General features: G+C 68.9%; 45 protein-coding genes. 18 read left to right on the top strand and 27 right to left on the bottom strand.

Annotated elements, in window-relative coordinates:
* Positions 1-10: 10 nt before the first annotated feature.
* The 7 genes from BM013_RS29680 to BM013_RS29650 all read right to left on the bottom strand — a co-directional run bounded on the left by BM013_RS29680 (position 11) and on the right by BM013_RS29650 (position 6,138).
* Entirely contained in the window at positions 11-475 is a 465-nt protein-coding gene (locus tag BM013_RS29680) for an SRPBCC family protein (protein WP_093131785.1), read from the bottom strand.
* Positions 361-909, bottom strand: a complete 549-nt coding sequence (locus BM013_RS29675; RefSeq protein ID WP_256220204.1) for an ArsR/SmtB family transcription factor — start codon at positions 907-909, stop codon at positions 361-363. Before BM013_RS29675 ends, BM013_RS29680 begins: the two co-directional genes overlap by 115 nt.
* Positions 910-959: 50 nt before the next feature.
* Positions 960-1,496 carry a GrpB family protein gene (locus BM013_RS29670; protein ID WP_093131783.1) on the bottom strand — a complete coding sequence of 179 codons (537 nt, stop codon included), beginning with the start codon at positions 1,494-1,496 and terminating at the stop codon, positions 960-962.
* Between the two features lie 63 nt (positions 1,497-1,559).
* Positions 1,560-1,952, bottom strand: a complete 393-nt coding sequence (locus BM013_RS29665) for a cupin domain-containing protein (RefSeq protein WP_093131781.1) — start codon at positions 1,950-1,952, stop codon at positions 1,560-1,562.
* A gap of 203 nt (positions 1,953-2,155) precedes the next feature.
* Entirely contained in the window at positions 2,156-4,273 is a 2,118-nt protein-coding gene (locus tag BM013_RS29660; protein WP_093131779.1) for an acetate--CoA ligase family protein, read from the bottom strand.
* 5 nt (positions 4,274-4,278) lie between these two features.
* Positions 4,279-5,079, bottom strand: a complete 801-nt coding sequence (locus tag BM013_RS29655) for an enoyl-CoA hydratase/isomerase family protein (RefSeq protein WP_093131777.1) — start codon at positions 5,077-5,079, stop codon at positions 4,279-4,281.
* 48 nt (positions 5,080-5,127) lie between these two features.
* Entirely contained in the window at positions 5,128-6,138 is a 1,011-nt protein-coding gene (locus BM013_RS29650) for a tripartite tricarboxylate transporter substrate binding protein (RefSeq protein WP_371271193.1), read from the bottom strand.
* A gap of 140 nt (positions 6,139-6,278) precedes the next feature.
* On the opposite strand from BM013_RS29650, the gene BM013_RS29645 reads away from it, so the two are divergent.
* From BM013_RS29645 to BM013_RS29635, 3 genes are all read left to right on the top strand, one after another.
* Positions 6,279-7,115: an IclR family transcriptional regulator gene (locus BM013_RS29645; protein WP_093131775.1), complete on the top strand. Its 837-nt coding sequence runs from the start codon at positions 6,279-6,281 to the stop codon at positions 7,113-7,115.
* Between the two features lie 66 nt (positions 7,116-7,181).
* Positions 7,182-8,135, top strand: coding sequence for a prolyl aminopeptidase (gene pip / locus BM013_RS29640; RefSeq protein WP_093131773.1), 954 nt, complete (start codon positions 7,182-7,184; stop codon positions 8,133-8,135).
* A 117-nt stretch (positions 8,136-8,252) separates the two neighbouring features.
* Positions 8,253-8,675 carry a cupin domain-containing protein gene (locus BM013_RS29635; RefSeq protein WP_093131771.1) on the top strand — a complete coding sequence of 141 codons (423 nt, stop codon included), beginning with the start codon at positions 8,253-8,255 and terminating at the stop codon, positions 8,673-8,675.
* 5 nt (positions 8,676-8,680) lie between these two features.
* On the opposite strand, the gene BM013_RS29630 is transcribed toward BM013_RS29635, so the two are convergent.
* From BM013_RS29630 to BM013_RS29615, 4 genes are read right to left on the bottom strand one after another with little or no spacing between them, the layout of a single operon-like run.
* Positions 8,681-11,644, bottom strand: a complete 2,964-nt coding sequence (locus BM013_RS29630; RefSeq protein WP_093131769.1) for a bpX6 domain-containing protein — start codon at positions 11,642-11,644, stop codon at positions 8,681-8,683.
* Positions 11,628-13,523, bottom strand: a complete 1,896-nt coding sequence (locus tag BM013_RS41410) for a hypothetical protein (protein ID WP_177225614.1) — start codon at positions 13,521-13,523, stop codon at positions 11,628-11,630. The genes BM013_RS29630 and BM013_RS41410 overlap by 17 nt, the downstream gene beginning before the upstream one ends.
* A complete protein-coding gene (locus BM013_RS41405; protein WP_093131765.1) occupies positions 13,520-13,966 on the bottom strand; it encodes a bpX5 domain-containing protein in 447 nt (148 codons plus the stop codon). Before BM013_RS41405 ends, BM013_RS41410 begins: the two co-directional genes overlap by 4 nt.
* Positions 13,963-15,087, bottom strand: coding sequence for an AAA family ATPase (locus BM013_RS29615; protein WP_093131763.1), 1,125 nt, complete (start codon positions 15,085-15,087; stop codon positions 13,963-13,965). The genes BM013_RS41405 and BM013_RS29615 overlap by 4 nt, the downstream gene beginning before the upstream one ends.
* Positions 15,088-15,398: 311 nt before the next feature.
* Between BM013_RS29615 and BM013_RS29610 the strand changes: the two genes are divergently transcribed.
* The 5 genes from BM013_RS29610 (at position 15,399) to BM013_RS40835 (ending at position 20,916) form a co-directional block, all read left to right on the top strand.
* Positions 15,399-17,705, top strand: a complete 2,307-nt coding sequence (locus tag BM013_RS29610) for a TonB-dependent receptor (RefSeq protein WP_093131761.1) — start codon at positions 15,399-15,401, stop codon at positions 17,703-17,705.
* A gap of 20 nt (positions 17,706-17,725) precedes the next feature.
* The gene (locus BM013_RS29605; protein ID WP_093131759.1) at positions 17,726-18,412 is read left to right on the top strand and encodes a Fe2+-dependent dioxygenase; all 687 of its coding nucleotides are present in this window, start codon (positions 17,726-17,728) and stop codon (positions 18,410-18,412) included.
* Between the two features lie 52 nt (positions 18,413-18,464).
* Positions 18,465-19,481: a DUF2167 domain-containing protein gene (locus BM013_RS29600; RefSeq protein ID WP_093131757.1), complete on the top strand. Its 1,017-nt coding sequence runs from the start codon at positions 18,465-18,467 to the stop codon at positions 19,479-19,481.
* A 34-nt stretch (positions 19,482-19,515) separates the two neighbouring features.
* On the top strand, positions 19,516-20,244 hold the full coding sequence (locus tag BM013_RS29595) for a site-2 protease family protein (RefSeq protein ID WP_093131755.1): 729 nt from the start codon (positions 19,516-19,518) through the stop codon (positions 20,242-20,244).
* Positions 20,245-20,562: 318 nt separating this feature from the next.
* Positions 20,563-20,916 (top strand): hypothetical protein, encoded by a 354-nt coding sequence (locus BM013_RS40835; protein ID WP_143098405.1) that lies wholly within the window; start codon positions 20,563-20,565, stop codon positions 20,914-20,916.
* A 9-nt stretch (positions 20,917-20,925) separates the two neighbouring features.
* Here BM013_RS40835 and BM013_RS29590 read toward each other — a convergent pair whose 3' ends face one another.
* Complete coding sequence (locus tag BM013_RS29590) at positions 20,926-22,551, bottom strand: type IV secretory system conjugative DNA transfer family protein (RefSeq protein WP_093131753.1); 1,626 nt, start codon at positions 22,549-22,551, stop codon at positions 20,926-20,928.
* Positions 22,552-22,740: 189 nt separating this feature from the next.
* Between BM013_RS29590 and BM013_RS40830 the strand changes: the two genes are divergently transcribed.
* The 8 genes from BM013_RS40830 to BM013_RS29555 are packed head-to-tail and all read left to right on the top strand — an operon-like array spanning position 22,741 to position 34,531.
* Entirely contained in the window at positions 22,741-23,151 is a 411-nt protein-coding gene (locus BM013_RS40830) for a hypothetical protein (protein ID WP_143098404.1), read from the top strand.
* Positions 23,152-23,161: 10 nt separating this feature from the next.
* On the top strand, positions 23,162-24,385 hold the full coding sequence (locus tag BM013_RS29585; protein WP_093131751.1) for a TRAFAC clade GTPase domain-containing protein: 1,224 nt from the start codon (positions 23,162-23,164) through the stop codon (positions 24,383-24,385).
* On the top strand, positions 24,382-26,688 hold the full coding sequence (locus tag BM013_RS29580) for a GAP1-N2 domain-containing protein (RefSeq protein ID WP_093131749.1): 2,307 nt from the start codon (positions 24,382-24,384) through the stop codon (positions 26,686-26,688). The genes BM013_RS29585 and BM013_RS29580 overlap by 4 nt, the downstream gene beginning before the upstream one ends.
* On the top strand, positions 26,689-28,248 hold the full coding sequence (locus BM013_RS29575; protein ID WP_093131747.1) for a TRAFAC clade GTPase domain-containing protein: 1,560 nt from the start codon (positions 26,689-26,691) through the stop codon (positions 28,246-28,248).
* Positions 28,232-28,843 (top strand): hypothetical protein, encoded by a 612-nt coding sequence (locus BM013_RS41400; RefSeq protein ID WP_177225613.1) that lies wholly within the window; start codon positions 28,232-28,234, stop codon positions 28,841-28,843. The genes BM013_RS29575 and BM013_RS41400 overlap by 17 nt, the downstream gene beginning before the upstream one ends.
* Entirely contained in the window at positions 28,840-30,585 is a 1,746-nt protein-coding gene (locus BM013_RS29565) for an Hsp70 family protein (protein WP_177225612.1), read from the top strand. Before BM013_RS41400 ends, BM013_RS29565 begins: the two co-directional genes overlap by 4 nt.
* A gap of 17 nt (positions 30,586-30,602) precedes the next feature.
* Positions 30,603-33,641 (top strand): hypothetical protein, encoded by a 3,039-nt coding sequence (locus tag BM013_RS29560; RefSeq protein WP_093131741.1) that lies wholly within the window; start codon positions 30,603-30,605, stop codon positions 33,639-33,641.
* A 17-nt stretch (positions 33,642-33,658) separates the two neighbouring features.
* Complete coding sequence (locus BM013_RS29555) at positions 33,659-34,531, top strand: hypothetical protein (RefSeq protein ID WP_093131740.1); 873 nt, start codon at positions 33,659-33,661, stop codon at positions 34,529-34,531.
* Positions 34,532-34,668: 137 nt separating this feature from the next.
* Here BM013_RS29555 and BM013_RS29550 read toward each other — a convergent pair whose 3' ends face one another.
* The 6 genes from BM013_RS29550 to BM013_RS29525 all read right to left on the bottom strand — a co-directional run bounded on the left by BM013_RS29550 (position 34,669) and on the right by BM013_RS29525 (position 40,037).
* Positions 34,669-35,463, bottom strand: a complete 795-nt coding sequence (locus BM013_RS29550) for an enoyl-CoA hydratase-related protein (protein ID WP_256221770.1) — start codon at positions 35,461-35,463, stop codon at positions 34,669-34,671.
* Positions 35,463-36,293, bottom strand: a complete 831-nt coding sequence (locus tag BM013_RS29545) for an SDR family NAD(P)-dependent oxidoreductase (protein WP_093131738.1) — start codon at positions 36,291-36,293, stop codon at positions 35,463-35,465. The genes BM013_RS29550 and BM013_RS29545 overlap by 1 nt, the downstream gene beginning before the upstream one ends.
* A 29-nt stretch (positions 36,294-36,322) precedes the next feature.
* Positions 36,323-36,742, bottom strand: coding sequence for a MaoC family dehydratase (locus BM013_RS29540; RefSeq protein WP_093131736.1), 420 nt, complete (start codon positions 36,740-36,742; stop codon positions 36,323-36,325).
* Positions 36,743-36,759: 17 nt separating this feature from the next.
* Entirely contained in the window at positions 36,760-37,200 is a 441-nt protein-coding gene (locus tag BM013_RS29535) for a MaoC family dehydratase N-terminal domain-containing protein (RefSeq protein WP_093131734.1), read from the bottom strand.
* A gap of 19 nt (positions 37,201-37,219) precedes the next feature.
* Positions 37,220-38,404: a lipid-transfer protein gene (locus BM013_RS29530; RefSeq protein WP_093131732.1), complete on the bottom strand. Its 1,185-nt coding sequence runs from the start codon at positions 38,402-38,404 to the stop codon at positions 37,220-37,222.
* A 73-nt stretch (positions 38,405-38,477) separates the two neighbouring features.
* Positions 38,478-40,037 carry a long-chain-fatty-acid--CoA ligase gene (locus BM013_RS29525; protein WP_093131729.1) on the bottom strand — a complete coding sequence of 520 codons (1,560 nt, stop codon included), beginning with the start codon at positions 40,035-40,037 and terminating at the stop codon, positions 38,478-38,480.
* A 110-nt stretch (positions 40,038-40,147) separates the two neighbouring features.
* On the opposite strand from BM013_RS29525, the gene BM013_RS29520 reads away from it, so the two are divergent.
* Positions 40,148-41,251, top strand: a complete 1,104-nt coding sequence (locus tag BM013_RS29520) for an AraC family transcriptional regulator (RefSeq protein ID WP_093131727.1) — start codon at positions 40,148-40,150, stop codon at positions 41,249-41,251.
* Here the strand turns inward: BM013_RS29520 and BM013_RS29515 are convergent.
* Positions 41,217-47,297, bottom strand: coding sequence for an autotransporter outer membrane beta-barrel domain-containing protein (locus BM013_RS29515; RefSeq protein ID WP_093131725.1), 6,081 nt, complete (start codon positions 47,295-47,297; stop codon positions 41,217-41,219). The genes BM013_RS29520 and BM013_RS29515 overlap by 35 nt on opposite strands.
* Positions 47,298-47,582: 285 nt before the next feature.
* On the opposite strand from BM013_RS29515, the gene BM013_RS29510 reads away from it, so the two are divergent.
* Positions 47,583-48,161 (top strand): GbsR/MarR family transcriptional regulator, encoded by a 579-nt coding sequence (locus tag BM013_RS29510; protein ID WP_093131723.1) that lies wholly within the window; start codon positions 47,583-47,585, stop codon positions 48,159-48,161.
* Positions 48,162-48,204: 43 nt separating this feature from the next.
* On the opposite strand, the gene cydX is transcribed toward BM013_RS29510, so the two are convergent.
* From cydX to BM013_RS29470, 8 genes are all read right to left on the bottom strand, one after another.
* On the bottom strand, positions 48,205-48,354 hold the full coding sequence (cydX, locus tag BM013_RS29505) for a cytochrome bd-I oxidase subunit CydX (RefSeq protein WP_093131721.1): 150 nt from the start codon (positions 48,352-48,354) through the stop codon (positions 48,205-48,207).
* 14 nt (positions 48,355-48,368) lie between these two features.
* Complete coding sequence (gene cydB / locus BM013_RS29500) at positions 48,369-49,523, bottom strand: cytochrome d ubiquinol oxidase subunit II (protein WP_093131719.1); 1,155 nt, start codon at positions 49,521-49,523, stop codon at positions 48,369-48,371.
* Positions 49,520-51,148: a cytochrome ubiquinol oxidase subunit I gene (locus BM013_RS29495; protein ID WP_093131717.1), complete on the bottom strand. Its 1,629-nt coding sequence runs from the start codon at positions 51,146-51,148 to the stop codon at positions 49,520-49,522. Before BM013_RS29495 ends, cydB begins: the two co-directional genes overlap by 4 nt.
* A 40-nt stretch (positions 51,149-51,188) precedes the next feature.
* On the bottom strand, positions 51,189-52,898 hold the full coding sequence (gene cydC, locus BM013_RS29490; protein WP_093131715.1) for a thiol reductant ABC exporter subunit CydC: 1,710 nt from the start codon (positions 52,896-52,898) through the stop codon (positions 51,189-51,191).
* Positions 52,895-54,601 carry a thiol reductant ABC exporter subunit CydD gene (gene cydD, locus BM013_RS29485; protein ID WP_093131713.1) on the bottom strand — a complete coding sequence of 569 codons (1,707 nt, stop codon included), beginning with the start codon at positions 54,599-54,601 and terminating at the stop codon, positions 52,895-52,897. The genes cydC and cydD overlap by 4 nt, the downstream gene beginning before the upstream one ends.
* Before the next feature lie 156 nt (positions 54,602-54,757).
* Positions 54,758-55,894: an acyltransferase family protein gene (locus tag BM013_RS29480; RefSeq protein WP_093131711.1), complete on the bottom strand. Its 1,137-nt coding sequence runs from the start codon at positions 55,892-55,894 to the stop codon at positions 54,758-54,760.
* Positions 55,895-55,950: 56 nt separating this feature from the next.
* Positions 55,951-56,913: an NAD(P)H-dependent flavin oxidoreductase gene (locus BM013_RS29475; protein ID WP_093131709.1), complete on the bottom strand. Its 963-nt coding sequence runs from the start codon at positions 56,911-56,913 to the stop codon at positions 55,951-55,953.
* A gap of 104 nt (positions 56,914-57,017) precedes the next feature.
* On the bottom strand, positions 57,018-57,671 hold a 654-nt coding region (locus BM013_RS29470; protein WP_143098403.1), incomplete at its 5' end, for an acyl-CoA dehydrogenase C-terminal domain-containing protein.

Below are 57,671 nucleotides of genomic sequence, written 5' to 3'. Positions count from 1 at the left end.
GCGATGGCGCTCAGGCCGTCAGCAGCAGCCAGCTTTCGAGCTTGACCAGCGCGCCCGTCCAGCCGCGGGTGTGGGCGTCGCGCGCGGCCTCGTCGAAGAACTGTTCGTGCAGCAGCACCAGTTCGCAGCCGCCCGCGTCAGGTGCAAGCCGCAAGGTCACGCGCGACTCGCGCTCCGGCGTGCTGTGCCAGGCCCAGCTGAAGACCAGCTTGCGGTTCGGCTCCACCTCCAGGTAGGTGCCGCTCACGTCGTGCGTTTCGCCGTCGGCCGCCAGCATGGCCACGCGAAAGCGCCCGCCCACGCGCAGGTCGACCTCGGCAATGGGGACGGAGACGATTTCCTCGGGGCCGAACCAGAGCTTCAGCGCTTGCGGGTCGGTCCACGCGCGCCAGACTTTTTCGGGGCTGATGCGGTAGTGCCTGCGGAGGGTGAGCGAGGGGCGCTCGGTGGTGCCTCCGGGGGAAGGTTTCGCCATTCGGTCTGCTCCTGCTGGTAGAGAAAGCGCGCCAGTGCATCGAGGCGCCCGGTCCAGAATTTCTCGTAGCGCGACAACCACACGGCAGCCTCCTGCATGGGCCGGGGCGACAGCTCGCAGCGCACGATGCGGCCCGCTTTCGTGCGCGAGATCAGGCCGGCGTCTTCCAGCACCCGCAGGTGCTTCATGAAACCGGTGAGCGACATGCCGTGCGGCTCCGCGAGTTCGGTCACGCTGAGGCTGCGCTCGCCCAGGGTCTCGAGCACGGTGCGCCGCGTGGAATCGGACAGCGCGGCGAAGATGGCGTCGAGGGTCGCGGTGTCGGGCTTGATACCGGGCTCGGTCTCAGGCTGGAGCGTGGGCTCGGTCTGGCTGGCTGGGGCGCTTGGGTGAACCATGCGGTTGAGTATCTGGAAGGCTTTCGCGCCCGTCAAGCTGGGTTTCCAGAAGCCCCGAGGGCCGGCATGCCAAGGCCGTGCCCGGGCTAAGCCGCGCCGATCAGCGCATGGATCTCGCGGATCACCGCTTCCTTCTCGCGGTTGTAGACCTCCGGGTTGACCGGGTCGATCGCGTGCGCGCGGTCCTTCGCCTGCTCGTACTTCATGCGCAGGTCGGGCCGCCGCTCGAGGATGTCCATGAACGCCAGCGAGTCCTTGTGCACCGGATCGCCGCGATGGCAGATGTGCAGGTTGAGGTTGAACCGGCGCCCGCCGTGCCGCACGCTGGCGCAGACGTAGGGCTTCTCGTCCTTGTCGACCCACACGGGGCGCCGGTGAAAGCCGAGCGCTTCGAATTCCGCTTGCGCAGCGCGCAGGTCGCCACGCGGCGTGAGGGCCGCGATGTCCACCATCGGCTTGCCCCGCAGGCCGACGATTGCCGTGCTGCCGATGTGAACGAGCTCGACGCCGCCAAGGCGCTGCTGAACGTGGCGCTGCACCCGCGCGAACACCTCGGCGTACGCGGCGTCGTAGGGCAGGATATTGCGGTGCTCCAGGCTCTCGTCGAACGGGCCGATGTTCATGGCGCCTCCTCGGGTTGCTGCTGGCGACTCTAGCCGCCGGCAGCGCAACCCGGGCGCAGCCGCTCACTTCGTCAGCACGACGAGCTGCTTGCCTTTTTCGACGATGTAGGTCGCGAGCTCCGACGCCTTGCCGCCGCCCACGTTCTTCGCCGAGTGTGGCGTTCCCGCCGGAATGAACAGCGCCTCGCCCGACTTGAGCGTGACCGGCGGCTTGCCCGCGAACTGGTACTCGAGCGTGCCTTCGAGCACGTAGGCGATTTCTTCGCCGGGGTGCGTGTGCTGGCCGAAGCCGGCGCCCGGGCCGAAGTCGACGCGCACCTGGAGGGCTTCGCGCCCGGGCGCGCCGATGTCGTGCCGTGCCACCTCGGTGCGGCCGATGTCCGGTTGCTGCGCCTGGGCCAGGCCGCCCGCGGCGACCATCAGGGCCATTGCGAAGAGTCGGGTCGTCGTTTTCATTCAAGCATCCTTTTGGGTTTCAACATGCGGGTGGGCCGGATGCGCGCAGTCGGCCCGTCCGGTGCCAGCCATTGAAGTCGCCGCACGTATCCACGGTGTGTCGAACCGGCGCCGTCTTGTACGTGCGTGTGTCGGGCCCGATGCCTGATACGCGAACGTACAAAGTGGCGCGAGATCTCACCGTTGATGCCTGAATGCTTCGGTCAGCTCAACACCGCGACCCCGTCCGCCGCGCGCACGCCCTGCCCCTTCTGCAGCACGAACAGCGGGTTGATCTCCGCCGTTTCCAGCCGCGCGCCGAGCTGCCCGGCCATGCGCGCAAAACCGACCATCGCGTCGACCAGCGCATCGACATCGGCCGCGGGCCGGCCGCGGTAGCCGTCGAGCAGGGGCCAGGTCTTGAGTTCGCGCAGCATGCCAGCGGCTTCGCCGCGCGACAGCGCGCCGCCCGGCGGCACCATGCGCAGCACGGTGTCGCCGACGAGTTCGGCCGTCACGCCGCCCATGCCCACCAGCAGCGCGGTGCCGAGCGCGTCGCGGTGCAGGCCCAGGATCATCTCGGTGCCGCCCGCGACCATCTCCTGCACCAGGTAGCCCTCGGGCGCGTGGCCGGTGGCGGCCGCCACGTCGTCGTGCATGCGCGCCACGCGCTGCGCCACCTGCACCGCGGGCACGGCCACGGCCACGCCGCCAACCTCGGTCTTGTGCGTGACGGTGCGCGAAAGAATCTTCAGCACCACCTTCTCGCCCAGCGTGCGCGCGGCCTGCGCGGCCTCCTGCGCATCGGCCACCTTCAGCTCGCGCACGCCCCGCACGCCGAAGCGCGCGAACAGCGACTTGGCCTCGGCCTCGTCGAGCGAGCCCGCGGGCAGGTCGTCGATCCGCACGAGCGGCCCCGCATCGGCGGTCGCGTGTTGCACGGCCGCGCTCCGTGCGAGCAGCCCCTGCAACGCCACGGTGCAGCTCTCGGGCGCGCTGAAGGCCGGCACGCCGCGCCGGTTGAGCAGCGAAGCCACGGCCGGCGCATGCGGGCTCACATAGGCCAGCACCGGCTTGGCCGTGCCCGGCAGGCAGTCGCGAATGGCATCGGCCACCAGGTCGGGCATGGCCAGCGCGGACGAGCCGACGATGACCACCACCGCGTCGTAGCCCGGGCTGTCGAGCAGCGCCGTGAGCGCGCGGCGCAGCAGCTGGGGCTGCAGGCCGGCCAGCGTCACGTCGATCGGGTTGCGGTCGAGCACCGAGGGCCCGTCGGCCTGCAGCGCGCGCAGCGTCTCGGCCGTGGCCGCGTCGGGCGGCGGCGCTTCGAAACCGGCCACGCCGAGGCTGTCGGCCACCAGCGTGCCGGCGCCGCCGGTCGAGGTGAGGATCGCGACACGGCGGCCTTCCAGCCGGCGGCCGGTGGCCAGCGCGGCCGGCAGGTCGAGCAGGTCGGAGAAGTCGCGCGCGCGGATCGCACCCACTTCGCGGAACAGCGCGTCGTACATGCGGTCGGCGCCGGCCAGCGCGCCGGTGTGCGAGGCCGCGGCCTGCGCACCCGACTCGGAGCGCCCGATCTTGAACACCACCAGCGGCTTGCCCGCGCGCGCGGCCTTGGCCGCGGCAGCGCGGAACCTGGCGACATCGCGCACGCCTTCCATGTAGAGCGCAATCACGCGCGTGGCCTCGTCGTCGGCCAGGTGATCGATGAAATCGGCCAGGTCGAGGTCGGCCTCGTTGCTGGTCGAGATCAACTTGGAAAACCCGATGCCGCGCGCCGCGCCGCGCGACAGCAGCGAGCCCAGGATGCCGCCGCTTTGCGACACCACCGCAATGCCGCCCGGCACGAGGTCGTCGGCCTCCAGCGCACCGCTGGCCGACAGCGTGATGCGGTCGGTGAGGTTCACCAGCCCGATGGTGTTGGGTCCGAGCAGGCGCATCGCGCCCGCGGCCTCCAGCAGCGCGCGCTGGCGCTGCTGGCCCTCGGCACCGGCCTCGGCGTAGCCGCTCGCCAGCACGATCGCCGCCGCCGTGCCGCGCGCGGCCAGCTCGCGCACCGCGCCCAGCGCGCGCTCGGCGCCCAGCAGCACGATGGCGACGTCGGGCGCCTCGGGCAGTGCGCCGATGCCGGGGTAGCAGCGCAGGCCGCCGATGGTGTCGGCCTTGGGGTTCACCGGGTAGATCGCGCCGGTGAAGCCGTGCTTCTGCAGGTAGGCCACGGGCCGGCCCGAGGTCTTGGCCATGTCGGCCGAGGCCCCGATCACGGCCACGCTGCGCGGACAGATCAGGCGGGAGATCGGGCGGGTGGCGCCGACCGCGTTGTCTTCGCTCGGGTTGCGCATGGCCGTCACTCCTTCGCCGCCGACTTCGACAGGAACGCCTCGACCGCCGCGCGGTGCTCGTTCGAGGTGTAGCAGATGGCCTGCGCCTGGCTGCCCATGCTGAAGACCTGCTCGGCCTGCAGCTCGAAGCTCTGGTTGAGGATGCCCTTGGCCAGCGCGATCGAGGTGCGCGAGCCCGCGCCCAGTTCGCGCGCCCATGCGACGGCGTCGCTCACCAGCGCGTCGGGCGTGCTCAGGCGGTCGGCCACGCCGAGTGCGATGGCCTCGTCCGCGCGCACGGTGCGGCCGGTGAAGATCAGCGCCTTGGCCTTGGCCAGGCCCACGCGGCGCGGCAGGAAGTACATGCCGCCGCCGTCGGGAATGAGCCCGCGCAGCACGTAGTTCCACGCGAAGCTGGCATGCGGCTGCGACGCAACGACGAAGTCGCAGGCCATCGCCAGGTCGGTGCCCAGGCCGGTCGACGCGCCGTTCACCGCCGCGATGGTCGGCTTGGGCAGGTCGCGCAGCGCCGTCAGCGCGTGGTGGGTGCGCTGCTGGCGCGCCCAGCCGTTGTAGGCCACGTCGCCCGCTGGCGCCTGCATGCGCTGCTGCATCGCGCGGATGTCGCCGCCCGCGCAGAAGGCCTTGCCCGCGCCGGTGAGCACCAGCGCGCGCACGCTGTCGTCGCGGTTCACGCGCTCCAGCGCGGCCATGAGCTCGCCGCGCATGTCGTCGTTGATGGCGTTGCGCACGTCGGGCCGGTCGAGGGTGAGGACGGCAACGCCGTCCTCGGTGCGCAGCTGGACGTAGGGGGTGGGGTTCGTCATGTCGGGAGTCCGGTGGAACAAGCAAGGGGAACAAGCAAGCGGAAGGGGTCAGTCGAGCGTGATGTGCGCCTCGCGCACCAGCTGGCCCCAGCGCACCTCTTCGGCGGCGACGTAGCGCGCCAGTTCTTCGGGCGGCGAGGCGATCACCACGATCCCTTCGTCGGCAATGCGCTTGCGGAAGGTCTCGGAGGCCGCGGACTTGCGGATCGCGGCGTTGAGCCGCGCCACCACGTCGGCGGGCGTGCCGGCCGGCGCGTACAGGCCGTACCAGCTCTCGGCCACGTAGCCGGGCACGCCGCTCTCGGCCACCGTGGGCACCGACGGCATCGCCGGCGAGCGCTGCGGCGAGGTCACGGCCAGCGCGCGCAGCTTGCCGCTCGCCACGTAGGGCGCCACGCTCGCGGCGGTGGTGAACATCAGGTCGATCTGGCCGCCGAGCAGGTCGGTGAGCGCGGGCGCCGAGCCGCGGTACGGCACGTGCGTCAGGTCGACCTTGGCCAGCCGCTTGAAGAGCTCGCCCGCCAGGTGCGCGGAGGTGCCGTTGCCGAACGAGCCGTAGCTGAGCTTGCCCGGGTTGGCCCTGGCGAACGCGAGCACGTCGGCCACCGACTTGAAGTCGCGGTCGCTGCGCACCACCAGCACGTTGGGCGAGCGGCCCACCAGGCTCAACGGCGCGAAGGCCTTGGCCTGGTCGTAGGGCAGCTTGGGCTGCAGGCTGGGGTTCACCGCATGCGCGAAGGTCGCCATCAGCAGCGTGTAGCCGTCGGGCGCGCTCTTGGCGACGTAGTCGCTGCCGATGATGGTGCCGGCGCCGGGCTTGTTCTCGACGATCACCGACTGGTGCAGCTCGGCGCCGATGCCCGCGCCGAGCACGCGTGCGATCACGTCGGTGCCGCCGCCGGCCGCGAACGGCACCACGAGGCGAATGGGCTGCTTCTTGGGGAACTCCTGCGCCATCGAGGCGCCCGCTGCCAGCGTGAGCGCCGCGCCGGCGAACGCCGCGGCGACGTTCATGAGGGCCCGCCGCGCACGCCCGTGGAATCGAATGGGGAACTTCATTGACTTGTCTCCTGTGGGGCGCGAAAGGAAGTCATCGCGCCATGGGAAAAGCATAGGTTTTCAGGGCCCGGCATACACTCCCCAAATTCCAACCAATGGAATCAAACAAAGGCCCTTCCAGCGGCCGCACGGAGACAGCCATGGCCCGGATGACGCCCTCGCTCGACGAGAAACCCGGCCTCTCGCCGGCCAACCGCTCGCTGGAACGCGGCGTGGAAATACTGCGCGCCTTTCGCCCCGGCTCCGAACTGCTGGGCAATGCCGAGCTGGCGGACCGCACCGGCCTTTCGCGCTCGACCGTGAGCCGGCTCACGCAGACGCTGGTGGGCGCCGGCATGCTGCAGGTGGACGCCGGGCAGCGCGCCTACCGGCTGGCGCCCGCGGTGCTGAGCCTGGCGCATGCGATGCGTTCGGGCTCCACCGTGCTGGCGCTGGCCGCGCCGAAGATGCGCGCGCTGGCCGAGGCCCGCCGCATCAACGTCGGGCTGGCCGCGCCCGACCGCGACGAGATGGTCTACCTGGAATCGATCCGCTACAACCGCCGCGTGTCACTGCGCAACGTGGTGTCGGGGCAGCGCGTGCCGATGGAACTCACCTCGCTCGGCCGCGCCTGGCTGGCGACCGCGGGCGAGGCGTGGCGCAAGGCGCTGTACGCGCTTTTCAAGCAGCGCCGCCGCGCGCAATGGCCCGCGCTGCGCGACGAGATCGAACTGGCCATGGCCAGCGTGGCCGAGCGGGGCTTCTGCGCGGCCTCGTGGCAGCCGGAGGTGGTGGCGCTCGCGGCGCCCATCCGCGCGCCAGGGGACGCCGCGCCCACCCGCTCGCCGGGCGGCGCCGCGCCCGGCGCGTCAGGCTACGTGCTCAACCTCAGCGTTTCGAGCACCGAGTCGCTCGACAGCGTGGTGCGTGAGCTGTCGCCCGCCCTGCTCGCGCTCGCGGCCGACGTGGAGCGCGCACTGGCACGCGGGCCGGCCTGAGCCGCGCATCGCTTACCGTACGGCACGCACCGACGATATGCAGATCTACCGACGAAGGACCCGCCAATGACCGAACTGCGCCAGCTGTATCCCCCCATCGAACCCTACGAAACCGGCATGCTCGACGTGGGCGACGGCCACCGCATCCGCTACGAACGCGTGGGCACGCCCGGTGCCAGGCCAGCGGTGTTTTTGCACGGCGGGCCGGGCGGCGGCATCTCGCCCGAGCACCGCCGGCTGTTCGATCCCGCGCGCTACGACCTGATGCTGTTCGACCAGCGCGGCTGCGGGCAGTCGCTGCCGCACGCCGGGCTGGAGGCCAACACCACCTGGCACCTGGTGGCCGACATCGAGCGGCTTCGTGAACTGGCGGGCGTCGATCGCTGGCTGGTGTTCGGCGGCTCGTGGGGCTCCACGCTGGCCCTGGCCTATGCGCAGAAGCACCTCGAGCGCGTGAGCGAGCTGGTGCTGCGCGGCATCTACACCGTGACGCGGGCCGAGTTGCGCTGGTACTACCAGTTCGGCGTGTCGGAGATGTTCCCCGACAAGTGGGAGAAGTTCCAGGCGCCCATTCCCGAGGCCGAGCGCGGCGACATGATCGCGGCCTACCGCAAGCGCCTGACCGGCGACGACCCGGTGGCGCGCATCGAGGCGGCGCGCGCCTGGAGCGTGTGGGAGGGCGAGACCATCACGCTGCTGCCGAGCCAGGCACTGGCCGACACGCATGCCGACGATCACTTCGCGCTGGCCTTCGCGCGGCTGGAGAACCACTACTTCGTGCACGACGCCTGGCTCGAAGAGGGCCAGCTGCTGCGCGACGCGCACCGGCTGCACGGCATTCCGGGCGTGATCGTGCACGGCCGCTACGACATGCCCTGCCCCGCGCGCCATGCCTGGGCGCTGCACCGGGCCTGGCCCGCGGCCGAGTTCCACCTGGTCGAAGGCGCGGGGCACGCCTACTCGGAGCCCGGCATCCTCGACCGGCTGGTGCGCGCGACCGACGGCTTCGCGGGGCGCTGAGCCGCAGGGCGCACGGAAAGTGCGCGAGGGGCGCACGAGGGGTGCACGAGGGGCGCGTGCGGCGGGAACGCTTTATGCGTGCCGCACCGCACCACCACCCCTGCGAAGGAGCGCCCCATGCTGGACCGTACGGCCACCCAGTTCTCCCATGTGAAACCCGGCGACACGGAATTCGTCTCGGGCGGGTTGCGCGACTTCTTCCTCTATCGCGACCTGGGCATTGCCGAGGCGACCAACGGCAAGGTCATCGCGCATCTGGTCAAGGCCAACATGGCACCGGAAACGGGCACCGGCTGGCACCGCCACGAGGCGGACTTCCAGATCGTGATCATGGTCAAGGGCTGGGCCCGCTTCATGTACGAGGACAAGGAGACGCTGGTGGAGGCCGGCGACGTGGTGCACCAGCGCCCCGGCATCCGGCACTTCCTGTTCGACTACTCGCCCGACATGGAGTACCTGGAGATCGTCTCGCCGGCGGACTTCAAGAGCATCGATGTCGAGCCGGTGTGCGAGATTCCGCCGGCCACGCCCTGGAAGTAGCGCCTTCAGCGCACGGCAAAGCCCGCTGTCACGCTGCGCTCGACGTCGAGGTGCAGCACGCGGCCTTCGCCGTCGTGCAGCAGCCAGCCGTTGCGCACGGGACGCGCCACCGGCGGCGCATCGCCGGGCCAGTCGACCGAAGCGGCAAGGCCGCCGCCGCGCAGCGACAGCCACCGCACGCGCCAGCCCACGGCCGCGGCTTGCGCGACGACGAGCCATTCCTGGTCGGCCCACAGCTGGAACGCGCCGCCATCGCGCGATGACAGCCAGGCATCGCCTTCCACGCCATGCACGACCTTCCACGTCATGTGCACGCCGCGCTCTTCCGGCGCCGCGCAGATCAGGCGGAACGGGCCGTGCTGCGGATGCAGCAGGTGCGTCGACCGCGGGATCGCGCTGACGTCGATCTGTTCACGGCTCAGCAAGCGCCTTTGCGGGCACTGGTAGCGCCAGAGGCACGGGCCCAGCACGTCGTCATGCACCACGAACTGTTCCAGGTGCTGCGTGGCCGCGAACTCCTGCACCTCTCCCGGCAGGTCGTTCACCTGCCAGAGCACGTCCTGCAGCGAGCGCCCCGTATCGATCACCTGGACGCGGCGCCCGCGCGCCACCGTCCACGCGATGCCGTCGAAGGCGGTGGCGAAATGATCGAACGCGCCCAGGCCCAGGTCGCTGACCTGCCGCTGCACGAGGTCGATGCGGCTCACGCGCCAGAGACCGTCGCGCTGCGCCAGTGCCAGCGCCACCTGCCCGCTGTGCGCCACCACCAGCCGGTAGGCCGGCACGGCGAAGCGGGCCAGCACGCGGCCGGCGCTGTTGGTCATGAGCGCGCCGGCCTCGCCGATGGCGACGAGGTAGCGGTCTTCGTCGAGCAGTGCGGCATCGAGCACTGCGTGGGCGCCCGCCTCCGGTGCTTCGAACGCCAGTGCCGCGGACTGCTTCGCGAGCGGCCTGGCCTCGACGGCCGGCAACTCGGAGCCTGGAAGATCGGCCTGCAGCAACGTATCCACGCTCGACCGCAGCAAGGCCTGCAATGCCTTCTTTTCAAGCCGGCCCACGCCTCGGGCCTGATCGGCCAGCAGCGCGGGCAGCAACACCGCGACCAGCCCGCGCGACGCATCGGTATGGCCCGTCACCGCATTCAACGCGAACGCCAGCGCCGCTCGTTCGCCGTGCAGCGATGCGTCGTCGCGCAGCGCCTGCAGCCGCGCCATGCAAGCCTGCAGCGTGTCGGGCAGCAACAGCGCGCGCTGCACCAGCGCACGGGCCGCCAGTTGTCCGCCTGAAGTCTCCGCGGCCAGCAACCATGCGGTGGCCTGCTCGCGCAACGAGGCGGCCGGCCACACGGCGTCCACGGCCTTCAACCACTCGCCTTGCTGCGCCAGCGCCTGGCCCCACTCCTCGCGCAGGCGGTTCGCGGCGTCGGGCCAGCGCTCCTGCAGCTGCAGCACGGCGCTGGCAAAGGCGTTGTCGCGACGCGCCACGGCCAGCGCGCGGCGCCAGTCGCCGGCCAGGCACAGCAGGCGCACGATGGTGGCGGGCGGCCAGTCCCAGGACAGCGCAAGCTCGGCGGCCTGCGCATGGCGCTGGTGTTTCTCGAGGTAGTCGAGCGCTTCCTGGCGCGCCTGCAGCAGCTCGGCCAGCACGAACACGGCCTCGTCGATGCGGCCTTCGCGGTCGAGCTTCTCGAAGGTCTTGCGGTAGAGCTGGCGCAGGTGCGCCTCGAAGTCGTTGCCCAGGTTGATGCTCGGCCCCTGCGCCAGCGAACCGCTCAGTGACAGGTCGCCGCGCGGCCCCGGCGTGCCGAAGGCCTGCCCGAGCGACTGCACGTCGCCGCCCAGCGGAATCGCGTGGCGCAGCGCCTGCTCGAGATCGCCGTCCTCGAACATCTTGAGCATGCGGTTCACATAGGCCGCCTGCTGGCGGCCCAGCAGCCTCGACAGGCGCGAGGTGATGGCAAGGCGCGCCACCCAGTCGCGCCAGCGCGAGCGGCCCGGCTGCGCGGTGCCGCGTTGCTTCAGCGGCGTTGCGGCCGGGCGCGCGGGTGCGGGCCTGGTCGCCGACGTGCCACTGCCAGGGCGGCGGGACGCCCTGCCCACATTCCCCGAGTTGAAGCGCCGCATTCCCCAGGCGATCAGGACCACGAGCGCGAAGACGATCAGCGAAAGCCACAACGCGGACGCGTCGACATGCGACGCCGAGGCGGACCGGGTCGGCCACGCCGCACCCGCCACACCCGACGGGCCCGGCGCACCCAGGTGCTCGAACAGCATCCTGGCAAACAGCACGAACGCGCCGACACCCAGGACCCACCGCACGGTCGACGAAACGCCTGTGTTGCCGCGGCTGTCGCGCGCGCCCGAAGGCGTGCCGGGCCGCGTCTGCTGCTTCAGGGCGCCCTCGCGCTTCGCCCGCTCGCGCAAGGTCTCGAGGAACGCGGCCTGCTCGGCGCTGGCGGGTGGCACGGCGTCACCGAGCACCTCGCGCAGCGTGCGCCCGTCGGTATCGAGCACCACGGGCTCAGGCAGCGTCTCGCGGCAATCGAAGGTGTCGAACAGCGGCGGGCCCGGGGCCAGCCACTGCGAAGGATCGAGCGGCGTGGCTTGCGCCAGGCGCAGGGCCAGCACTTCGCCGCCATTCACGAGCCAGATGTCGGCCGGCGGCAGCGCGGCGCGTTCGCCGCGGTCGAGTTCGGCGGAGCAAAGCGACTGTCCTTCACGCCGCAGGGGCCAGCCGGTGGCATGGTCGCAGTCGAGCGCCATCGGGTCCGCGAAGCGAAGCAGATCGCCCTCGGCAAACCGCAACGCCTGCGCGCCCGTGCGCCATGCATCGACGATGCGGCGGGCACGCGCGGCCTCGTCGAACCAGTCCGACGGAAACCAGAGCGCGGCCACCTGCTGCCGGCCCTTCAGCAAGGGGTGGCGAACCTGCGCGGCCGGCATCGCGGAGACCTCAGGCGGCGTCGGCATCGCTTGCTCCTTCGCCATGCAGCACCGCGCGCAAGGCCCGCTCGGGCACCGCGTAGACGATGATTTTCTTGTGCACGGTCAGCATGACCGCCAGGCCCGTGGAGGGGCTCACGTTGACCTTCTCGATGCGCTCGGGCGCCTTGTAGACGGTTTCGGTGCCGTCCTTCGAATGCAGGTCCAGCCCGTCGAGCGAAGGCGAGAGGCTCAGCAAGGCATGGCGAGAGTGCTTGAAGTCGTCGATGAGTGCCAGCGCACGCGAGGCGCGCACATCGAAGACGCGCCACTTCTGCGGAAACGCGCCATGCCGTCCACCGGCGGATGCCGGGTCGGGCTCGTGGATTCGCCAGGTCTCGGCGGACCGCGCCGGTTCGGCCGTGGTGCGCACGGCGACACCGCCCACACCGCTCTTCCATTGCCAGCCGCTGGCAAAGAGCACCGCGGTTTCGTCAGGGCGCGCGCACAGCACCGTCTCGGACCCCTGCCCACCCGCGGCCCCCAGGCGCCGCAGCACCAGCTGGTTGCCGTGCACGGCGGCGTAGACCAGGTGCGACTCCGACCATTGCGACATGCCGAGCACCTCGGCGTCGACCAGCGTCGGCGCGCCTTCTTCGGGCTTCGGCGCGACGCCGGGTTGCAGGTTCCACGCCACGAGCCGGCGGTCGCGGTCGAGCATGCAGACGCGCTGGCTGTTTCCATCGCGCAGCCATGCGGAAGGCAGCCACACCGCCAGCCCGGGCGGCGCACGAAATTCCGTGGGCTCGGGTGCGGCGAAGCTGCCGAGCCCGGGCATCTGCCAGAAATGCATCGAGCGCTGGCCGCCGGCATGCATCGAGTGTGCGTTGCTCAACAGCGCGCCGGTGCGCTTGCCCAGGAACATGACCGACAGCGGCACCAGCGACTGACCCCAATGCTGGTACTTGGGCCTGGCGGCCTTGCGCTGCCCCTCGACCGGCACGGGAAACACCAGCAAACCCGCCTCGTCGAGCAACTGCACCGCCACGTGCTGGCCGGAGTGCGAAATGACAGGTGGCCGCTGCAGCGAGATGCGCCCGCGGTGCTGCCGGTGCACCGCCTGCGGCACACGCTCCATGAACTCGCCGCGCAACAGCAGCGCGCCGGCCTTCGCCGAAGGCAGCGGCAGTTGCGCGCGACGCAGCCCGCCACGCTCGCCCAGCGACACCTCGAGCACGTCGCCCAGCACCGCGCGCTGCAGGCATACGCGGTGGCTGGTCCAGCGCTCGCCGGCGGGCTGCTCCGCCGGCGCCGCACCGATCAGCCACGTTTCGCCCGGCGCACTCTCGAGACTGGACAGCACCTCCTGCCACCCGCTCACGTGCATGGGGCTCGCCACTTCGAAGTCCCGCGCCTTGAGCAGCGAACGCAGGTTCTTCGCCTCGTTTCCACCGTCCAGCCCGCCCGGCAGCTGCAGCACACCCCACTGGAACACGCCGCCGATCTGCGCGGCGCGGCGGGCCAGCAGGATCCACAGCGCGATCTGCCCGAGCCGGGGCGCGCCGAACTGCAGCGGGCCGGCGTCGAAGATCGCGACGATGCTTTTCTCGGCCTCGCGCGCCCGCGGGCGCGGCGCCAGGAACAGGTGCTCGCTGGCCGCGGCGCGGCGCAGGAACTCGTCGGGCAGCTCGTCGGCCAGCAGCCATTCGGTGGCAAGCAGGCGTTCGTAGGGGCCGCGGCGGCGCAGGTCGTCGAGCCCGTCGGGCTCGGGCACGCCGCCACGCGTGTGGCCGCGGAAGCGGCCCAACAGCGGCTGCATGCGCTGCACCAGCGCGCCGAGTTCGGCCGCCATGTCGGGCGCGAACCACGCAAGCCAGGAGCCCCATGGCTGCAGCGCGTCGGGGAGTTCGGTGGTGTTCGTCGTCATGCGCGGGCGGCGGTCCACTGCGTGCCGATGCGTGCGAGCAGCGCGGCCGACAGCGGCAGCAACCGGTCGAGCGGCAGCACGAATTCCGGGCGCGGCCACAGCAGCAGCGGCTGCCGGTTCGGGTGCTCGCGCTGCAGGCTGCGCGCGACCAGGTCCAGCGGCAGGTCGGGTGCCTCGACGGTGGGCAGCCACAGGCCGTGCGCCTCCGCGGCCGGCCCCGCATAGGCCACGCCGTCGACCCAGGGCAAGGCATCGGCCTCGCCCGTCACCACGAGCAGGTCGGGGCCGGCGGTTGCGCTCAGGCCCGCATGCTGCTCAGGGGCCAGTTGCAGCAAGCGCGCGTGCAATGCATGCGCCGCCGCGCCCCAGGCCACGGCCGCCTGCGCGGGCAGCGGCTCGGCGCGGGGCCGCCAGCGCCATTCGAGCGGAACCGCGACGCTCATGCGGCGGCAGCCAGGCGTTCGACGAGCTGGCCGCGCAAGGCAGTCAAGTTCTCCGGCAGCAGCTCGCTGCTGAAGTTGGCGTCGATCTCGCGCAGCACGCTCTCGGCCTGCGTGCGCCCCGATGCGGGCTCCGCCGCGAGGCAGGCGCGCGCGGTCTCTGCCAGCCGCACCGCGCGCGACAGCGGCTGCAGCGTGGCCTCTTCCACCGCGCTCAGCAGATGCGGATGCGTGGCGTTGGCAAAGGCGTCGCGCAGCACGTCGCGCGCGCTCTGCTGCGCCTCCTGCGTGGGCAGCACGTAGAGCAGGGGCCACAGGTCGGCTTCGGTGGTCTCGAGGCGGCCGGCCAGCACGGCGGCGGCGGCCAGCAGGCGCTGCGACTTCACGATGCGCCGGTCCGACAGCTGCACGCCGGCCTGGCGCAGCTTGCGGATGGCGTTGGCCAGCGCGGGCTGCACGCCGCCCAGGTCGACCTGCTTCAGCTGGCGGCACAGCACGTCGAGATCGGCCAGCGCGCCGCCCGGGGTAACGGCCGTGTGGTCCGACTGCCAACCGCCGCTGAGCATCGCTTCGAGCTGGTGATCGGGCACGGGCTCGATGAACACATGCAGCAGGAAACGGTCGCCGAAGGCGGCCAGGCCTTCGTCGTCGGGCAACGCATTCGCCGCGCCCACGCACACGCGCAGCGGGCAGTTCAGCTGCGTGTGGCCGCGGCGAAAGCGGCGCTCGTTGAGCACGCCCAGCAGCGTGTTCAGGATGGCGGTGGAGCCGAGGAACACCTCGTCGAGAAAGGCCACGTCGGCCTCGGGCAGCATGCCGCTCACGTCGGTCTCGACGGTGCCGGCGCGCAGCTTGTTCAGGTCGACCGGGCCGAACAGTTCCGAAGGCTCGGTGAAGCGCCCCAGCAGGTATTCGAAGTAGCGCCCGCCCAGGCTCTGCGCCACGCGCCGCACCACCGCGCTCTTGGCGGTGCCGGGCGGGCCGACCACCAGCAGGTGCTCCTGCGCCACCGCCGACAGCACGATGAGTTCGGCCAGCTGCTCGCGGCCGACAAGGCCTGTGGTGGCGGCACGGATCGCCTGGCGCACGTGTTCTGCGGAGGTCTGGAGCGAAGAGAGAGTCATCGGAATGCGCGCAGGGCCGGGTGTTGACAGGGCCGCCAGTGTGCCAAAGTGCGGTTACATCAACAGACAATTGGACGGCGCACGGCGATTTCGCGTCGCTGCATGCGCAGTTTTTCGCAGTCGCATGCGCCCGCGAACCTGCCTGCCACCTGACTTTTCACGTAAAGACACGCGCGTGTCTCGCCGGCCAAACACCCCTCGGCAAATTTTCCAAATAAGAGTCATTCGCGGTGAGAATTTCCGCCGGTGCTGCTTTGGTTTGCACCGCAACGCCGGGGCACTCCCCGCGCACCTTTCGGAAAGCCGCCGCAATGACCCGTTCCTCCCCTTCCCTCCCCGCTTCCCGCTTCTCGCGCCACACCCCCGTGGCCCTTGCCCTGCTCGGCCTCTGCGCTTCGTTGCCCACCGCCTTCGCCCAGCAGGCCGACGCGCCTGCCACGGCAACGAGTGCCCCCAGCGCCGCGGCCGGCACCTCCGTTCCCGGCACGCTGCGCGAAGTGCAGGTGCAGGGCGCGCAGGACAGGAGCAGCTTCGGCGCCAACCCTTCGTCGCTCAACCGCCTTCCCGCCGACCTGCGCGACGCGCCGCAGTCGATCACCGTGATCAACCAGGCCGTGATGCAGTCGCAAGGCGCCACCTCGCTGGCGAGCGCGCTGCGCAACGTGCCGGGCCTGACCATCGGCGGCGCCGAGGGCGGGCAGATCGGCACCAACATCAACCTCAACGGCTTCTCGGCGCGCACAGACATCTACCTGGACGGCGCACGCGACCGCGCGCAGTACTACCGCGACACCTTCGCGCTCGAATCGGTCGAGGTGCTGATGGGCCCGTCGTCGATGCTGTTCGGCCGCGGCTCCACGGGCGGCGTGATCAACCAGGTCACCAAGAAGCCGTCGCTCACGCCCGCGGGCGAAATCTCGGTGTCGGCCAGCACCACGGGGCTGGTGCGTTCGACCATCGACATCAACCGGCCGCTGTCGGACACCTCGGCCTTTCGCATCGCGGCCATGGGCCAGCAGGGCGACGCGAGCACGCGCGAGCAGACCAGGCTGAAGGACTTCGGCCTCGACGCCTCGCTGAAGTTCGGCATCAACACGCCCACGCAGGTCACGCTGTCGGCGCTGGTGCAGCACAACCGCGACCAGCCCGACTACGGCGTGCCGCCGCTCAACGGCCACCCGGCCAAGGTCGACCGCAACACGGCCTTCGGCTTCAGCGACGACCGCACGATTTCCGACATCCAGGCCTTCAGTGCGGTGGTGCAGCACAAGCTCACGCCCGACACGTCGATCCGCAACCAGACGCAGTACAACGACGTGACCACCGATGCGCGCGAGACCGCGCCGCAAGCCATTGGCACGCTGTCGGCCAAGGGCGTGTTCACGCCCTTCTCCACCGGCACCACCGCCGTGCCCGCCGCGGCCTTCTCTTCGCTGCCGCTGAGCAGCCTGTGGGTGCGCCAGCAAAGCCATGACCGCACGATCCACGACAAGTCGCTGTTCAACCTGACCGAGCTCAACACGAAGTTCACGACCGGCGCCATCAAGCACACGCTGCTCGCGGGCCTGGAGCTGGGCCACGACACCTACGACAACCAGGCCTACTACCGCAACGGCACCTGCGCGGGCGTGGCGCTGAACCCGGCGGGCAGCACCAGCGGCTACGCCACCTGCTCGCCGCTGCTCGCGCCCTACCAGGGCAACACGCCGAGCACCGCACCCGCACTGCCGGGCAACCTGGCCACCGCCAGCGCCACGACGGTGGCGGGCTACGTGAACGACACCATCGAGCTGAGCCCGCAGTGGAAGCTGGTGGGCGGCGTGCGGCAGGACCACTACCGCGCGAGCATCGCCAACAGCATTTCGAGCGCGACCACGCTCGCCGCCGAAAGCCAGACCATCGACTTCACCAGCGTGCGCGCCGGCGCCATCTGGCAGCCGACGCCCGAGCAGTCGTACTACGTGTCGTACAGCACGTCGTTCAACCCGTCTCTCGAGCAGCTGGTGGCCACCACGGGCGCCACGCAGCCGCTGCCGCCGCAGAAGAACAAGGCCTACGAGGTCGGCGGCAAGTGGGACATGAACGACGGCAACCTCTCGCTGACGGCCGCCGCGTTCCAGATCACGCAGACCAACGCGCGCTCGCAGAACAGCGACGGCACCTACAGCGCCACCGGCACGGTGCGCGTGAACGGCGCGCGCGCCGGCGTGGCGGGCCGCGTGACCGACAAGCTGCAGCTGTTCGGCGCCTACACGCACCTGGACGCGACCATCGTGGACGGCATCGCGCCCGGCACGCTCGGCAAGGTGCCCGCCAACACGCCCAAGGACGCGGCCAGCCTGTGGGCCACCTACGCCATCACGCCCGAGTGGGAGATCGGCGGCGGCACCACCTACAGCGCGAAGCGCTTCGCGAACAACACCGACCTCGTGCAGGTCGGCGGCTACGCGCGGCTGGACGCGATGGTGGCCTACCATCAGCCCAAGTACGACATCCGCCTGAACCTGTTCAACCTGGCCAACCGCCATTACTACGACGCGCTGATTCCATCGGACGGCGGCCGTGCGGTGCCGGGCTCGGGCCGGGCGGCCACGCTGTCGTTCACCTACCGGCTCTGAGTTCGAGAGGAGGCTTCGACATGCTGGTCTGCATTCCCGGCGTGCTCAACGCCGAAGCGCTCGCCGCGGTGCGCGCGCGCCTCGAGGCCGCGGGCGACGCGTGGGTCGACGGCCGCGTCACCGCCGGCCACCAGGGCGCGCCGGTCAAGTTCAACCAGCAGATCGACGAAGGCTCGGCGGTGGCGCACGAGTGCCAGGCCATCGTGGCGAGCGCGCTGGAGCGCCACCCGACCTTCATCAGCGCGGCGCTGCCCAACCTGCTGTACCCGCCGATGTTCAACCGCTACAGCGAAGGCATGCGCTTCGGCCTGCACGTGGACGGCGGCGTGCGCATCGACCCGCGCAGCGGCCGCAAGCTGCGCACCGACCTGTCGGCCACGCTGTTCCTGTCGGACGCCGACAGCTACGACGGCGGCGAGCTGCAGATGGAAGACACGCACGGCATGCAGACCGTGAAGCTCGCGGCCGGCGACATGGTGCTGTACCCCGCCACCAGCCTGCACCAGGTGACGCCCATCACGCGCGGTGTACGGGTCGCATGCTTCTTCTGGGTGCAGAGCCTCGTGCGCGACGCGGGCGACCGCGCGCTGCTGTTCGACATGGACAACGCGATCCAGCGGCTGAACCAGAGCGGCGCCGACGAAACGGCGCGCCGCACGCTCGTGGGCACGTACCACAACCTCCTGCGCAAGTGGAGCGACACCTAGGTATTTACACTCTCTTGACTCGCCAAACCGATAACAACCGAGGAGAGAGAACTTGCGTATTCAAACCGCCCGCCTGACGGCCGGCCTGCTGCTCGCGTGCGCCGCTTTCGTGGCCCACACCGCTCACGCCGCATCGCCGACCACCCCTTCGACCACGGCCGCACCCGGCCCGTCCGCCGACTCGGTGGAAGCCGAGCAGGAGGCGGCCTTCAAGGCCGCCAAGGCCGCGCAGAAGGCCGGTCCCGCCGACATCACGCTGCGCGACCAGGCCCACCTGAAGCTGCCCGAAGGCTACGTGTGGGTGCCCATGCCCGCCGCCGCGCAGCTGATGCGCGCCATGGGCAACCGCACCGACGACACCTTCCTCGGCGCGGTCTTCCCCGCCGACGACGCCGACTGGATGGCGGTGGTGAAGTTCGTGAAAGAGGGCTACATCAAGGACGACGACGCCAAGGACTGGAACGCCGACGACCTGCTCAAGAGCCTGAAGGAAGGCACCGAGGCCGCGAACGAAGAACGCGCCAAGCGCGGCATTCCGTCCATCGAGGTGACGGGCTGGGCGCAGAAGCCCGAGTACGAAGCCGGCGCGCACCGCCTCGTGTGGTCGGCCTTGTCCAAACGCAAGGGCGGCACGGACGACAACCAGGGCGTCAACTACAACACCTACGCATTGGGCCGCGACGGCTACCTGAGCCTGAACCTCATCACCAACGCGAAGGACCTCGACAAGTACAAGCCCGACGCCGCCAAGCTGCTCGGCGCGCTGCAGTACGACGACGGCAAGAAGTACGCCGACTTCAACTCGTCCACCGACAAGGTCGCCGCCTACGGCCTGGCCGCGCTGGTGGCCGGTGTGGCGGTGAAGAAGCTGGGGCTGTTCGCGATCATCCTGGCCTTCGTGGCCAAGTTCGCGAAGCTGGCCATCGTGGCGGTGGGCGGGGCGCTGTGGGGCGTCTCCAAGCTCTTCAAGAAGAAGGAACCGGCGGTGGTGGCCATGCCTGCCGCAGTGGCACCGCCCGCGAACGACACCCCCGCCTTCAACGAACCGCCCAAGCCGCCCACGGCCTGAGACACAGCCGCATGGCCTCACGCAAGCAGGCGCCATGGTGAAGCTGCTGCTGTTGCTGCTGAGCGCCGGCAAGCTCGGCAAGCTGCTGCTGTCGGGCGGCACGATGCTGGTGTCCGTGGTGGCCTATGCCTTCGTGTTCGGCTGGCGCTACGCGGTGGGCTTCGTGGCGCTGATCTTCATCCACGAGATGGGGCACTTCCTGGCCGCGAGGCAGCGCGGCCTCGACGTGGGGCTGCCCACCTTCATTCCGTTCGTGGGCGCATGGATCGACCTCAAGCAGCAGTCGCACGACGTGGAGACCGAAGCCTGGGTCGGCCTGGGCGGCCCGCTGCTCGGCAGCCTGGCCGCGCTGGCCTGCTACTTCGCGGCGCGCGAAACCGACAGCCGCCTGCTGCTGGCGCTCGCGTACGCGGGCTTCTTCATCAACCTGTTCAACCTGATCCCGCTGTCTCCCTTCGACGGCGGGCGCATCACCGCGGTGCTCACGCCGCGCGTGTGGCTGCTGGGCGTGCCGGTGCTGGTGGCGTTGTTCTTCTGGCGGCCGAGCCCGATGCTGATCCTGGTGGCCGTGCTGGCCGCGCCGCAGGTCGTGCGCGCATGGAAGTACGACCCCAAGGACCCGGCCAACCAGCAGTACTACGCGGTGTCGAGCGAGACGCGGCTGACGTACAGCGTGTACTACATCGGCCTGCTCGCGTTCCTCGCGGTGATGGCGCACGACACGCACGAGATGCTGGGCAGCGCGCGGTTGCTGGGCGGGTGAGGCCGAGTCAGTGCGTCTGAAATACCAACGGACCCAGATTTTCCGCAGCCCGCAGGCCACCGCGGCCGAGCCGGTTTCGTGTTGAATTGGCGGCGCGCTCGATCAACGCGGCACAGTGACAGTGGTCATACGATGCAACCTCGAGCGAACGGAGCGCAGGCATTACGCAGATTCGGACCCGCGAAAAAAATGCGCCATGTCGCGCCCCAGTTGGTGCACCGCCGCGAGACTGAGCGCGTAAAGCGACGGAATGATCCACCCACGGGGCAGGGTCTGGCGATACGATGACCTTCACTCCATTCGCTCACGAGGCATCGCATGACGACCAAGGGCACGGACAAGTGGGCCTCGGGCACACGCAGCACCGACTTCAACAAGGCGACCCGTAGCGCGACGGCTTCGCCGCAGGTTTCCGTCGCACCGGCCATCGGCCCCAAGGTCATGTCGCCCTCCCCGGAAAGAACCGGCATGCCGATGCCAGGCCCCTACAGGAAAGCCGCCGCGACGCAAACCTTTGCAGAGCAGCGGGCCAGGCACAACGCGGCCGTCGCCAAGTCCGCAACGCCGGTGAAGGCGCAAGCACCGGCGCCAAAGTCCATCCAGCCGACCTTCAATGCCGCAAGCGCGCCCAAGCCGATGTCCACCACATCTTCCAAGGGACGATCGCGCTGAACTGCCCGCTCAGGCGATCGACAGCAAGCTCTCGATGCCGCGCCGCGCCTGCAACTCATCGTAGTTGCACCTGAAGCCGACGATCGGCGGCGTCTCGGCCGACAACAACAGCTGCCGGCCGGAACTGCGGCGAAACACAATGGCAATTTCTCCCGGAGTCAGCAACGCGACTTTCTGGAGTTGATGGCTGTGCTGCACCGAACGGAAGGAGTCCGCATCCACGAACATGCGCTCGGTCTTCGTTTCCCCTTTTCGATGTTCTCGTTGCGCCTGGGTACCCTGTGAAATATTACGAGTTACAACTTCCAACTCGGTTTCCCCAAGAGACTTGGCGATGTATTCCAGCGTCGTGTGGTCGGTGTTGCCGAAAAATTGCTTCATGCCGGCGTTGCCCAGAAAGGTCTCCCAACTCGCGGGGTAGTCACGCCTGAGCTGACTCAAGTCCTGCAGCACGGTCCATATCTGCAGGCCATAGCCGGCGATGTACCCGACCGCCGTCTCGATGGAGCGCAAGTACCCCAGTACCGGAAACTCGTCGAGGATGGCAAGGATCCTGTAGCCCGAGGCGGGCGCCTCCGAGACCTCGTCGACAGCCGCGATGATGGCGCTGATCATCAGGCGCAGCCAGCGCGCATGGGTGGCCATGTACCTGGGCTTGAGGCACAGGTAGACCGTGATCGGGCGCTTGTCGCGCTTGAGCCGTGACAGGTCCAGGCGCGCGCGCGTGAGCGACTTCGCCAGCACCATCGGCATCTTCCTGCCTTCCAGGAACTTGGTGTGCCTGTCGGTCGTGCTCAGCACGCTGCCGCGCTCCTCGGTGCCCATGAAAAGCACCAACTGGGCCTGGCCCGAGATCATTCCGTTGAGCGCGGTATTGCGCTGCATGGCAATGAAAAGGCCGTCGTGCGCCCCGTACAGCGTTCCTTCGTCGTTCGCGAGAAGTTCCTCGCTGAAGCGTTGCGCGGCATCCGAGTCGCCTTCCATCAGCAACTCCCGCACCGTGATGAGCGTGCGCGGGCGGTTCAGTGCGGGCTCGGTCAGCACGTGGCCGATCAGGGCACCGATCAACGCGCGGGCGGTATCGTCGAAATGAGGCTCCTTGGCGTCGGGCGCGACGACCACGATGGCGTCCGCGATCAACGCGATCTTCTCGTGCAGCTCCGGATCGCCCGGGTCGAGCACGGCCAGCGGATCGAAGTACGCCAGGTGCTGCTGGTGGTCCGGTCCCACGGAACCGAACGGGTCGAGGATGAACACGTCCTGCTTGAGCACCTTCGCGCGATGCTGCGCGGTGGCGCGCGCGTTCTCGCCCTTCGGGTCGATGCAGATGACCGAGCCCGGATACAGCAACAGGTTGGGAACGATGGCCGAGCGCCCCTTGCCGGCACGGCTGCCCGCCACCGTCACCAAGTGCCGGTCGTCGCACCAGCCGAGCGGCTTGCCGCCGGCTTCCTCCGTCTGCCCGAGGTAGATGGTTCCCAGATCCGACGGACGGCCACGCTGCCGCCCGGTCGAGAAGTAGAACTCCGAGTCCTTGTCGCGCGCCATCTGGGTGAGCTCCTCGCCACGCAACCAGCGCGCCGTAGCCAAGCGGGTGTCGCCGCCTTCCAAGCCTCGGGTCAACACGTCTGTCATGTTCAGTGTCCTTTGGTTCTTGCCTGCAGGGCAACTTTGCACGGGGAGGGTACCTAACCACAGCGCGATGATTTACATCTCGGCCTATTGTTCTCAATCTCCGCTTCAACGATCATCGATTTAATACTTAAACACCACCAGAGACAACACTGCCATCGGCCGATGTTGCATACCCGGGGGAGTCCGTTAGTGACCTCTGAAGAACTTCTGATTCAAGAGCTCTTGAAAGGCGCTGCGTGGGGCTTTTTCCCGCTGGCTGGCTGGCGTCTTGCAAGTTCGCTTTGGGGCTGGTACAGGGGAGAGAACTACTACTACGAAACCCGGAGAAAGTGCATCTACTGGGATCGGGCACGCTTTCGACACGCACTCGGCGCAGTGACTGTTTGCATAGCTCTTCTGATGGGCTATTTCGGTTGGCTTTATCTTTTTGACAACCGGCTTATCGGCTACATGGCTGGTCTTCTTCTCATCTTCTTCTTTCCTTTGCCTGCACAAGGTCCCGCGCTGCTGTTCAAGCTGTGGCGCATCGACCCGCCTGCATCTTCGCCCGGCGAAGGCCGCGCGTCGCGACCGTCCGGGCGGCAAGGCCGCGACCCCTGAGGTCGAAACCATGGCCCGCCCCGCCAGCGCGACCTGCCCGCACTGCTTCGAGACCTTCTCGCTGCGCAGTGCCGTTTTTCGCTGCCAGGCCGACAACTGCACGGCCCGCAATGCCGGCGAGGCCATCATCGACGGCAGCCCGCTCAAGTTCGCGCGCGGAGATACGCTGTCGCGCCGGGCCGATCCGGTGATGACCTCGGCCTGGGAAGACAACCGGCTCTTCAATCATTCGTTCACCGTCCCTGGACTCGAAGGCTTGCCTCTCTTCGGCAAGCCGCGCACCCGCGCGATATGTCCTCTGAGCGAAGAGCGCACCACCGAAAAGCTCTGCCCGGCCTGCCACAAGCAGCTGTATCCGCTCATCGGCTACGGCTCGGACCTGCGTATGACACTGATTGGCGGTGCCAACGCCGGCAAGTCGAACTACATCGCGGTGCTCATCGACGAGTTGCGCCGCGCCAAGGGCGCCCGCTTCGGGTTCGCGGTGCGGCCGCTCGATGCCGAAACCGGCCCGCGCTACACGGACAGCTATTTCAGGCCGGTATTCGAACACCGGCGACTGGTGGGCGGCACGGCCATCGTCACAAAGCGAAGCGCGGTTATTGCGCCGCTGGTTTTCGGCCTGCAGTTCGCCGCGGACAGCGCACGGCCGATGGTGACGCTGTCGCTCTTCGACCCTCCCGGCGAGGGCGTGATCAACGACAGCCACGTGGAGAAGTTTCATCAGTTCGTGTTCAACAGCGCCGGGTTGGTGCTGCTGGTGGACGCCGAGAAGCTCATGGCGTCGGGCCGCTTCGGCGACCACCTGAGCGATGCCAACCGCGCGCTCGAAGTCGCGATCCGCCAGCTCGAGGCGCAGCACGGCGGCCGGCCCCGTTCGATGCCCTACGTCGCCATTGCGGTCTCCAAGGCGGACCTGCTGCGCGACACGGGAGAACTCCCCGAGCGCTTCTGGCAGGAGCCGACACACGCCGGCGGCTACGACGACATCGACTTCCAGCTGGTCAGCAACGAGGTCGAACGGCTGCTGCGCTCCCGAGGAGGAGGCACGCTGTGCAACATTGCCGAGAACATGTTCGGCCGCGAGCACGTCGGCTACTTCGCGTTCTCCGCTCTGGGCCAGGCGGCCGAGGGAACCTCGCCGATGTCGGAGATCGCGCCGCTGCGTGTCGCGGAGCCGTTCATCTGGTTGCTATCCCGCCATGGTGTCGTGCAGCGCCGGGGCAGCCCATGACCCAGCGAGCCGTCGCCGACCAGTTTCTCTACACGGCCGCGTCGTTCGGCAACGCCGGCAGCGAGGGCTTCCAGTTCGTCGGCCTTCCGGCGCGCGGTGCTTCGGTCGACGACCTGGAGCAGATCGAACGCCATGTCGGCTACGCCGCGCCGCTCGACATGCCCGCAGACCCCGACGACGCGACAATTGCGCAGCAATTTCCGGTAAGCACACGCCTTTTGTATCCCGATGCGGGCCACAAGGCCGTTCTGGTCTCGAGCCGGTATGCCGGCCGCGTCTACCGGGCCGACGGGCAGCGCGGCAAGTGGGGCAACTTCTGGGTTCATGCGCTGTTGCTCGACGCGACCGCTGCGCCCCCTTCCCTGGCGGCACTGGCGCTCGAAGTTCCGTGGCGCACGGGGCTCAGCGGCAGCGAGCATGCGGCTGCCTGTGCACTCGAACTCGACGGCTTGCCGTTCATGGTGCCGCAGTCAGGCGACCCTGCGTACGCACACGACCTTCCATTGCTCGCAGGCGTGATCCTTCGGCTGTGCGGCGGACCTCCCGTGCTGCTGGCAGACATGGGCCATGAACTTGCCCTGGCGCGTTACGCGCGCGTGCAGCCGCTGCTGCCGCTGGCGGCACTGCTGAGGCTGTCCTGGTCGAGCTACGAGTTCGACGGCGCCAGCGGCTACGACGTGGTGGCGACGGCCGGCCGCACCCAGCTGTCCATGAGCCCTGGCGGCTATTTCCAGCCGGGCGAGACGCCGGCGCCCGCCGATGCCACTTGGGCGGCCAGCGAGGCGGCGCGTGATCCCGCTCGTTTCTGGCGACTGGTCGAGGCCATGGCGGGGCCTGCGTTCGAGCCCGGGCCCCTGAAGCGCGCACTGTCGATACTGAAGACCTGCGACTCGCCAGAAGGGACCGATGCGTCGCTGGTTCGTGAAACGCTGGCAACGCTGCGGTCGGCACCCGCCGACGAAGTCCTGGTCGCACAGGCCCGCCGCCTGTTCGACCAAGCCTGTCCATCCGAGAAGATGACCAACCTCGCGGGCATCGTGAGCGCGTTCAACGAAGCCAAGGCACTCTCCGATTGGTCCGGCCAAGACGGCTGGAGCGAGGCCGTTTCCCGCTGCGCGGCTGATGCGCAGATGCTGCAGACCTGCTTCGCCTCGCCCCCGGATCCCCGACCGTTGGCGGCGGCGTTGCGCGAGGCCTCATTCGGCGGCCTCGCCGCGGAAAATGCCTCGCTTGCAGCGGTCGCTGCCGCTGCTCCGCACCTGGACTCGGGCAAGGATGCCGGTGCATTCGTCCAGGCATTGCAGGCCTTTCTGCATGCATCTTTTTCGGCCACCACTGGCACTGCCGGATGGGTAGGGTTTCTCGCGCGCCTGGCCCGGACGCCTCGGCATCGGCCGATCGCATCGGCACTGTGGCTCGGCCAGGCGGAAGTCGCGGGCGGCGCCTGGTTCGACGCTGTTCGGACTGGCCTGCGGCGCGAGGTGCCCGACTTCGAGAGTCAGAGCTCCCCGCGTCTCGTGGCGTGCCTCGTTGACATCTATTCGACGCACGCTACGCAGCTGACTTGGTGCGTCGACGCACTGCCCGCACTCGCAGCAGACGAAAAACTGCCCCTGGCGGCACTGCTGGAGCGGCTGGATGCGCAGATCGCCAAGGACAGCGACAAGGCCCGTCGCGGCGAGTTGGCCACTCGGCTGGTGCGGCTTCACGAGCGCATGCCGCAGCAACGGCAGTCAGCGGACAACACCCTCGCCAACTGCATGCTTCTCGACGCCGCACGCGACCCGCGCAACGCGCTGCGCCTGATCGAGGACGACGCCCGATTCGATGCCTTGGGCAAGAGGGCGAGCGCACCGGCGTATCAGGCAGTGGTGGAAGCGGCGTGGCAAGCCGCGCAAGTCGGCCTGATGGACGCGGCCGCGGCACGGCAGCTGTACTGCAAGCTCTGGAAGCCGGACGTCGCCGCCGAGCTTTCCGAGACGGTGAGGCGCAGCCTGTCGAGCGACATGGCGCGGGACGGCGCGGCCGCCTACATCGAACAGGCGCTGGGCGGGCCTCGCGGTAACGCTGCCGCCGTTCGCGCCTGGCTGGCCATCGTCGAAGCGCTGGCGCTTCACTTGGCGCCGCGGTTCGACGAGCCGGAGTTCGAGCGGCTCATGTCGGTGCGCGGCATCGATCCGCAGCTTCGACAGGCTTTGCGTGCACGCCGCGCCACCAGCCTGCGCCGGCTGCCTGCGACCATCGGGCGTTTTGTCCAAGGCGTGCTGGGCCGCCCCGGCGACCGCCGCGGAAAGGGACGCTGAATGCCTCAACTGCTGGCCTTCTTCCTTGGCGCCGCCATCGTCGTCTTCGTGGTACTGCCGGCGCTCGTGGTCACGCTGTCCGTGCTGGCGGCCTGCGCGGGCATGCTCTCGCTGGGTCTGGCCGTTCGCTATGCGTCGCAAGCCGCCATCGATGTGGCAGGCCGACGGCGAAACGCCGCGCCCGTGCTGATTCATGGCGAAGCCCACCATGCGTACCTGCTGGGGCCGGCCTGGTGGGACCTGCGTGCGTTCTTCGCCGAATGCAACCGGCGGGCCTTCGAGGGCATTGCCGGGCAGCGCGCGGCGTTGGCCGCTGCGGTCGGTCCGCTACGCCGGACGTTCAGGACCTTCACACTCGTGTTCGTCGCCACCTTCGGGTTGCTCGCCTCCCTGGTCGTTTCGTCGGTGATCGGTGTTGTGCTGGGCGGCACGGCGGGCATGCTGACCGCGGTGCTGGCGCTGCTCTACCTGCTAGACAACGGTTGGCTCGCGGCGCGGGGGCTGTTCGCCTACTGCCCCATGTGCGACCGCAAGCTGTTCCACCTGCATTACGACTGCCCGCATTGCAGCGGCGTGCCGATGCGCCACAAGCATCTTCGCGTGAACCGCGCGGGGGCGCTGTTCCATCGCTGCGGCGGGTGCGACGGCCGCATTGCGGCACACGTGCTGACAGGGCGCGGACTGAACGAACGCGCCTACTGCACGCACTGCGAGCATCCGATCGGACGCTCGCTGGTGGAGGCGAGCAACGTCCACGTCGCCGTGGTCGGCGGGCCCGACAGCGGCAAGACCACCTTGCTCGTGGGCATCGCGCGGTGGCTGCGCCGCACGCCGGCCGATGCCGGGATCCACGTGGACCTAGAGGAACCTGCGCAACGCGCGCAGATGACGGCATGGATCGAGTCGCTCGAACGCGGCCGCGCCCCGCCCAAGACGGGCACGGTGCGGCACCGCGCACTGACCTTCCTGGTCGAGGCGCCGAGACAGCGGCTGCGCTCGCTGTACTTCTTCGACACCTCGGGCGAGATGTTCCGCAACCGCGCACTCAAGGAACGCCACAGCTACTTCTCGATGGCCGACGTCATTCTGTTCACGCTCGACCCGTTCGGCATCACGACGTACACGGCCGGTCTGAAGGACACCCCGCAATGGCAGTCGATCAGCGACGCCTCGCCCAGCGCGATGCCCGCCTGGGAGATCGCTTCCAGCATGATCAACCTGCTCGACGACGGCCAAGCCAAGCGCAGCGAAGGCCGCTTCGACGTGCCGCTGATGGTGATCGTGACGAAGACCGACCTGCTCGACCTGCGGCGCGAGATCGGACCCGACGGCGCAGCAATCAGGCAATGGCTGCAGACCCACGGCGCCGAGGACGTGGTCAGCGTGCTGGACGCCAATTTCCGCACGATCGACTACCGCACCTCGCTCGCGCTCGTCCCCGATGAAAGCCAGCCGGCGAGCGGCGGCATCGACGACCTGATGCCGGCGCTCTGGGCCCGCACGATGCCCGACCTGCGCCTCGACGCCCATGTTTCCAAGGAGAGTGTCACGCATGCATGAGCCAGAAACCGAAGCCCCGTCCGCGGAACCGCGCGAGGCGCCTGCGCCCGCGCCGGAACTCGGCGCGCTGGCGAGCGAGATGACCCGGCTTCGCGAGAGCATGGCCCGGTTGGCCGCGCGCACCGAATCCGATGCCGCGCTCATGCAGCGCAAGGACGAAATCATCGCGGACATCAGCCGTGAATTGCAGAACGCCCGCGGTGGCTTCGTCGGTGCGATCCTGCGGCCCATCTTCGAGGAGAACACGCGCATCGTGATGGACATCGAACTGCAGCTCGCACGTGCCGCCCGAGGCGATCCGGTGGACACGACGGCCCTGCTCGATCTTTACCGACAGCGCCTGCTGCTCGGCATGGAAGGCTCGGGCCTGTTCGCGCAGCCACCCAGCGAACTCGATGCGCCGTTGCGCTTCGATCCGCGCCGGCAGGTCATCGAACGCGCCGTCGGCGTGGACGACCCCGAACTTCACCAATGTATCGCGCGCGTGGTCATGCCGGCGTTCCATCTGGAGGGAAAGCCGTTGCTGCTCGAAAGAGTCGACGTGTACCGGTACCGAAAGCCCGAGCCCCCTACTTCAGGAGAGTCCGCATCATGAACACGCCCGTCACCCGGAAGATCTTCGGCATCGACCTCGGAACCACGTACAGCTGCGTCAGCTGCATCAACGAATACGGCGTGCCGACCACCATCAAGGACCACGCCAGCGGCGAGCTCCTTACACCGTCGGTGGTCTATTTCGATCCCGACGCCGACGCGTCGAATCCGGAAGAAAGCGCCACCATCGTGGGCAGCTACGCCAAGGAAATCGCGAAGATAGCGCCCGACCGCGTCGCCAAGGTTGTCAAGCGGCACATGCACGACCAAGACTGGCATTTCGAGGTCGACGGGAAGAAGTACGACCCCGCCTTCATCTCCGCACGCATCTTGCGGCACCTGGCGAGCGAAGCCTCCAAAAGTATCGGCGAGACGGTGAGCGATGTCGTCATCACGGTGCCGGCCTACTTCGGCACATACGAACGCGAGCGGACCATCGAAGCCGGCAAGATCGCTGGACTCGTGGTACACGGCGTGTTGCCTGAACCCATGGCGGCCGCGTTGCACTATGGTCTCGACGAGACCGATACCGGCAAGACCGTGCTCGTCTTCGACCTGGGCGGTGGAACTTTCGACGTCACGGTCATGGCGTTCTCTGCCAGGAGCAAGGAGTCGCTCGCCACCAAGGGCGACCACGACCTCGGCGGGTTCCTGTGGGACACCGCGCTGGCGCGCTACTGGGCCGAGCAGATCGCCGAGAAGCAGAACGTCGACCTCGCCAGCCTGTGGAAGGACGGGCAACTGCGCGAAAGCCTGATGCTCGAGGCGGAAAAGGTCAAGAAGTCACTGACCAGCGCAGGCGCGACCAAGGCCATGCTCGGCCACGATGGGCAGAACTACACCCTGCCCATGGACCGCAGGACCTTCGACTCGATCACCGAGCATCTGCTGTCGCGATGCGAACTGCTGGTCGACCAGGCTCTGGAAGTCGCGCGCAACAAGCGGTCCGGACTGTCCATCGACACCGTCCTGCTGGTGGGCGGTTCCACGCTGATGCCGCAGGTGAGGGAGCGGCTGCTGCGAAAGTTCGGTGCCGATATGCCCATGCGCCAGACCGAGCCGCACCTCGCGGTGTCGCTCGGCGCGGCCAACTATGCGTACCAGATGCAGATCAAAGCCTACCTGAAGGAAATGGTAGAGCTCACGGCCGACCGCAACGGCTACTCGGCAACAACCCTTGAAGACCTTCCAGCGGCCGAGCAAAGCCGTATCCTGGCAGAGACCGCCGTGCAGTTCGGCCGCGCGGCGGACGCTATCTCGGACATCATCGCGCCGACCTTCGTCGATGTGTCCCCACGCAGCTTCGGCGTCAAGCACCTCATATCCGGACGCAAGGACGAGATGTTCACGACCAACCTGGTCAAGGTGCAGCAGCCGATGCCCGCATCAGGCAACAAGGTGTTCGGAACGGTGCACGACAAACAGGCGTCGGTGCGCATCGTTTGCGTGGAGAACGAGCGCGACCTTGGTGTCGACGACGAAGCCGTGCCCTTCGATCCGGACGAAGTCATCGGCGAGGTTGAGCTGCGCCTGAACGGCACGCTGCCGGCCAATGCGCCGGTAGAGATGTCGATCGATTTCGACGCCACCGGCCGCGTGCGCGTCCGGGGCAAGGACCTGACACACGGCAACGAGATCCAGGGCGAGTTCACGAGCAAGGGCCTTCGCACGCCAGACGAGCTGCGTGCGGCGCAGGGCGAGATGAACCGGCTGGCGGGCAGCAGCCTCATGGGCATCGAATGACCTTCGGAGCCTAGGCAATGGCCGACACCGAGTTCTCGGTCAACTACTACGCATTGCTGGGGCTGGACTCGGCGCTCGATGCGGTGACCCATGCCGCCCTGATCGGGAAGAAGATCGAACAGCGGCAGCAGGAATGGAAGAGGTCGGCAGCCGACAACAGCTGCGACCCCGCTATGCAGTTCGACGCCAAGCTGGGTTTGACGCTGGTCCGGCGCATGACTGCATCTCTTGGCGAAACACCACCGGTGTTGTGGAGGGAACATGCCCTCTTGCGCAAGAAGGAGCTTGCCTCGACGGCAGCGCAGCAAGCCGTCGCCGCAACCGAGTACTTCGATCTTCTGGGCGACGTCGCGCTGGATGAGGAAACACGCCTTTCCATCGTGAAGCTCGTGGGCGATCGCCAACTGGTCGACCGTATCGTGTCGATGCGCAAGGTCACCGTCGCCAAGGACGAGGCATCGGAATTCGACGAAGCCACCTACAAGCGCGTGATGCAGATACGCCAGACGCTGGCGACGATCCTCGACCGACTGGGCCACGAGACGGTGTATGAACTCATCAGCGCGCAAAGCGGCGTGGCGGTGAACAGCATGACCCCCGTGCTGGCGCTGAATGCGGCCCTCGACAGGCTCAAGCGCAACCCGGGCAAGATGGACAGCAAGAATGTGGCAAATGCGCTCTACGACGCAATGGCGCCGCTGGTTCAGAAAGACGATGCGTCCCCGGGCCAGGTGTCGGCTGCCAAGCGCCTCTTCGACGAACTTCAGCCTTTCGGCAAGGCGGCGCATCTCGAGCTTTTTCTTGCCGCCACCTTCAGGAAGCTGCAACGCATCGACGTCGGACAGTTCGATCGCCTGTGTGCGCTGGCACGCAAGCACACGGGCCTGGACGAAGAGACCGTTCGCAGGCACTTCCGGGCGCTTTGCAAGGTGTGGAAGATCGCGCAGCCGTTGGCCGTGACGGAGCTTTCGGAGCGGTTCCAGGTGTGCGCGTGCTGCGCGGCGCTGAATCGCGGCGATGCGAAACAATGCACGAGCTGCCAGCAAAATCTGTTCGAGCAATGCCTCAACTGCGGCTCTATCTATTCGGCCGTGGCCCGCCGGTGCCCGTCGTGCGGAACCGACGATGCGTCATGTGCGGCGGCGCGCGCGTCGCTCGCCATGGGCCGAGCCCACCTCGAAGCCCTGGAGATAACCGACGCGCAGGCCCATCTCGACACCGCGCGCACCGCGACGCCCCGGGCAAAAGACGTGCTCGCGCTGGCCACTTCCATCGATGCGGCGCGCCGGCAGCTTGCCGAACGCCTGGCGCAGCTCGACCGCCTGGTCGTCGAGCTCAAGATGCACGCGGCGCGCGGCGTGCTTGCGCAACTTTCGCGCGCCATGGATGCAGAGGAGCAACGGCGCCGAGCCGCCGTCATTGTGGGGGCCATCGAGCGTGCCGAAGCACTCACTGCGCGCGTGCATGCCGAGATCGCGCGGGGCGACCACGATGCGGCCATCGAGCTCCTGGGGCAAGCGCTTGCGCAGGTCGCCGATCACGTGCCCGCCCTGCGCGCGATGGCCTTGATTCCTCCGCCGGGGCCGACGCGACTGGCCGTGCGGCTCGGAGGATGGCAGGTTCAGCTGTCCTGGCACTCGCAGGCGATGACGCCTGCATGGCGGGGCCACGACTTCAAGGTGGTGCGCGCCGCAGGCCACGCGCCGTTCGACCTCGCCGACGGCGAGATCGTCGGCGAGACCACCGCGCATGCATTCGTGGATGCGGGCTGCCCCGTCGCGACGCCGGTGCACTACGCGGTGTTCTCGGTCAGGGCATTGGCTCACTGCGCGCAGCCGGCACGCGCCGGCCCGGTGCTGCTGCTGCCGCCCGTGTCCGGCGTGCGTACCGCCCAGCAGGAAAGAGGGCTCCGGTTCGACTGGTCACCGCCAGAACGCGCTCAGGACACCGCAATCTACAAGCTCGGCCTTGCCGACGACCTGGTGTCGGCCCTGGCACGTCCGCCCAACGGCATCGCGCGCGGTGAATGGACCGACAGCGAGGTCGTCGAAGGCCGTCCGATGCGCTATGCCTTCGTGGCACGCTATGCCATCGAGGGCCGCATCGTCGGTGCGGAACCGCTCGTTCGCGACACCATGCCTGCGCCGGCGCCGACCGCGGTCACCCATGTGCACAGCCCGGGTGGATCGCGGATTGCCTGGCGCCCCGCGCCGCTGGCCGACGAGACGGACGAACTCCATGTCTTCGACGCCGCCTCGGCGCTCATGCCGCCGCCCGACGCCATCCTGCACGGCGAAGACCTGCCCGAGCCGCTTCAGCGCGTGCTTGCAGGCGCCGCCGTGAACGGGCAGCCCTTGCCTCTTTTCGGCGAGTACATGGTCGTGGTCATTCGCCGGCGCGGCGAACTCGTGCGCTGCGCCAAGGCCCTCCGGCTGCGCCACCTGCCTGCCGTCGATTCGCTCCAGCTCAGGCAGACCGAGCGCGGCGTCGAGGCCCGTTGGACCTGGCCGGTCGACTGCTCGCTCGCGACGCTCAGGCTCTCCGCCGGTGGCATCGATCTTGGCACGCGCGAGGTCAAACGCAACGCCGAAGAGCCGCAAGGTGCTTGCATCCTGGAGGCTCCATCACCAGGGCTGGTGGCCGTCGCCGTGACCGCACGCTCGCGCGATGGCCGCTTCTCGAGCGACGAGTGCGAGGGGGAGATCCATCTTCGCACCAAGAATACCCTGAACTTCAAGGTCGGCACCGAGCCGGCGCGCACGTCGCGCGGCTGGTTCGGTGGCGCCCGCGCATCCGCGCGCGGCCCTGTCCTGCGGATCACGCTGGACCATGCCGAGCCGCTGCCGGCGTTCGAGGTGCGCTTCAGTCCGGAACTGCTGCCCAGGCAGAACGAAGGACGGCAACTGGTGGTGACGCAGCCAAGCACCGAGTGGGTACAGGCCGCCGAGATCGACTTGACGATGCTCGAAGGCGAGCGGGGCTTCGTCAATCTGTGGCTGCTGGACCCTGCCGAGGCCGCGCGCATCACCGTCGTGCCACTGGCGCCGCGTTTTTGAACTGCAGGTTGCGACCCATGCCTCCCGAAAAACCCGGCGCCAAGCCCTCTCAGCCGCCGCGCGTGAGCGTGATGGAGTCGGCGCTCGACCCCGAACTTCTCAAGAGGCTCAAGGTCGGCGCCGACAGCCGAGAGGCCCTGCAAAAGGCCTCCGGCGGTGTCGTCGAACGCATGGGCCGGCGCTCGCTCGACAACGCATTCATCCTGAACATCGATGGGCGGCGCTTCGTCTACGCGCGCGTGCAGGACCAGGGCGGAACGCGCATCGACAACTACCGCACCGACGGATTGCGCCGAAGCCTCGACCCCGCCGGCCGCTTCAAGGGCCATGACTTGGACCACGTCGCATCCGCTCGCATCGAAGGCGGCCGCATGGGCAATCGGTTCGCCCTGCTCGCGATGGTGCAGTCTGCTGTCAACCGGTCGCACGGCGCCACCAACGAAAGAGGCCCAGCGCCGACACGCGAATTCAACAAGACGGCCCCCCCGGGCCTGAATGCCTCCGGCAAGGGCCATTCTTCTGGGTGGACCCGCGAGATGTTCATGAAGATGTCCGGTCGCAAGTCCGACGGGAACGGACGCAGCATGCTGCGCGACACGCCGTCGAAGGAGGCATTGGCGCACGCGCAGACGGCATTGCTGCAGTCGCCCGACATGCAGGTGCGCCTTGCCAGGCTTTCGGATCAGGGACGTGCGTTCGAGGCGCGGGCTGCCAAACGTTCCGGGCCACCGCCGTCGCTTTCACCCAAGCCCGTGCGTGCTTCCGTCCCAAGGGTTTCGGCCGCGCCCGTGCCTGGTGCCAAACCGCCGACGCCGCCCCCGCCTCCACCCAGGCCGACGCCCGCGGTTCCACGCCCTGGCCCTGGCCCCGGCCCCAGCCGAAGCCGCTGATGAGAGGAAGAATCAAGATGTGCCGCGCCGCGCACGCGCGCACAGCCCATGATGGCCGGTCACGTCCTGAAGCCGATATGTGCCGTTGCACGGAAGGCTTCCGTCTGCAGGGCAGCCAGAAGTCGGCCACCCTTCGCTCAGCCGCCCGTGAACCGCGGCGCGCGCTTCTCCACGAACGCCGCCACGCCCTCTTTCGCATCCCCGCTGCCCGCGCGTTCGCGCAGCAGCTTCTGCTCCATCGCCAGGTGTTCCTCGAACGGCCGGCCCGGCGCGCCCGCGCACAGCGCCTTGATGCCTGCGAACGACGCGCTCGCCCCGTTGGCAAGGCGCGCCACCAGTGCTTCGGCAGCGGCCATCAGTTCGGCATCCGGGTGAAGTGCATCCACCGCGCCCCACGCCAGGCATCGCTGGCTGTCGATGGCATCGCTCAGCATCAGCAATTGCTGCGCACGCACCAGCCCGACACGGCGCGCCAGGAAGTACGAAGCCCCCGCATCCGGCGACAGCCCGATGGCCGCGTACCCCGTGCGCAGCTTCATCGATTCGGCCGCGAGCACGAAGTCGCCGCACAGCGCCAGCCCCACGCCCGCACCACCGACCGCGCCGTTCACCGCCACCACCAGCGGCGCGGGTTGGGCCGACAGCCGCAGCAACGCGGGGTGCAAACGGTTCAGGATGTCGTCGACCAGTGCGGGCAAGGCCTCGCCCGCCGCCACGAACTCGCCGATGTCGCCACCCGCGCAGAACACGCGGCCCTCGCCGGTCAGCAGAATGGCGCGAGGCTGCTGCGCGATCACCTCGTCGATGGCGCGCACCAGCACCCGGGCGCTGCTGCGCCCGATGGCGTTGGCGCGCTCGGGCCGCTTCAGCACGATGCGGCCGATGCCATCGGCCACGCCCCAGGCAATGCCTTCGCTCTCTTGCATGTTCATCAGATGCCCGTGAGCCCGCCGGTGCACATCAGCGTCTGACCGCTCACATAGTCCGACTCGGGCGCGCACAGCAGGTACACCGCGCCGGCCGCTTCCTCGGGTGTGCCGCCGCGGCCCAGCGGAATCGATTGCTCCATCATGGCCAGCAGCCCCGGGTTGATGCCCACCTTGATTTCGCGGCCCTCGATGTTGGCCGTGCTGGCCTCGGCGGTGCTGGCCGTGAGCCGCGTCTGGATGAAGCCGAAGGCCACGCAGTTGACCGTGACGTTCATGCGGCCCCACTCCTTGGCCAGCGTTTGCGTGAGGCCGACGATGCCGGCCTTGGCGGTCGAGTAGTTGGCCTGCCCCGCGTTGCCGAACAGCCCCGCCACCGACGAGATGTTGACCACCTTGCGCACCACGCGCCGGCCCGCCTCGGTCTCGGCTTTCGACAGCGCACGGATCACCGGCTGCGCCGCGCGCAGGATGCGAAACGGCGCGGTCAGGTGCACGTCGATCATGGCGTACCACTGCTCGTCGGTCATCTTCTGCAGCACGCTGTCCCAGGTGTAGCCGGCGTTGTTGACGACGATGTCCAGGCCCTTGTATTCGTTCACCGCGGTGCCGACGAAACGCTCCGCGAAGTCGGGCGCCGCCACGCTGCCGATGCAGGCCACGGCCTGGCCGCCGGCGTCGCGAATGGCCTGCACGGTTTCTTCGGCCGGCGCCGCATCGAGGTCGTTGACGACGATGCGCGCGCCTTCCGACGCGAGCTTCAATGCAATGGCGCGGCCGATGCCGCGGCCCGAGCCGGTGATGAGGGCGACCTTGCCGTCGAGCTTGGGTGTCATGTCCGTGGTCCTTTTTTTGGGGGTGAGGTTCAGCGCAGCGCCACGAGCGCTTCGCCCGCGATGCGCGCCTGGCCGTACTGGTTGGCGCTGAGCACCTCGACGCGCACGCAGCGCTCGCCGTTGTGCTCGAGCTTCTCGACCACGCGGCCGGTACAGCGCACCGCATGGCCCAGGTGCGTGATGCCCTGGAAGCGCACGTCGAAGCGGCGCAACTGCGACTGCGGCGCCCACTGCGTGAGCAGCCGCCCGAGCCAGGCCATGCCCAGCATGCCTTGCGCGAACACGTCGGGCATGCCGGACTGGCGCGCGAAGTCGGTGTCGATGTGAATGGGGTTGTGGTCGCCCGAGGCGCCCGCGAACAGCGCGAGCGCGGTGCGGTTCACGGGCGGCAGCTGCAGCGCGGGGAGTTCGTCGCCGACTTGCACGGCGTCGTAGGTGACGGTGGTCATTGCGCGAGGCCTTTCGTTCAGTGGCGGCAGACGATGACCGCGCGCAGCTCGGCCACCAGCTCGTCGCGCTGGTTGGTGGCACGCGAGGTCTTCACGACGAACTCGAGCGCGCCGTTCTTCTTGTCGTAGATGTCGGTGATGGTGGAGCGCACCGTCACGGTGTCGCCCACGCAGGCCGGCCGGTGGTAGCTGAAGCCCTGCTCGCCGTGCAGCAGCTTCGACAGCGGAATCTGCAGGTCGGCCAGCAACCGGTTGGACGCGCCCGAGTCGAGCTCGGCCGCGAACAGAAAGGTCGGCGGCGCGGGCAGGTCGGGGTAGCCGGCGTCGCGCGCGGCCGCCGCATCGGTGTAGATGGGGTCGGTCTCGCCGATGGCCTTGGCAAAGAACTGCAGCCGGCTGCGCTCGATGGGCAGCACCGAAGACGGCAGCTCGTGGCCGATCCATTTCCTGTCGATCATGTCGTCTCCCTCTGTTGCGTCACACGCGTTCGTAAAGCGTCACCACGCAGGCGCCGCCCAGGCCGAGGTTGTGCTGCAGCGCGAGCCGCGCGCCTTCCACCTGGCGCTTGTCCGCGGTGCCGCGCAACTGCTGGACCAGCTCGGTGCACTGGGCCAGGCCCGTGGCGCCCAGCGGATGCCCCTTCGACAGCAGGCCGCCCGACGGGTTGGTGACCACCTTGCCGCCGTAGGTGTTGTCGCCGTCGACCACGAACTTCTCCGCGCCGCCCACCGGGCACAGGCCCAGCGCCTCGTAGCTGATGAGTTCGTTGTGCGCGAAGCAGTCGTGCAGCTCGACCACGTCGACGTCCTGCGGGCCCACGCCGGCCGCGTCGTACACCTTCTGCGCGGCTTCCTGCGCCATGCTGAAGCCGACCACCTCGCGCATGTCGCGGCTCTCGAAGGTGATGGGCCGGTCGGTGGTCATGGCCTGCGCCTTGATGCGCACGCCGCGGTCCAGCCCGTGGCGCTGCGCGAAGCGCGGCGAGCACACGATGGCCGCCGCCGCGCCGCAGGTGGGCGGGCAGGCCATGAGCCGCGTCATGACGCCGGGCCACATGACGGGCGCGGCCATGACCTCGTCTTCGGTGACCACGGTGCGAAACAGCGCCACCGGGTTGTTCGACGCATGGCGGCTGGCCTTGGCGCGGATCTTCGCGAAGGTCGACATCTGCGTGCCGTACTGCTCCATGTGCGCCAGCCCGGCGCCGCCGAAGTAGCGCAGCGCCAGCGGCACCTGCGCGTTGCCGACGAGCTCGTCGGTGATGTTCTCGAACAGGTCGAACGGGCTCGGGCGGTCGTTGAACACCGCACCCAGCGCGCCGGGGCTCATGTGCTCGAAGCCCAGCGCCAGCACGCAGTCGGCCGCGCCGCTGGCCACGGCCTGGCGCGCGAGGAACAGCGCGGTGGAGCCGGTGGAGCAGTTGTTGTTGACGTTGACGACCGGGATGCCGGTCATGCCCACCTCGTACAGCGCGCGCTGGCCGGCGGTGGAGTCGCCGTACACATAGCCCACGTAGGCCTGCTGCACCAGCTCGTAGCCGATGCCGGCGTCTTTGAGCGCGGCATTGGTGGCGTGGCTGGCCATCTGCGGGTACGGCTGGTTGGCGCCGGGCTTGGTGAAGGGGATCATGCCGACCCCGACCACGTAGACGTCTTGACTCATGAAAGGCTCCTTGAAATCGTTGCTTGAAATTGCTGCTTGAAATTGCTCGAACTTGGTTGAAGGCTGAGAGGGCTCAGGCCACGCTGCGCTGGCGGCCCTGCCAGAAGGGTTCGCGCAGGCGGGTCTTCAGCACCTTGCCGGCGCCCGAGAGCGGCAGCGCCTCGACCACGACCACGCTGCGCGGGCACTTGTAGTTGGCGATCAATGTCTTGCAGTGCGCAATCAGCGCGTCGGGCGCCACCTCCTGCCCCGGCTTGAGCACCAGCACCGCGTGCACGGCCTCGCCCCATTCGTCGCTGGGAATGCCGATGACCGCGCAGGCCGCCACCGCGGGGTGCTGGTTGATGGCGTTCTCGACCTCGGCCGAGTAGACGTTCTCGCCGCCGCTGATGATCATGTCCTTCATGCGGTCGACCACGAAGATGAAGCCGTCGTCGTCCATGTAGGCGCCGTCGCCGGTGTGCATCCAGCCGTCGCGCAGCGCGGCGGCCGTCTGCTCGGGCTTGTTCCAGTAGCCCTGCATCACGTTGGGGCCGCGCACGGCCACCTCGCCCACGGTGCCGCGCGGCGCCTCGCTGCCGTCGGCGTCGACGATGCGCACTTCCATGCACACGCTGGCGCGGCCCGCCGAGCGCAGCTTGCCGCGCTGGCGGCCTTCGGCCGTGTGGAAGAACGCGGGCAGCAAGGTGGCGATGGGCGACAGCTCGGTCATGCCGTAGGCCTGCGCGAACTCGACGCCGGGGAAGGCCTCCATCGCGCGGTTGAGCACCGCCTCGGAGATCGGCGAGGCGCCGTAGGTGATGCCCTTCAGGCTGCTCAGGTCGCGCGGCTGGCGCATGGCGGGGTGGTCGACCAGCATCTGGATCATGGTGGGCACCAGCAGCAGGCTGGTGACGCGGTCGCGCTCGATGGCGTCGAGCACGCCTTCGGGCGTGAACATCGGGATGATGGTGTGCGTGTTGCCCGTGAACCAGTGCGGCGTGGCCAGGCCCATGTCGGCCAGGTGGAACATGGGCGCCGCATGCAGGTAGCAGCCGCCGACAGGGGCCAGGCCCTCGGCCTGCGCCGCGAGGGCCGAGCTGCAGATGTTGGCGTGGCTCAGCATCACGCCCTTGGGAAAGCCGGTGGTGCCCCCGGTGTAGAAGATGCCGGCCAGGTCCTCGCCGCGGCGCACCGCGTCGGGCACCGGCGAGGCGGCGTCGATCAGGCCTTCGTAGGCGTGCATGCCGGCGGGCGTGGGGCCGTCACCGCAGTAGATCACCTCGCGCAGGCTCTTCGACTGGCCACGCATCTGCTCGACCACGCCGCGAAAGGCCTCGTCGACCAGCAGGATCGCCGAGCCGGAGTCGTCCAGCGAGTAGAGGATCTCGGCGGCCGACCAGCGGATGTTGCAGGGGTTGAGCACGCCCCCGCCCCAGGGCACCGCCATCTGGTATTCGAGGTAGCGGTCGGAGTTGAGCGACAGCATGGCCACGCGGTCGCCCGCCTGCATGCCCAGCCGCTGCAGCGCGCCGGCCAGGCGCGCGACACGGTCGGCAAAGTCGCGGAAGCTGCGGGCGCGGCCGGCAAAGCGCGCGGCAATGGCGTCGGGGCGCTGCTGCACGGCCCGGTGAAGGCCTTGGGTCAGGTACATGGGTTTGTCTCCGTCTCGTTCTTGTGCCCTCGCATGGTAGAAATCCGCCCACTGGCCGGCGATTGCACTTCGCTTCGATCGCATGGCAGAAAACGTCAATCGACAGATACATGCTGCAACCGCCCGTCACCATCCCGATCGTCTTCGTCAGCGGCATGCTGTCGGGCCTTCGCGCGCGCGGCGAGGCGGGCGCGGTGTGCATCGAAACGGCGCTGGAAGACGCGGGCATCGCGCCCGCGCTGCTCGAGGAGGCGGGCGCGCGCGTCACGGCCGAGCAGTACGTGGCGCTGTTCGCGCTGCTGATGGCGCGCATGGACGACGAGGCGCTGGGCTTCCTCTCGCGGCGCCTGCGCTGCGGCAGCTTCGCGCTGATGACGCGCTCCACGCTGGGCGCGCGCACCTTCGAGGTGGCGCTGCGCCGCGTGGCCCACACCTTCAGCCTGCTGCAGGACGACCTGTCGCTGGTGCTGCTGCGCGAAGGGCCGCTGGCGGGCTTCGGGCTGCAGCTGAACCACCCGCCGGCCCTGCACCAGAACTTTCTGCACGAGCTGATGCTGCGCGTGTACTGGCGGCTGTTCGCATGGCTGCACGGCGGCCGGCTGGTGGCGCGCCGCTTCGACTTCGGCTTTGCGCTGCCGCCCTACGCGGACGGCTACGCCAAGGTGTTCCCGGGGCCGCTGCAGTTCGGCCAGGCGCTGTCGGCCGTGTGGTTCGACGCCAGCGCGCTCGACACGCCGGTGCACCGCGACGCACAGGAAATGCAGGCGTTCCTGGCGGCCTCGCCGGCCAACGTGATCCTGCCGCGACAGGCCGAGCAGGCGGTGAGCGCACGCGTGCGCGCGGTGCTGCAGCAGCACCGCCCCGCATGGGCCGACCTGGCCACGGCGGCGGGCGTGCTGCACATGTCGCTCAGCACGCTGCAGCGGCACTTGGCAACCGAGGGCACCTCGTTCCAGGCGCTGAAGGACCAGCTGCGGCGCGACCTGGCCATCGTGCGGCTCAACACCAGCACGGTGCCGCTGGCGGCGCTGGCCGAGGAACTGGGCTTTGCCGACAGCGCGGCGTTCCAGCGGGCCTTCAAGGCCTGGACGGGCGGCGCGCCGGGGTCCTACCGGCGGCGCCGCGAGGCCGACTCGGCGGGCTCCGACGAGGAGCCCGCGGTTCAGCCCCTGGCGGCGGTTACCACTTCACCCGCACGCCCAGCGAGCCGTTGATCGAGCTCTTCACCTTGGCGTCGCCACCCGACGACCAGAGCTTGCCGATTTCGCCGTAGAGGCTGGTCGACTGGCTCAGGGCCAGCGTGAAGCCGCCGGCCAGCTCGGTGCTGGTGCTGCCGGTCGGCGCCGCGATGTCGGTCGTGGTCGTGCCGTTGACGAAGCGCGCGATGTCCGCGCCGCTCGAGGTCTTGTAGACGTTGAAGCGGCCGTACGGCTGCAGCGTGCCCATGCCGGTGTCGATCTGGCCCTTGACGCGAATGCCCGCGCGCGCGATCCAGCCGCTGTCGGCTTGCGGTTGCGCGATGGCGCCGGCAATGGCCGAGTTGCTCAGGTCCATGTGCTGGCTGATGAGCTGCAGCTGCGGCTCGACGCTCCAGCCGCTGGCACCGATCGGGAAGGCCTGGCCGACTTCGATGGAGCCCAAGAGGCTGTTGCCCTTGCCGCCGACGCCGGCGCTCAGCAGCGGCTCGACCGTGTAGCGGTGGCGGCCCGACTGCACCACGGCGTCGGCGTAGAAGCCGCTGTCGTTGGTGTAGGTGCCGTAGATGCCCACGTACTGGCTGCGCAGGTCGTTGCGGCCCACGTTCAGGTTCTGCACGCCGCTGGCGTAGCCGCGCACGCGCACGTCGCCGTCGAGCTGGCCGACGTAGATGCCGGCGCGCCAGTTGGGCGTGGCCAGCAGGTCGGTGCCGGCCTGGAAGCCGGTCAGGCGGCCCTTGCTGGTCGGGGAGACGGCGCCGCCCTGCTGGATGTCGATGTCGGTGGAGAGCACGCGGGCCCACGCGCGGCGGTCGGAACCGGTGGGCGCGGTGGCCGTGCCCTTCACGTCGTCGTCGCCCACGCGCTTGCGCACGTCGCCCAGCATCGCGAGGTTGCCCTGGCGCAGTTGGCTCGGCAGCGCCGCATACAGCGCGGCCTCGGGGCGGTAGTAGGTCACGCCCTTCTCCGCCGAGCGCAGGTACCAGTTCTCGCCCTGGCCCGCCGAGTCGGCGGCGTACAGGCGGTACTCGAACGCGCCGGCGTCCACGTGGCCGCCTGCGAGGCTGAAGGCGTCCTTGGTGGTCTGCGCGGTGGTCGTGCCGCCGTTCTGCGCGGTGATCACCTCGATGCCGTTGCCGTTGGTCAGCGCGCCCAGGCCGCCGGTGTTGGTGACCTGCACGCTGGTCTTGCCGCTGGCGGTGCCGCCGTTGATCACCAGGCGGTCGGACGGCGGGCCGTTGAAGTAGAGCGCGGTGCCCAGCTTCAGCACGCCGTTGTTGCCGACGTAGTTGCCGTTCACGGTCAGCGTGGTGCCGGGCACCGTGCCCACCAGCGACACGGTGCCGCTGTTGGCGAGCGAGGCCACGGTCTGGCTGAAGCCCGCGAGGTCGAGCGTGGCGCCCGCGGCCACGCTGTGCGCCGAAGCAGCGCTGAAGGTGTTGGCCGCGCCCGCCTTCAACGTGCCCTGCGCCACGTCGGTCGCGCCGGTGTAGCTGTTGGCGCCCGAGAGCGTCAGGGTGCCGGTGCCCTGCTTGGTGATGAAGCCGGCGCCGCTGATGGCGCCGCTCAGGCCGGCGTCCATCGCGCCGGTGTCGATGACCGGGTCGCTGTTGCCGGTGAAGCGGATCGCGTTGGTCAGCACCAGGCCGGTCACGCTGAAGCCCAGCGTGGTGCCGTCGTCCATCGCCAGTTCGCCGGTGCCCAGCGCCTGCGCGTTGGCGATGTTCAGCCGGCCCTTCTTCAGGGCCGTGCCGCCGGTGTAGGTGTTGGCGCCGGACAACGTGAGCGCGCCCGTGCCTTCCTTCACCAGCGAGCCACCCACCCCCGAGATGACGCCTGAAACTTCGGTGTCGGTGTTCAGGCCGCCGGTGGTCAGCGTCTTGGCGCCGAGCAGCACGCGGCCCGCGCCTTGCAGCGAGCCGATGTTGATGCCGGTGGCGCCCAGCTTGCTGATGCGCACGGTGCCGCCGGCGTTGTTCACCACCGTGGCCTTGTCGGCCGTGGTGTTGTCGAAGAAGTCGACCAGGCCGCCGCCCTGGTTGACCAGCGTCGCCTGCCCGGCCGAGCCGTTGTCCAGGAAGTCGGTGTGGCCGCCGGCAAAGTTGGTGATGCGCGCATTGCCCGCGCTGGCGTTGTTCCACACGGTGGTGCCGCCGCCGCGGTTCTCGATGGTGGCGCCGCCGGCCGTCGAGTTGCCCGCGAAGGTCACGTTGGCGTCGGTGGCGGTGACCAGCGTCGCGCTGCCGGCCGAGCTGTTGTCCTTGAACTCCGCGTAGCCGCCGTTGACGACGCCGTCGCGCGCCGCCATCGAGATGCGCAGGCTGCCCGCGTCGGCGTTGCCGCTGAAGCTCAGGCCGCCGCCGCCGTTCACGGCCACCGCGCCGGTGCCCAGCGCGCCGCTCACGGCCGCGTCGATCGTGCCGCCGTCGATCCGCGTGCCGCCGCCGTAGCTGTTGGCCACGGTGAGCTTGAGCTCGCCCGTGCCGGTCTTGCGCAGGCTGCCGGTGCCGCTCATGGTGCCGGCGTAGCTGCCGTTGGCGGCCTGCTCGAAGGTGACGTTGGCATCGTTGACGATGCCGCCCTGCAGGCTGGTGGTGTCGCCCTGCAGCACGCCGCCCTTCACGTGCGTGCCGCCGGTGTAGTTGTTGGCGCCGGTGAGCACCAGCGTGCCGTAGTCGTCCTTGGTGAGGCCGCCCGCGCCGGTGAGCACGGCGTTGATGGTGGCCTTCATGCTCGCGCCGGACGTGGTGCCGTCGCCGACCTTGACGATGGTGCTGGCGTTGCCGAGCGTGAGCGCGTCGCCGGTCACCACGTAGCCGTCGGTGAAGAACTGCGCGCCGCCGATGACGATGTTGCCGCCGCCGTTGTCCACGGTGACGGTGCCGGCCGTGCCGCCGAACATGGCGAAGCCGTTCTGCTTCCAGGCGGCGTTGAGCTTGCCGTCGGCATTGGCCCAGCCGTCGTTGGGCGCGCCGAGGCGCCAGGTGCCGCTGCCGCCGCCGGCGGTGCCGTCGTTGTACTTGCTTGCGTCGCTGCCGTCCCAGAAGGTGAGGCTCACGCCCGTGCTGTTGATCAGGTTCACCTCCTTGGCGATCGAGGTCTGCACGTACAGGTCGCCCGGCAGGGCCGGCGTGGTGCCGAGGTTCAGGACGTTGTCGGTCAGCGTGCCGGTGTACTTGATGAGACGGTACAGGCCGGGGCCGAAGCTGCCACCGGTCGACGGGGTCACGTTGAGCGTGCCGTCCAGCACCAGGTTGCCGTTGACCTTGACCAGGTCGCTCAGCAGGCTTTCGCCTGTGGCACCCAGCTCGTAGACCAGGAACGAGCCGCTGTTCAGGGTCAGGTCGCCGGTGGTCAGGGTGCCCGGGCTGTTGCCGGGGGCGAGCGAACCGCCGTCGGCGATGGTGACCGCACCCGTGACGATGCCGCTGCCGGCGAGCGTGGCGCCGCTTGCGACCTGCACGTTGCCCGTGCCGGTGGCGCTGCCGGTGGTGTTGTTCACGCTCAGCGTGCCGGCGTTCACCTGTGTGCCGCCGGTATAGGTGTTGACGCCCGAGAGCCTCAGCGTGCCGGAGCCGACCTTGACGAGGGAGCCGCCCACGCCGGAGATGACGCCGGAGACTTCGGTGCTGGTGTTCAGCCCGCCCGTGGTCAGCGCCTTCGTGCCGAGGAGCACATCGCCGGCGCCTTCGAGCGAACCGATCGCCGTGCCGGCTGCTGCGCTCAGACTGCTGATGTGAACCTTGCCGCCCGCCTTGTTCACTATGGTGGCCTGATCGGCCGTGGCGCTGTAGTTGAAGTCGATCTGGCCGCCGGTCTCGTTGGTGATCGTGGCCTGGCCGGCCGAGGAGGTGTCCCGGAAGTAGGTCGCGCCGCCCGCGAAGTTGGTGATGCGCGCGTTGCCGGCGGTGGCGCTGAACACGAACATGGTGTCACCACCGCGGTTCTCGAAGACGGCGTTGCCCGCGGTCGAGTCGTGATTGAACGTCACGCTGGAATAGGAGTTCGCGACGAAGGTGGCGTTGCCCGCCGAACTGTTGTTGTTGAACGCAACGTTGCCGATGTCGATGGAGGGACCGACGGGCGCTGCCAGGGTGATCTGCAGATTGCGCGCGTCCGCGGTACCGTTGAAGTTCAGGGTGGCGCCCGAGCTCACGGCCACCGCGCCGGTGCCCAGCGCGCCGCTGACCGCGGCGTTCACCGTGCCGGCGTTGATCGACGTGCCGCCTGCGTAGGTGTTGGCACTCGAGAGCGTCAACGTGCCCGCGCCAAACTTCGCCACACGGCCTGTGCCGCTGACGACGCCTGTGAAACTGGTGTTGTCCGACCGATTGAAGGCCAGCGTGCCGTTGTTCAGCACATTGCCGACGATGCTGCCGGAGGTGCCGCCGTTGCCGAGCTGCAGCGTGCCCGCGCTGACAGTCGTGCCGCCGCCGTAGGTGTTGGTGCCCGAAAGCGTCAGCGTGCCCGCGCCCGACTGCGTCACACGGCCTGTGCCGCTGACGACGCCGGTGAAACTGATGTCGTCCGACCGATTGAAGGCCAGCGCGCCGTTGTTCAGCACATTGCCGGCGATGCTGCCCGTGGTGCCGCCATTGCCGACCTGCAGCGTGCCCGCGCTGACGGTCGTGCCGCCGCTGTAGGTGTTGGCGCCCGCCAGCACCAGCGTGCCGCTGCCGTTCTTCGTCAGCGAGCCGTCACCCGACAGCGCGCCGAGCATCGCCAGCGAACTCTTGCCTTGCAGCGCGAGGTTCCCGCCGGCGGCGATGCTCACGTTGTTGTTCAGGGAAGTCACGGCCGAAGTCCAGTCGAGGCCGCCGGCGCCCGAAACCGTCAGCGCACCGCTGCCGAGTGCGGCTTCATGGCCGAGCAAGAGCTCGCTGGTAGCCAGCGTGACGCCGCCCGCCAAGCCGGTGTTGTTGCCCGAAAGGCTGCTCGTGGTGAGGCCGTTCACCACCAGCGAGCCCGCGCCGCTGATCACGTTCGCGAGCTTGGCGCCTTTGAGTTCGAGGATGGCCCCCGAATCGACCTGAACGGCTGCGGCGGCGCCAAGGCTGACCGCGGCCCCGACGCTGAGCGTTCCCTGCGCGACCGACACGTTGCCCGGTGCGAACGACGAACTGCCCGGCGAGGTCGTGCGATCCAGTTCCCAGCGGCCGGCGCCGACTTTCACGAGATTGCCCGTGAACGTCGTGTCTCCAGTCACCGCATTGGAGTACACCCCGGTGGTACCGCTCGCGCCGTCGAGCGTGAGCACCGAGTCGGCTCCCGCGATGTTGAGGTGCCCCGCGATCTGCCCCCCGGCGGCCAGGCGGACGTCGTTGGCACCGTCGGCGCCGAGGATCACGTTGCCGCTGATCTGGCTTGAATTGATCAGGGTCGTGGAGCCGAGCGTGCCGATGGCGGTGTTGGAGGCGGAAATCAGCGACCCGCTCTCGTTGGTGATCTTGGTGGTGCCGCCTTTCGAAATGATGGCGCTCAAGGCGCCTCCCATGATCTTGCTGCCTCCTGTATTCAGGATCTCCCCGCCGTCTTGCAGCAGGATGCCGTAGCTCCCCGTGCTGCCGATCGTGCCGCCCTGCTGGTTGATGACGGAGCTTCCCGTGTTGGCGAGGACGACACCGCCGTTGAAGCCGTAGGCATAGCCGCCGAAATTCTGGAACTTGCTGTTGGCGCCGGTCAGAGAAACGATGGCATCGCTTTGAATGACGCCGCTGGCGGTGTTGGTGACCGTCACGTTCGAATCGGTTGAAAGTGAATAGGCGCCGTACCCACTCTCCCTCAGGAGGCCGATGGTGCCTTCGTTGCGCAGTTCGGTGCCGGTCGCGACAAGGATGCTGCTGGCGGAGGCGCCGGTGCACACATTGATGCTGCCGCTCAGTGCGCAGTTGGCGAATGCAGGAGCGGCCGACCCGAACAGCGCTGCCGCCAGCAGCACGCCGGTCGCGCCGACCTTCGTGGTTGCGCTCGAGCCGCTGCGCTTGCCTCGCGCCTTGGTGGTTTCCGAAACGGCCACCCATGCGCCGATGGATGCATTCCACATGCTGCGGAAATTCGTGTTCATCTGATCTCCCCCGTCGTTTTTCTCTGCGCCCCAAAATCAGGGCCATGGCAAAAGCCGAATGCCGCATGGCTGATCCGCCGGCAACGCGCCACGTTTTGTCCCCTGACGCGCTCGCCGCGAGCGCCTGCCGCGCACCGAAACAGCGCAACCAGTCAGGGAGTGTTAATTTTTGTTAACTAAGTGTTTCAACAACATCCCCCGAACAGGGTATTCGTCCGGTTTTTCTTGCTTCTGGAGTTTTCGGAAACTTCCGGAATCACAGCAAGTCGGCGCGACAATCCGCGCATGGCCTCTTCCATCGACCTTCCCCCTCTCAACCGCCAGTTCGTCGCCCATTTCGGCGAGATGGGCAGCAAATGGGGCATCAACCGCACCGTCGGTCAGATCTACGCCTTGCTCTACCTGTCGGAGCGCGCGCTCAACGCCGACGAGATCGCCGAGCTGCTCGAGTTCTCGCGCTCGAACGTCAGCATGGGATTGAAGGAACTGCAGGCCTGGCGCCTGGTGCACCTGCGCCACCACCCCGGCGACCGTCGCGAATACTTCGAGGCGCCGTCGGACGTGTGGGAAATCTTTCGGGTGCTGGCCGAGGAGCGGCGCCGCCGCGAGATCGAACCCACGCTCTCGATGCTGCGCAACGCGCTGCTCGAGTCACCGACGAGCGACGCCGAACGTCACGCGCAGGAGCGCATGCGCGAGATGCACGACCTGATCGACCGGCTGATGAAGTGGTTCGACGACGTTCAGCGGCTCGCGCCCGAAACCGCCATGAAGCTCATGGGGATGGGCGCGACCGTGACGAAGGTGCTGACGCTCAAGGACCGCATCACGGGCGGCGGAGCGTCGAAGAAGAAGGCCGATTGAGGCCCGGGCCCGGGTCTGGGCCCGGGCTCGGGTCTCCGAAGAACTAGAGCCGCTCCTGCCCGTGAGGCGGCTCGGGCGTCTCGAGCTTGGCCTTGCGGACGGCGTCGTCGTCCATCAGCTCGTACCACATGGCGTTGAGCACGGCGAAGGCGGCTGCCAGCGGCAGGCCGAGGATCCAGGCGAAGTACCACATCTTTTTTTCTCCGTTCAGTACGCGTGTCCGCTCTCGTCGCGGATCGCTTGTTCGTCGACCTTGCCCCACAGCACGTGATACACCCAGGTGGTGTAGGCCACGATGATGGGAATGAAGAAGCCCGTGACCACCAGCATGATGAACAGCGTGAGGTGGCTCGACGACGAGTCCCACACCGTGAGGCTGGCGCGCGGATCGATCGACGACGGCAGGATGAACGGGAACATCGAGGCGCCCACGCTCAGGATGATGCCGGCAATGCCGAGCGCGGCGGTCAGCAGCGCGAGCACCGGCTTGCGCAACAGCAGGCCGAGCAATGCGCCCGATGCGCCGATGAAGCCCACGGCCGGCGCGGCCAGCGTCCACGGGTGCGCCGCGTAGTTGGCGGTCCATGCGCCGGCATGCAGCTCGACGGTCTTGAGCATCGGGTTCGACGGCCCCACCGCATCGACCACGCTGCTGATGCGGTAGCCGCCGATGCTCGTGGCGAGCAGCACGCCGGCCAGCGCATACAGCGCGATGGTGAGCACCGACGCGACCACGCCGTAGGTGCGCGCACGCTCGGCAACCGGCCCCGCGGTCTTCAGCAGCAGCCACGCCGCGCCGTGCATCACCAGCATCGCCACCGACACCAGCCCGCACAGGATGGCAAACGGATTCAGCAGGCCAAAAAAGCCGCCGTCGTAGAAGATGTGCATGTCCGCGCCGAAGCGGAACGGCACGCCCTGCAGCACGTTGCCCACGGCCACGCCGCAGATCAGCGCGGGCACGAAGCCGCTGAAGAACAGCACCCAGTCCCAGCGCGCGCGCCATTGCGCAGACTCGCGCTTGCTGCGGAACTTGAAGGCCACGGGCCGCAGGATGAGCGCCGTGAGAATCACGAACATCGCCAGGTAGAAGCCCGAGAAGGACACGGCGTACAGCTGCGGCCACGCCGCGAAGATCGCGCCGCCGCCCAGGATCAGCCACACCTGGTTGCCTTCCCACACCGGGCCCACGCTGTTGATGACGACGCGCCGCTCGATGTCGTTGCGCGCCGCAAAGGGCAGCAGCATGCCGCTGCCCAGGTCGAAGCCGTCGGTCACGGCGAAGCCCACCAGCAGCACGCCGATGAGCAGCCACCAGATGAAGCGCAGGGTGTCGTAGTCGAGAAGTGTGTGAAGAGTCATGCGGCGCTCCCGGTGGAGGGAATGGCGGCACCCGCGGTCGAACCCGTACCCGCATGTGCCGGCGGAATGTGCGAAAGCGTGTCGCCTTCGTCAGGCGCGTGCTCCGCCTGCGGCCCCTTGCGGATGGCCTTGAGCATCAGCTTCATCTCGATGACGAGCAGCACGGTGTAGATCGCGATGAAGCCCCCGAGCGTGAGCAGCAGCGTCTTCACGCCGAGGTTGGACACAGCCACCGCGGTCGGCAGCACGCCTTCGATCACCCACGGCTGGCGGCCGAACTCCGCCACCAGCCAGCCCGCCTCGATGGCGATCCACGGCAGCGGAATTGCCAGCACGGCGAGCTTGAGCAACCAGCGGTAGTTGTCGAGCTTGCGGCGCGCGGACAGCACGAAGAAGGTGCCGGTCAGCACGATCAGCAGCATGCCGATGCCCACCATCACGCGGAACAGCCAGAACAGCGGCGCCACCTGCGGCACGGTGTCCCACGCGGCCTTGGTGATCTGCTCGTCGGTGGCGGTGCGCGGGTCGTCCACGTAGCGCTTGAGCAGCAACGCGTAGCCCATGTTGATGCCGTTGTCCTCGAAGGCGTCGCGCACGCCTTGCGTCACCGGCGTCTTGCCGGCCTCGCGGATCTTCTGCAGCGCGTCGTAGGCCTTCAGGCCTTCGCGGATGCGGGCTTCGGCGCGCTTCACGAGCTCGTCGATGCCGGGCATCACGGTGTCCAGCGAGCGCGTGCCGATCAGGCCCATCACCCCCGGGATGTGGATGGCGTAGTGCGTCTCGCGCGCCTCCTGGTCGGGAAAGCCGATGACGGTGAAGGCAGCGGGCGCGGGTTGCGTTTCCCACATGGCCTCGATGGCGGCCAGCTTCATCTTCTGGTGTTCGCCCGACAGATAACCGCTCTCGTCGCCGAGCACGGCCACCGACAGCGCGGCAGCGAGACCGAACGAAGCGGCAACCGTCATCGAGCGCTTGGCGAGCTCGATGTGACGCCCCTTGAGCACGTACCAGGCCGACACGCCGAGCACGAACACGGCGGCGCACACATAGCCCGCGGACACGGTGTGCACGAACTTGGCCTGCGCCACCGGGTTGGTCAGCACCGCGGCGAAGTCGGTCACTTCCATGCGCATGGTCTGCGGGTTGAAGGCCGCGCCCACGGGGTTCTGCATCCAGCCGTTGGCAATGAGGATCCACAGCGCGGAGAAGTTCGAGCCGATGGCCACGGCCCAGGTCGCGACGAGGTGGCCGACCTTGGAGAGCTTGTCCCAGCCGAAGAAGAACAGGCCGACGAAGGTGGCCTCCATGAAGAAGGCCATGAGCCCTTCGATGGCCAGTGGCGCACCGAAGATGTCGCCCACGTAGTGGCTGTAGTAGCTCCAGTTCATGCCGAACTGGAACTCCATCACGATGCCGGTGGCCACGCCCATCGCGAAGTTGATGCCGAACAGCACGCCCCAGAATTTCGTCATGTCGCGCCAGATCACGCGCCCGGTCATCACGTAGACCGTCTCCATGATGGCGAGGATGATCGAGAGCCCGAGCGTGAGCGGCACGAACAGGAAGTGATACAGCGCCGTCACGGCGAACTGCAGGCGCGATAGCGCAACGATGTCGAGGTCCATGGGTCTTCCTTTTGTGGTCCCTGTTTTCTTTTTTCTGAAATCAATCGGGGCGCAGGCTGCGCAGTGCGGCGTCGAAGGCATCGCTGCCGCGCCGGATGTCGAAAACGATGCGCCCCTGCCGCATGCACACCAAGCGGTCGGCCAGCGCGGCCTCGCGGCGCAGGTGCGTGGCGATCAGCAAGGTGCGCGCGCCGGCGTGCTGTGCGAGGCGCTGCAGCACGTCGTGCGCGGTGGCGGCGTCGAGGGCTTCGGTGGGTTCGTCGAGCAGCCAGAGCGGCACGGGGCGCAGCAGCAGGCGGGCCAGGGCGAGGCGCCGCGACTGGCCGCCCGACAGGCCGAGGCCGCCTTCGCCGAGGCGCGTGCCGAGCCCTGCGGGCATGGCGCGCACGTCGCTGTCGAGGCCCGCGGCATGGAGCACGGCGTGCAGTTGTTCGTCGGTGGCGCCGGGCGCGGCGAGACGGAGGTTGTCGCGCAGGCTGTCCTGGAAGAGTTCGGTGCGCTGCGTCAGCAGGCAGGCAGGCTGAGCGCTCGCATGGCCCGACTGCGGCGTGATCTCGCCCGCGATGGCGGCGAGCAGCGTCGACTTGCCGGCACCGCTCGCGCCGATCAGCGCGACGCGCTCGCCGGGCATGACGGTCAGCGACAGGTCGCTCAGCACCGGCGTGCGACTGCCAGGGTGCGCCACGCTGACGCCCTGGACGCGCAGCGCGAAAGAGGTTTCTTCCTCGATGCTCGTGGCTTCTTGCGCGTCGTCTGCCATGCGTGGCGCAAGACGGCGCACCGCCAGCCAGGTGCGCCCTGCATCGAGTGCGCCTCGCCGCAATGCCGCGAACGGCTCGGTGGCGGTGAGCGCGATCAGCAAGGCCAGCGCAGCAGCCGGCGCGCCGATCACGCCTTCGCTCACCAGCGCACCGACGGCCAGCAGCGTGCCCACCAGCGTCAGCGTGCCGGCGCTGCCGTAGGCCAGACCGGCCACGGCTTCGAGCTTGTTCAGTGCCAGGTCGGCCTTGGCGAGATGCATGTCGGCGCTCATCACCGCATTGCGCTGCGCATCGATGCGGCCCGCCATGACGAGATCGGTCTGCCCCGCCACGAGGTCGACGGCACGTGCGCGCAAAGCCTCGATGGCATGGGCGCGCTGCACGGCGGGCCAGCGCGCGCGCCGCGCGACGGCGAAGGCGATGCCCCACCCGGCCGTAACCAGCCAGAGCGTCAACGCCAGGCCCATTCCGGCGTGCATGAAGCCGAGCACCGTGCCGGCCAGCAACGCGGCGCCCAGCGCGGCGGCGGCGGGCACGAACAGGCGCAGGTAGAGCGACTCCAGCGCATCGATGTCGGACGTGAGGCGAAACAGCAGCCGCGCCGGACGCATCAGCAGTTCACGCGCGGCCTCGGCCCGGGCCCAGCCGCGGAACAGCCGCACGCGTAGCGCGGCGAGCACGGCGAAGGTGGCGTCGTGCGTCACGAGCCGCTCGCCGTAGCGCGATGCCGTGCGGCCCAGCGCCAGCAGGCGGATGCCGGCCGATGGCATGAACACGTCGAAGGTGAAGGCCGTGGCGGCATGCAGGCCGGCCAGCGCGGTCGCGGTGATGAACCAGCCGGAGAGGCCCAGCAGCGCCATTCCGGTGAGCACGGTCAGGGCTGCGAGCAGGCAACCGAGCAGCAGCGGGCGCGGCTGTTCGGCGAGGAAGGGACGCAGCACGAGACGCAGCTCGCGCCAGTGGATGGCCGTGGAAGCGGGCGTCTTCATGCGGCTTCCCTCAACTTGTCGAGCTTCTCGATCGACCCGGCACCGAGGCACACCGCGCGGTGCATGCGCGAGGCGAGCACCGGGTCGTGCGTGGCGACGACGAGGGTCTTGCCGCGCGCCAGTTGCACCAGTGCGTCGGTCACGCGCGCGGCGGTTTCGGTGTCTAGGTGCGCTGTGGGCTCGTCCACCAGCAGCAGGTCGGCATGCGGATGAACGGCGACGCGCGCGAGCGCGAGGCGCACGGCTTCGCCGCCCGAGAGACCGTGCCCGCCCTCTCCCAGGGACACGCCCGGGTGCGCCTGTGTCACCTCACCGAGCGCCGCGAAACGCATCGCGTCGGCGACCCGCGGGGTGTCGATGTCCGCGCGCCCCAACGCCACGTTGGCCGCGACCGAGCCGGCGAACACGTGTGGCGCTTGCCCCATCCATCCGATGCGTTGGCGCAATGCCGCGACGGTGTGGCCGGTGAGCGGCACGCCGCCGATCACGATCTCGCCGCGGTCTGCCGGAAGCAGGCCCGCGATCAGCGACAGCAGCGCCGTCTTGCCCGCGCCGCTGGCGCCCATCAGCGCGACATGCTCGCCGGGAGCGACGCGCAGCTCGAAGCCCTCGACGACCTTCCGCGCTTCGCCGGGCCAGGCGAAGTGCAGGTCGTGGATCGCAAGCGCCGGTGCGGCGCCCGGCGCGCCTGTGGTCGCGCGGGTCAGCGAGGCGTTCGCGCCCGGCAGCGGCAGCGCGTTGTGTTGCAGCTGTTCGAGCGATTGCAAGGCCGCCTCGCCCGCCGCGCGGTCGTGCCACACGGCCGACAACTCGCGCAGCGGCTCGAAGAAGGCCGGGGCCAGCAGCAGCACGAAGAGCCCTTCGCCCAGGCTCAGTTGGTGGCCCCAGGTGCCGAAGCCGAGCGTGCCCAGCAGGTGAAAGCCGACATACGCCGCGACCATCGCCACGCCCAGCGCGGAGAACAGTTCGAGCACGGCCGACGAGAGGAAGGCGATGCGCAGCACCGCCATCGTGCGCGTGCGCAGTGATTGCGCGGCATCGCCGAGCCGCTGCGCCGTGGCGTCCACCGCATCGAGCGCGCGCAGGGTCGCGAGGCCGCGCAGGCGGTCGAGCAGAAAGGCGTTCATGCCGCCGAGTTCGACCATCTGCGCTTCGCTCGCGGCCTTGGCGCGCCAGCCGACGATGGCCATGAAGATGGGAATGAGCGGCGCCGCGACCAGCAGCACCAGCGCCGCCACCCACGAAAAAGCAGCGACTGCGACCAGGATGACCAGCGGCACGGCCGTGGCACGCCAGCGCGCCGGCTGGTAGCGCACGAGGTACGGCACGAGCGCCTCGGCCTGCTCGGCGAGCACGCTGGCGGCGAGGCCCGAAGGAGCGCGGCTGCGGTCCAGCGGTGAACCGGCGGCCAGCGCCGCGGTGGTCTGCGCACGCAGCGCCGTGAGCTGCGCCCGTGCGCGGCCGAAGGTCCGGCGCGAGCCCCAGGCCTCGCAAGCCGCCCGCAACACGCCGAGCAAGAGGATCAGTCCGGCCGGCCAGACCACGGCTGAAAAACCCCGCCCCGACGCCAACCCCTGCACCGCCATCGCCAGCAGTGCGGCCTGCGGCAGCCAGAACAGCGCGGCGGCGCCCTGCACCACCCCGCCGATGTCAGGCGACGCGAAAGCACGCAATGGCGATCGTGATGGCGGGTGCTTGGTCATTCCTTGGTTTCGTGAATTTTCAGTATTTACTGAAATCTCCACAATTCTATCGGAGGCGGACACGGCTGACGAGCCTCGGAGCGTGCGCGCTCCGGGACTTGAAAGCAACCGTTTGAGAAAAATCAAGCCACGGCGCCGCAGCGGGCGCCGCGACGCTCAGTGCGAAACGACCAGGCCGCTGATGACCAGTGCGGCAAAAAGCGCGAACACCGCGCGCCACGAGGCCTGGCGTGTTTCCACCCAGCGGTAGAGCAGCGCCGCCGCGCCCACCGACAGCGCGAAGGTGGCCACCAGACCGGCGGCATCGAACCACGCGCCGTGCGGCCCGGCGTTGGCGACCGCCGCGTTCATGGCGAGCAGCACCGGAAAGTGGATCAGGAACAGCGAGTACGACATGCGCCCCAGTCGCTGCAACGGCACCGCCACCGTCGGCCAGTGCGGCGGCGACAGCCAATGCCGGCGCTGCGCGATGGCCAGCAACAGCGCCGTGACCAGCGCGGTCGCGATGCGGCTGCGCCAGTCGATGGCCAACGCGCCCGCGCCCACCAGCACCAGCAGCGCGAGGGCGCTTTGCCAGGTGCTGAAGCGCGTTGCGCGCCCGATCCAGAACACCAGCATGCCGAGGCCGTAGGTGCCGAAGAAGTAGAAAGCCGTGTCGTCCAACCGGGCATTGCGGTTGAAGAGCGCCAGCGATGTGATGGCCAGGCCGAGCACCAGCGCCACCGGCAGCCAGCGTGCCGATGCACTCAGTGGCGCGCCACCAGCGCCACTGGCGCCGCTCGCGCCGCTCGCGCGCTGCAGCAGCGTCGGCAAGCCGACCAGCGCCAGCGCCAAGGCGAACAACTGGAAGTCGATGGCCACGTACCAGACGCCGGTCGACAGCGACTCGTAGCCCAGCAGGTCCTGCAGCAGCAGGCCGTGCGCGATCAGCTGCCCGAAGGTGGGTGACGCAGGCACCACCTCTTCGTCGAGCCAGGGACGCACCACCGCCGCCACCAGCACGCAGACCGTGAGCGCGGCCAGGTACGGCATCACGAGCCGCCCGTAGCGCTGCAGGATGCGCGCCACCGGCCGGTCGACGCGCAGCATGCCATCGGGCGCGAGGCTGGCGGCCGCCAGGAAACCGGCGATCACGAGGAACACCTGCACCGCCAGGCGCCCCTGGTCGGACAGCCAGGCGAAGAGGTCAGGCGCGAGCGTGTACGCGCCGGCCGGCATCGGGCCGTAGCGTGAAAGATGATGCCCGACGATCACCGCACAGGCGATGCCCTTTGCCGCGTCGAGCAGCGGCATCCGTCCCAGCGATGACGACGGCGCGCCGGCAGGCGCCGCGCCGTTCGCTATCGAAGTCAAAGCGCGAGCCGCTGCCTTGCTTCCTGGTATTCGCGCTTGAGCTTCTCGATGAAGACCGCGGCGCTGGCCACTTCGGTCACGGCGCCGATGCCCTGGCCCGAGCCCCAGATGTCCTTCCAGGCCTTGGCCTTGCTGCCGTCGCCGCTGGCGAAGTTCATGGTCTTCAGGTCGCCTTCGGGCAGGTTCGTGGGGTCCATGCCGGCCGCGACGATGCTGGGCGCGAGGTAGTTGCCGTGCACGCCGGTGAAGAGGTTCGAGTAGACGATGTCGTCCGAGTTGCCGTCGACGATGGCCTGCTTGTAGTCGTCGCTCGCGCGCGCTTCCTCGGTCGCGATGAAGGCCGTGCCGATGTAGGCGAAGTCGGCACCCATGGCCTGCGCGGCGAGCACCGCGCCGCCGGTGGCGATGGAGCCCGACAGCGCGATCGGGCCGTCGAACCACTGGCGGATTTCCTGCACCAGCGCGAACGGGCTCTTCACGCCCGCGTGGCCGCCGGCACCGGCCGCCACGGCGATGATGCCGTCGGCACCCTTCTCGATCGCCTTCTGCGCGAACTTGTTGTTGATGATGTCGTGCAGCGTGACGCCGCCGTAGCTGTGCACCGCGTCGTTCACGTCGGTGCGCGCGCCCAGCGAGGTGATGACGATCGGCACCTTGTACTTCACGACCATCTCCATGTCGTGGTCGAGGCGGTCGTTGCTCTTGTGCACGATCTGGTTGATCGCGAACGGCGCGGCGGGCTTGTCGGGGTTGGCCTTGTTGTAGGCCGCGAGCTCTTCGGTGATCTCGGCCAGCCAGTCTTCGAGCTGCGCCGCGGGGCGCGCGTTGAGCGCGGGCATCGAGCCGACCACGCCGGCCTTGCATTGCGCAATCACGAGCTTGGGGTTGCTGATGATGAACAGCGGCGAGCCGATGATCGGCAGCGGCAGGTTCGCGAGCACGGGGGGCAGCTTGGACATGGTGTCTCCGGGTTTGGTGTGTGCGGTTTTATAAGAGGAATCGGCTCGCGCACCGGTCGACTTAGCGACAAGCGGCGCGCGGGCTCAAAGGCGCGTGGCCGGCATCAGAACGCGTCGAGCGCCATCGCCGTGACGCTCTCGGCGCCGTCGACGATGCTGTCGCGAAGGCCCGGCACCTTGTTCAGGATGTGCTCGGCATAGAAGCGCGCGGTGGCGATCTTGGCCAGCATGAAGTCGGTGTCGAAGCTGCGCGAGGCGAGGTCCTGCGCAATGATCAGCGAGCGCGCCAGCTGCCAGCCGGCCACCAGGTTGCCCGCGAGCATCAGGTAGGGCACGCTGCCCGAGAACACCGCGTTGGGCGAAGCCTTGGTCTGGCCCGCGACGAAGTCGACCACGTCGATGAACGCCAGGCGCGCGGCCGTCAGGCGCTTGCGCACGGCGGCGGCTGCGGGGTGGTCGCTCTTGGCGAGCTCGGCTTCGGTCTTCTCGATCTGCGCGGCGATGGCCTTGGCCGTCTGGCCGCCGTCGCGCGCCGTCTTGCGGCCCACGAGGTCGTTGGCCTGGATGGCGGTGGTGCCTTCGTAGATCGTCAGGATCTTGGCGTCGCGGTAGTACTGCGCCGCGCCCGTCTCCTCGATGAAGCCCATGCCGCCGTGCACCTGCACGCCCAGCGAGGTCACCTCCAGGCTCATCTCGGTGCTGTAGCCCTTCACCAGCGGCACCATGAATTCGTAGAAGGCCTGGTTCTGCTTGCGCGC

Origin of the sequence: Variovorax sp. OK605 (assembly GCF_900115445.1) — a bacterium.
Taxonomy (GTDB): Bacteria; Pseudomonadota; Gammaproteobacteria; order Burkholderiales; family Burkholderiaceae_C; genus Variovorax.
Note: the sequence above shows the minus strand (reverse complement) of the source record. Positions and strands in the feature narration are given on the sequence as shown.

Excerpts from the sequence above, each read along its gene's own strand:
- BM013_RS29680 (WP_093131785.1), bottom strand. The coding sequence starts at position 475 with ATGGCGAAACCTTCCCCCGGAGGCACCACCGAGCGCCCCTCGCTCACC.
- BM013_RS29670 (WP_093131783.1), bottom strand. The coding sequence starts at position 1,496 with ATGAACATCGGCCCGTTCGACGAGAGCCTGGAGCACCGCAATATCCTG.
- BM013_RS29665 (WP_093131781.1), bottom strand. The coding sequence starts at position 1,952 with ATGAAAACGACGACCCGACTCTTCGCAATGGCCCTGATGGTCGCCGCG.
- BM013_RS29660 (WP_093131779.1), bottom strand. The coding sequence starts at position 4,273 with ATGCGCAACCCGAGCGAAGACAACGCGGTCGGCGCCACCCGCCCGATC.
- BM013_RS29655 (WP_093131777.1), bottom strand. The coding sequence starts at position 5,079 with ATGACGAACCCCACCCCCTACGTCCAGCTGCGCACCGAGGACGGCGTT.
- BM013_RS29650 (WP_371271193.1), bottom strand. The coding sequence starts at position 6,138 with ATGAAGTTCCCCATTCGATTCCACGGGCGTGCGCGGCGGGCCCTCATG.
- BM013_RS29645 (WP_093131775.1), top strand. The coding sequence starts at position 6,279 with ATGGCCCGGATGACGCCCTCGCTCGACGAGAAACCCGGCCTCTCGCCG.
- pip (WP_093131773.1), top strand. The coding sequence starts at position 7,182 with ATGACCGAACTGCGCCAGCTGTATCCCCCCATCGAACCCTACGAAACC.
- BM013_RS29635 (WP_093131771.1), top strand. The coding sequence starts at position 8,253 with ATGCTGGACCGTACGGCCACCCAGTTCTCCCATGTGAAACCCGGCGAC.
- BM013_RS29630 (WP_093131769.1), bottom strand. The coding sequence starts at position 11,644 with ATGCCGACGCCGCCTGAGGTCTCCGCGATGCCGGCCGCGCAGGTTCGC.
- BM013_RS41410 (WP_177225614.1), bottom strand. The coding sequence starts at position 13,523 with ATGACGACGAACACCACCGAACTCCCCGACGCGCTGCAGCCATGGGGC.
- BM013_RS41405 (WP_093131765.1), bottom strand. The coding sequence starts at position 13,966 with ATGAGCGTCGCGGTTCCGCTCGAATGGCGCTGGCGGCCCCGCGCCGAG.
- BM013_RS29615 (WP_093131763.1), bottom strand. The coding sequence starts at position 15,087 with ATGACTCTCTCTTCGCTCCAGACCTCCGCAGAACACGTGCGCCAGGCG.
- BM013_RS29610 (WP_093131761.1), top strand. The coding sequence starts at position 15,399 with ATGACCCGTTCCTCCCCTTCCCTCCCCGCTTCCCGCTTCTCGCGCCAC.
- BM013_RS29605 (WP_093131759.1), top strand. The coding sequence starts at position 17,726 with ATGCTGGTCTGCATTCCCGGCGTGCTCAACGCCGAAGCGCTCGCCGCG.
- BM013_RS29595 (WP_093131755.1), top strand. The coding sequence starts at position 19,516 with ATGGTGAAGCTGCTGCTGTTGCTGCTGAGCGCCGGCAAGCTCGGCAAG.
- BM013_RS40835 (WP_143098405.1), top strand. The coding sequence starts at position 20,563 with ATGACGACCAAGGGCACGGACAAGTGGGCCTCGGGCACACGCAGCACC.
- BM013_RS29590 (WP_093131753.1), bottom strand. The coding sequence starts at position 22,551 with ATGACAGACGTGTTGACCCGAGGCTTGGAAGGCGGCGACACCCGCTTG.
- BM013_RS29585 (WP_093131751.1), top strand. The coding sequence starts at position 23,162 with ATGGCCCGCCCCGCCAGCGCGACCTGCCCGCACTGCTTCGAGACCTTC.
- BM013_RS29580 (WP_093131749.1), top strand. The coding sequence starts at position 24,382 with ATGACCCAGCGAGCCGTCGCCGACCAGTTTCTCTACACGGCCGCGTCG.
- BM013_RS29575 (WP_093131747.1), top strand. The coding sequence starts at position 26,689 with ATGCCTCAACTGCTGGCCTTCTTCCTTGGCGCCGCCATCGTCGTCTTC.
- BM013_RS29565 (WP_177225612.1), top strand. The coding sequence starts at position 28,840 with ATGAACACGCCCGTCACCCGGAAGATCTTCGGCATCGACCTCGGAACC.
- BM013_RS29560 (WP_093131741.1), top strand. The coding sequence starts at position 30,603 with ATGGCCGACACCGAGTTCTCGGTCAACTACTACGCATTGCTGGGGCTG.
- BM013_RS29555 (WP_093131740.1), top strand. The coding sequence starts at position 33,659 with ATGCCTCCCGAAAAACCCGGCGCCAAGCCCTCTCAGCCGCCGCGCGTG.
- BM013_RS29550 (WP_256221770.1), bottom strand. The coding sequence starts at position 35,463 with ATGAACATGCAAGAGAGCGAAGGCATTGCCTGGGGCGTGGCCGATGGC.
- BM013_RS29545 (WP_093131738.1), bottom strand. The coding sequence starts at position 36,293 with ATGACACCCAAGCTCGACGGCAAGGTCGCCCTCATCACCGGCTCGGGC.
- BM013_RS29540 (WP_093131736.1), bottom strand. The coding sequence starts at position 36,742 with ATGACCACCGTCACCTACGACGCCGTGCAAGTCGGCGACGAACTCCCC.
- BM013_RS29535 (WP_093131734.1), bottom strand. The coding sequence starts at position 37,200 with ATGATCGACAGGAAATGGATCGGCCACGAGCTGCCGTCTTCGGTGCTG.
- BM013_RS29530 (WP_093131732.1), bottom strand. The coding sequence starts at position 38,404 with ATGAGTCAAGACGTCTACGTGGTCGGGGTCGGCATGATCCCCTTCACC.
- BM013_RS29525 (WP_093131729.1), bottom strand. The coding sequence starts at position 40,037 with ATGTACCTGACCCAAGGCCTTCACCGGGCCGTGCAGCAGCGCCCCGAC.
- BM013_RS29520 (WP_093131727.1), top strand. The coding sequence starts at position 40,148 with ATGCTGCAACCGCCCGTCACCATCCCGATCGTCTTCGTCAGCGGCATG.
- BM013_RS29515 (WP_093131725.1), bottom strand. The coding sequence starts at position 47,297 with ATGAACACGAATTTCCGCAGCATGTGGAATGCATCCATCGGCGCATGG.
- BM013_RS29510 (WP_093131723.1), top strand. The coding sequence starts at position 47,583 with ATGGCCTCTTCCATCGACCTTCCCCCTCTCAACCGCCAGTTCGTCGCC.
- cydX (WP_093131721.1), bottom strand. The coding sequence starts at position 48,354 with ATGTGGTACTTCGCCTGGATCCTCGGCCTGCCGCTGGCAGCCGCCTTC.
- cydB (WP_093131719.1), bottom strand. The coding sequence starts at position 49,523 with ATGACTCTTCACACACTTCTCGACTACGACACCCTGCGCTTCATCTGG.
- BM013_RS29495 (WP_093131717.1), bottom strand. The coding sequence starts at position 51,148 with ATGGACCTCGACATCGTTGCGCTATCGCGCCTGCAGTTCGCCGTGACG.
- cydC (WP_093131715.1), bottom strand. The coding sequence starts at position 52,898 with ATGAAGACGCCCGCTTCCACGGCCATCCACTGGCGCGAGCTGCGTCTC.
- cydD (WP_093131713.1), bottom strand. The coding sequence starts at position 54,601 with ATGACCAAGCACCCGCCATCACGATCGCCATTGCGTGCTTTCGCGTCG.
- BM013_RS29480 (WP_093131711.1), bottom strand. The coding sequence starts at position 55,894 with ATGCCGCTGCTCGACGCGGCAAAGGGCATCGCCTGTGCGGTGATCGTC.
- BM013_RS29475 (WP_093131709.1), bottom strand. The coding sequence starts at position 56,913 with ATGTCCAAGCTGCCCCCCGTGCTCGCGAACCTGCCGCTGCCGATCATC.